48 protein-coding genes, 1 tRNA gene and 2 pseudogenes (2 of these 51 only partly in view) are annotated in these 56405 nt (G+C 74.9%); 27 read left to right on the forward strand and 24 right to left on the reverse strand.

Annotation, left to right across the window (positions count from 1 at the left end):
* Positions 1–202: the 5' end (the start) of a hypothetical protein gene (locus tag AB0G14_RS11050; protein WP_357696055.1), read on the reverse strand. It extends 428 nt beyond the left edge of the window; the window shows 202 of its 630 coding nt (coding positions 1–202); the start codon lies at positions 200–202; the stop codon falls past the left edge of the window.
* Between the two features lie 90 nt (positions 203–292).
* Positions 293–1087, reverse strand: a complete 795-nt coding sequence (locus AB0G14_RS11055; protein WP_357696057.1) for an alpha/beta hydrolase — start codon at positions 1085–1087, stop codon at positions 293–295.
* A gap of 310 nt (positions 1088–1397) precedes the next feature.
* Between AB0G14_RS11055 and AB0G14_RS11060 the strand changes: the two genes are divergently transcribed.
* A complete protein-coding gene (locus AB0G14_RS11060) occupies positions 1398–3110 on the forward strand; it encodes a bifunctional metallophosphatase/5'-nucleotidase (RefSeq protein WP_357696059.1) in 1713 nt (570 codons plus the stop codon).
* Between the two features lie 71 nt (positions 3111–3181).
* Here the strand turns inward: AB0G14_RS11060 and AB0G14_RS11065 are convergent, their stop codons facing one another.
* Complete coding sequence (locus AB0G14_RS11065; protein ID WP_357696061.1) at positions 3182–4465, reverse strand: MFS transporter; 1284 nt, start codon at positions 4463–4465, stop codon at positions 3182–3184.
* A 162-nt stretch (positions 4466–4627) separates the two neighbouring features.
* Here AB0G14_RS11065 and AB0G14_RS11070 point away from each other — a divergent pair, with 162 nt between their 5' ends.
* Together AB0G14_RS11070 and AB0G14_RS11075 are read left to right on the forward strand one after the other, a co-directional pair.
* On the forward strand, positions 4628–5104 hold the full coding sequence (locus AB0G14_RS11070; protein ID WP_357696063.1) for a hypothetical protein: 477 nt from the start codon (positions 4628–4630) through the stop codon (positions 5102–5104).
* 172 nt (positions 5105–5276) lie between these two features.
* Entirely contained in the window at positions 5277–5717 is a 441-nt protein-coding gene (locus AB0G14_RS11075) for a hypothetical protein (RefSeq protein WP_357696065.1), read from the forward strand.
* A 215-nt stretch (positions 5718–5932) separates the two neighbouring features.
* On the opposite strand, the gene AB0G14_RS11080 is transcribed toward AB0G14_RS11075, so the two are convergent.
* Positions 5933–6009 (reverse strand) — tRNA-Pro (locus tag AB0G14_RS11080).
* Positions 6010–6174: 165 nt separating this feature from the next.
* Positions 6175–7068: a metallophosphoesterase gene (locus AB0G14_RS11085; RefSeq protein ID WP_357696067.1), complete on the reverse strand. Its 894-nt coding sequence runs from the start codon at positions 7066–7068 to the stop codon at positions 6175–6177.
* Between the two features lie 25 nt (positions 7069–7093).
* Here AB0G14_RS11085 and AB0G14_RS11090 point away from each other — a divergent pair, with 25 nt between their 5' ends.
* Positions 7094–7549, forward strand: coding sequence for a GatB/YqeY domain-containing protein (locus AB0G14_RS11090; RefSeq protein ID WP_357696069.1), 456 nt, complete (start codon positions 7094–7096; stop codon positions 7547–7549).
* An 85-nt stretch (positions 7550–7634) separates the two neighbouring features.
* Here the strand turns inward: AB0G14_RS11090 and AB0G14_RS11095 are convergent, their stop codons facing one another.
* Positions 7635–10061, reverse strand: coding sequence for a penicillin-binding protein (locus tag AB0G14_RS11095; RefSeq protein ID WP_357696071.1), 2427 nt, complete (start codon positions 10059–10061; stop codon positions 7635–7637).
* 404 nt (positions 10062–10465) lie between these two features.
* Here AB0G14_RS11095 and AB0G14_RS11100 point away from each other — a divergent pair, with 404 nt between their 5' ends.
* The gene (locus tag AB0G14_RS11100; protein WP_319460489.1) at positions 10466–10786 is read left to right on the forward strand and encodes a WhiB family transcriptional regulator; all 321 of its coding nucleotides are present in this window, start codon (positions 10466–10468) and stop codon (positions 10784–10786) included.
* A 6-nt stretch (positions 10787–10792) separates the two neighbouring features.
* Here AB0G14_RS11100 and AB0G14_RS11105 read toward each other — a convergent pair whose 3' ends face one another.
* From AB0G14_RS11105 to AB0G14_RS11115, 3 genes are read right to left on the reverse strand one after another with little or no spacing between them, the layout of a single operon-like run.
* Entirely contained in the window at positions 10793–11944 is a 1152-nt protein-coding gene (locus AB0G14_RS11105) for an ArsA-related P-loop ATPase (protein WP_350679355.1), read from the reverse strand.
* A 54-nt stretch (positions 11945–11998) separates the two neighbouring features.
* On the reverse strand, positions 11999–12976 hold the full coding sequence (locus tag AB0G14_RS11110) for an ArsA-related P-loop ATPase (RefSeq protein WP_357696074.1): 978 nt from the start codon (positions 12974–12976) through the stop codon (positions 11999–12001).
* A 26-nt stretch (positions 12977–13002) separates the two neighbouring features.
* Complete coding sequence (locus AB0G14_RS11115) at positions 13003–13611, reverse strand: hypothetical protein (RefSeq protein ID WP_357696076.1); 609 nt, start codon at positions 13609–13611, stop codon at positions 13003–13005.
* A 311-nt stretch (positions 13612–13922) separates the two neighbouring features.
* Here AB0G14_RS11115 and AB0G14_RS11120 point away from each other — a divergent pair, with 311 nt between their 5' ends.
* The 7 genes from AB0G14_RS11120 (at position 13923) to AB0G14_RS11150 (ending at position 21840) form a co-directional block, all read left to right on the forward strand.
* A complete protein-coding gene (locus AB0G14_RS11120) occupies positions 13923–14411 on the forward strand; it encodes a hypothetical protein (RefSeq protein WP_357696161.1) in 489 nt (162 codons plus the stop codon).
* 46 nt (positions 14412–14457) lie between these two features.
* On the forward strand, positions 14458–14613 hold the full coding sequence (locus tag AB0G14_RS11125) for a DUF4177 domain-containing protein (RefSeq protein WP_013736319.1): 156 nt from the start codon (positions 14458–14460) through the stop codon (positions 14611–14613).
* An 85-nt stretch (positions 14614–14698) separates the two neighbouring features.
* The gene (locus AB0G14_RS11130) at positions 14699–15160 is read left to right on the forward strand and encodes a RidA family protein (protein ID WP_357696079.1); all 462 of its coding nucleotides are present in this window, start codon (positions 14699–14701) and stop codon (positions 15158–15160) included.
* Positions 15161–15280: 120 nt separating this feature from the next.
* The gene (locus tag AB0G14_RS11135; RefSeq protein WP_357696081.1) at positions 15281–16108 is read left to right on the forward strand and encodes an MBL fold metallo-hydrolase; all 828 of its coding nucleotides are present in this window, start codon (positions 15281–15283) and stop codon (positions 16106–16108) included.
* Positions 16105–19695, forward strand: coding sequence for an adenylate/guanylate cyclase domain-containing protein (locus tag AB0G14_RS11140; protein WP_357696082.1), 3591 nt, complete (start codon positions 16105–16107; stop codon positions 19693–19695). Before AB0G14_RS11135 ends, AB0G14_RS11140 begins: the two co-directional genes overlap by 4 nt.
* 136 nt (positions 19696–19831) lie before the next feature.
* Positions 19832–20302 carry a hypothetical protein gene (locus AB0G14_RS11145; protein ID WP_357696083.1) on the forward strand — a complete coding sequence of 157 codons (471 nt, stop codon included), beginning with the start codon at positions 19832–19834 and terminating at the stop codon, positions 20300–20302.
* Between the two features lie 32 nt (positions 20303–20334).
* Positions 20335–21840, forward strand: coding sequence for a protein kinase (locus AB0G14_RS11150; protein ID WP_357696084.1), 1506 nt, complete (start codon positions 20335–20337; stop codon positions 21838–21840).
* Here the strand turns inward: AB0G14_RS11150 and AB0G14_RS11155 are convergent.
* A complete protein-coding gene (locus AB0G14_RS11155) occupies positions 21817–22161 on the reverse strand; it encodes a hypothetical protein (protein ID WP_357696086.1) in 345 nt (114 codons plus the stop codon). The genes AB0G14_RS11150 and AB0G14_RS11155 overlap by 24 nt on opposite strands.
* Positions 22162–22540: 379 nt before the next feature.
* On the opposite strand from AB0G14_RS11155, the gene AB0G14_RS11160 reads away from it, so the two are divergent.
* Together AB0G14_RS11160 and AB0G14_RS11165 are read left to right on the forward strand one after the other, a co-directional pair.
* On the forward strand, positions 22541–22699 hold the full coding sequence (locus AB0G14_RS11160; RefSeq protein WP_357696088.1) for a hypothetical protein: 159 nt from the start codon (positions 22541–22543) through the stop codon (positions 22697–22699).
* Positions 22700–22916: 217 nt separating this feature from the next.
* Positions 22917–24725 carry an alpha/beta hydrolase gene (locus tag AB0G14_RS11165; RefSeq protein WP_357696090.1) on the forward strand — a complete coding sequence of 603 codons (1809 nt, stop codon included), beginning with the start codon at positions 22917–22919 and terminating at the stop codon, positions 24723–24725.
* A 52-nt stretch (positions 24726–24777) separates the two neighbouring features.
* Here the strand turns inward: AB0G14_RS11165 and AB0G14_RS11170 are convergent, their stop codons facing one another.
* The 7 genes and pseudogenes from AB0G14_RS11170 to AB0G14_RS11200 form a co-directional block, all read right to left on the reverse strand.
* Complete coding sequence (locus tag AB0G14_RS11170; protein WP_357696092.1) at positions 24778–25968, reverse strand: acyl-CoA dehydrogenase family protein; 1191 nt, start codon at positions 25966–25968, stop codon at positions 24778–24780.
* 15 nt (positions 25969–25983) lie between these two features.
* Complete coding sequence (locus AB0G14_RS11175; RefSeq protein WP_357696094.1) at positions 25984–27951, reverse strand: biotin carboxylase N-terminal domain-containing protein; 1968 nt, start codon at positions 27949–27951, stop codon at positions 25984–25986.
* Positions 27952–27962: 11 nt separating this feature from the next.
* On the reverse strand, positions 27963–29564 hold the full coding sequence (locus AB0G14_RS11180; RefSeq protein WP_357696096.1) for a carboxyl transferase domain-containing protein: 1602 nt from the start codon (positions 29562–29564) through the stop codon (positions 27963–27965).
* Between the two features lie 55 nt (positions 29565–29619).
* Positions 29620–30759, reverse strand: a complete 1140-nt coding sequence (locus tag AB0G14_RS11185) for an acyl-CoA dehydrogenase family protein (protein ID WP_357696098.1) — start codon at positions 30757–30759, stop codon at positions 29620–29622.
* Positions 30756–32534, reverse strand: a complete 1779-nt coding sequence (locus tag AB0G14_RS11190) for an acyclic terpene utilization AtuA family protein (RefSeq protein WP_357696100.1) — start codon at positions 32532–32534, stop codon at positions 30756–30758. Before AB0G14_RS11190 ends, AB0G14_RS11185 begins: the two co-directional genes overlap by 4 nt.
* An 83-nt stretch (positions 32535–32617) precedes the next feature.
* A pseudogene (locus AB0G14_RS11195) lies at positions 32618–33397 on the reverse strand (TIGR03084 family metal-binding protein); the annotation flags it as partial.
* A gap of 38 nt (positions 33398–33435) precedes the next feature.
* Complete coding sequence (locus AB0G14_RS11200) at positions 33436–34041, reverse strand: TetR/AcrR family transcriptional regulator (RefSeq protein ID WP_357696102.1); 606 nt, start codon at positions 34039–34041, stop codon at positions 33436–33438.
* Between the two features lie 195 nt (positions 34042–34236).
* Here AB0G14_RS11200 and AB0G14_RS11205 point away from each other — a divergent pair, with 195 nt between their 5' ends.
* Positions 34237–34404, forward strand: coding sequence for a hypothetical protein (locus tag AB0G14_RS11205; protein ID WP_357696104.1), 168 nt, complete (start codon positions 34237–34239; stop codon positions 34402–34404).
* Positions 34405–34760: 356 nt separating this feature from the next.
* Here AB0G14_RS11205 and AB0G14_RS11210 read toward each other — a convergent pair whose 3' ends face one another.
* The gene (locus AB0G14_RS11210) at positions 34761–35504 is read right to left on the reverse strand and encodes a metallophosphoesterase family protein (protein ID WP_357696106.1); all 744 of its coding nucleotides are present in this window, start codon (positions 35502–35504) and stop codon (positions 34761–34763) included.
* 187 nt (positions 35505–35691) lie between these two features.
* Complete coding sequence (locus AB0G14_RS11215) at positions 35692–36369, reverse strand: Crp/Fnr family transcriptional regulator (protein ID WP_089003062.1); 678 nt, start codon at positions 36367–36369, stop codon at positions 35692–35694.
* Positions 36370–36584: 215 nt separating this feature from the next.
* Between AB0G14_RS11215 and AB0G14_RS11220 the strand changes: the two genes are divergently transcribed.
* The 6 genes from AB0G14_RS11220 (at position 36585) to AB0G14_RS11245 (ending at position 41984) form a co-directional block, all read left to right on the forward strand.
* Entirely contained in the window at positions 36585–37247 is a 663-nt protein-coding gene (locus AB0G14_RS11220; protein ID WP_357696108.1) for an adenosylcobinamide amidohydrolase, read from the forward strand.
* Positions 37248–37303: 56 nt separating this feature from the next.
* A complete protein-coding gene (locus tag AB0G14_RS11225; protein WP_357696110.1) occupies positions 37304–38458 on the forward strand; it encodes a CapA family protein in 1155 nt (384 codons plus the stop codon).
* 56 nt (positions 38459–38514) lie between these two features.
* Positions 38515–39303, forward strand: a complete 789-nt coding sequence (gene nth, locus AB0G14_RS11230) for an endonuclease III (protein WP_357696112.1) — start codon at positions 38515–38517, stop codon at positions 39301–39303.
* Between the two features lie 55 nt (positions 39304–39358).
* Positions 39359–39985, forward strand: a complete 627-nt coding sequence (locus AB0G14_RS11235) for a TlpA disulfide reductase family protein (RefSeq protein ID WP_357696114.1) — start codon at positions 39359–39361, stop codon at positions 39983–39985.
* A 64-nt stretch (positions 39986–40049) separates the two neighbouring features.
* The gene (locus tag AB0G14_RS11240; protein WP_357696116.1) at positions 40050–40742 is read left to right on the forward strand and encodes a CoA pyrophosphatase; all 693 of its coding nucleotides are present in this window, start codon (positions 40050–40052) and stop codon (positions 40740–40742) included.
* A 63-nt stretch (positions 40743–40805) separates the two neighbouring features.
* Positions 40806–41984: a MarP family serine protease gene (locus AB0G14_RS11245; protein ID WP_357696118.1), complete on the forward strand. Its 1179-nt coding sequence runs from the start codon at positions 40806–40808 to the stop codon at positions 41982–41984.
* A gap of 255 nt (positions 41985–42239) precedes the next feature.
* On the opposite strand, the pseudogene AB0G14_RS11250 reads toward AB0G14_RS11245, so the two are convergent.
* The 3 genes and pseudogenes from AB0G14_RS11250 to eccCa form a co-directional block, all read right to left on the reverse strand.
* Positions 42240–42959, reverse strand: a pseudogene (locus AB0G14_RS11250) (phosphatase PAP2 family protein); the annotation flags it as partial.
* Positions 42960–43104: 145 nt separating this feature from the next.
* Entirely contained in the window at positions 43105–44478 is a 1374-nt protein-coding gene (gene mycP / locus AB0G14_RS11255; protein ID WP_357696120.1) for a type VII secretion-associated serine protease mycosin, read from the reverse strand.
* A 97-nt stretch (positions 44479–44575) separates the two neighbouring features.
* The gene (gene eccCa / locus AB0G14_RS11260) at positions 44576–48535 is read right to left on the reverse strand and encodes a type VII secretion protein EccCa (RefSeq protein ID WP_357696122.1); all 3960 of its coding nucleotides are present in this window, start codon (positions 48533–48535) and stop codon (positions 44576–44578) included.
* A 101-nt stretch (positions 48536–48636) separates the two neighbouring features.
* Between eccCa and eccD the strand changes: the two genes are divergently transcribed.
* On the forward strand, positions 48637–50037 hold the full coding sequence (gene eccD / locus AB0G14_RS11265; protein WP_357696124.1) for a type VII secretion integral membrane protein EccD: 1401 nt from the start codon (positions 48637–48639) through the stop codon (positions 50035–50037).
* A gap of 34 nt (positions 50038–50071) precedes the next feature.
* On the opposite strand, the gene AB0G14_RS11270 is transcribed toward eccD, so the two are convergent.
* The gene (locus tag AB0G14_RS11270; RefSeq protein ID WP_091107853.1) at positions 50072–50578 is read right to left on the reverse strand and encodes an inorganic diphosphatase; all 507 of its coding nucleotides are present in this window, start codon (positions 50576–50578) and stop codon (positions 50072–50074) included.
* Between the two features lie 385 nt (positions 50579–50963).
* Between AB0G14_RS11270 and dacB the strand changes: the two genes are divergently transcribed.
* The 3 genes from dacB to tilS all read left to right on the forward strand — a co-directional run bounded on the left by dacB (position 50964) and on the right by tilS (position 54605).
* Positions 50964–52448 (forward strand): D-alanyl-D-alanine carboxypeptidase/D-alanyl-D-alanine-endopeptidase, encoded by a 1485-nt coding sequence (dacB, locus tag AB0G14_RS11275; RefSeq protein ID WP_357696163.1) that lies wholly within the window; start codon positions 50964–50966, stop codon positions 52446–52448.
* A gap of 83 nt (positions 52449–52531) precedes the next feature.
* The gene (locus tag AB0G14_RS11280; RefSeq protein ID WP_357696127.1) at positions 52532–53602 is read left to right on the forward strand and encodes a zinc-dependent metalloprotease; all 1071 of its coding nucleotides are present in this window, start codon (positions 52532–52534) and stop codon (positions 53600–53602) included.
* A 10-nt stretch (positions 53603–53612) separates the two neighbouring features.
* On the forward strand, positions 53613–54605 hold the full coding sequence (tilS, locus tag AB0G14_RS11285) for a tRNA lysidine(34) synthetase TilS (protein WP_357696129.1): 993 nt from the start codon (positions 53613–53615) through the stop codon (positions 54603–54605).
* Between the two features lie 15 nt (positions 54606–54620).
* Here tilS and AB0G14_RS11290 read toward each other — a convergent pair whose 3' ends face one another.
* The gene (locus AB0G14_RS11290) at positions 54621–55580 is read right to left on the reverse strand and encodes a helix-turn-helix domain-containing protein (RefSeq protein ID WP_357696131.1); all 960 of its coding nucleotides are present in this window, start codon (positions 55578–55580) and stop codon (positions 54621–54623) included.
* Positions 55581–55730: 150 nt separating this feature from the next.
* Here AB0G14_RS11290 and AB0G14_RS11295 point away from each other — a divergent pair, with 150 nt between their 5' ends.
* Both AB0G14_RS11295 and hpt read left to right on the forward strand, forming a co-directional pair.
* Positions 55731–55868 carry a hypothetical protein gene (locus AB0G14_RS11295; protein ID WP_357696133.1) on the forward strand — a complete coding sequence of 46 codons (138 nt, stop codon included), beginning with the start codon at positions 55731–55733 and terminating at the stop codon, positions 55866–55868.
* 100 nt (positions 55869–55968) lie between these two features.
* Positions 55969–56405 carry the 5' portion of a hypoxanthine phosphoribosyltransferase gene (gene hpt / locus AB0G14_RS11300; protein WP_350686506.1) on the forward strand. The gene runs 139 nt beyond the window's last position, so 437 of the gene's 576 nt are visible here — the first part of the coding sequence; its start codon is at positions 55969–55971; the stop codon falls past the right edge of the window.

The following is a 56405-nucleotide window of genomic DNA, read 5'->3' on the forward strand; positions in this document are numbered from 1 at the left end:
CGGTGCTGAGCACCGGCAGGAGCAGGAACATCCGGAGGTCTGCCTTCTCCGAGAGGACGAAGCCGGCGACCGCCGCGACCGCGGTCAGGTTCGCCCCGACGAGCGCCTGGTTGTGGTTGGCCTTGCGCTCGATCGTCGTCCGGATCGCCGCCGCGTCCGCCAGGGCCGCCTCGAGGGCCCGGTTTCTCTGCTCCTCCGACACCCTGCCTCCTCCGGCGCTCACCCACTCCGGTGTATCAGCGGCCGTCAATAGCGCCCGGCGTGCCGCTGCCGGCGGTGAGGCGGATGGGCGTCAGCGGAGGAGGACATCGCGCAGCACCGGGGCGAGCGCCTCGGCCGGCACCTCGTGGTAGCCGCCGTCGAGACTGACGTGGCGGGCACCCGGAATCGCCTCGGCCGCCACGCGGGCACCGTCACGCAACCACTGCGGGCTGCCCGTGCTGTCCACCACCACGGTGGGGACGGTGATCGTGGCCAGGCGGTCGACTGGCGGCACGCCGCCGGCGCTGATCAGCGTGTCGTACGGGAGGGTGTGTGCCAGCGACTCCAGGTAGGGCCACACCGGCTCGCCGCGCATCCCGGCCACCGCCTCGGCGGGCAGCCCCACCGCGTGCAGCATGAACGCCTCGACCGCACCGGCCCGGTCGCCGGCGGCGATCAGCTCGGCCGTCCGGGCCGAGACGTCCGGCCGGGGGCCGGTCTGCGGGCCGACCTGGAACGGCGGCTCGAACAGGGCGAGCCCGCCGACCGGCAGCCCGTGCGCCGTGGCGAGCGCGGCGAGGATCGCGCCGGACGAGACGCCGTAGAGGTGCGCCGTGCCGCCGACCGCGGCGACCAGCGCCGCGATGTCCTCGATCTCCCGGTCGACCGCGTAGGGCGCGGTGTCGCCGCTGTCGCCCCGACCGCGCCGGTCGTAGCCGACGACGGTGAAGTCCGGCGCGAGCGCCCCGGCCAGCGCCCGGGTGGTCGACCGGTCGTTGAAGGCACCGCCGACCAGGATGATCGGTGGCCCGTCGCCCGCGCGCTCGTACGCGATCCGGGTGCCGTCGGCCGACCGCACCGTCTCCACCGCCAGGCCCCCGCTCATCCGATCATCCTTCCCGTCGTACGCCGTCCGTCCGGTCCTTTCTAGACCAGCCCACCGACAACCGCGACGACCGGCCAGCGCCGGCCGGGCATGTCGGAAACGCCCGTCCAGACGTCCCCCGATCGAAGACGTATCCCCAGGTCTGCGGGGCCCGCCCCGGTCGACCGGCGGCGGCCGGCGATGAGAGGCTGTCCCCGACGCGGCGGCGGTCCCCCACCGCCGCCACCGCGACCGAACCCCGCCGACGGCGCGTGCCCGACCGGCGTCACCATCGCCCGGGCGCCCGCGCCGGCTTCTCACGAGGAGTTCCATGTCCATCCCCGGGATGCGTCGGGCCGCCATCGGCCTGACCGCGCTCGCCGTGACCGCGTTCGGCGCGGTCACGACCACCCCCGACCAGGCGGACGCCGGCCCGAAGCCGGTCGCCGTCAAGCTGCTCGCCCTCAACGACTTCCACGGCAACCTCGAACCGCCGACCGGCACCACCAACGGCACCATCGCCGGGCAGCCCGCAGGCGGGGCCGAATACCTCGCCACCCAGCTCGCCGAGCTGCGCAAGCGCGCCGCCAAGGAGCAGAACACCATCACCGTGGCGGCCGGCGACCTGATCGGCGCCTCCCCGCTGCTCTCCGCCGCGTTCCACGACGAGCCGACCATCGAGGCGCTGTCGCTGGCCGGGCTCGACTACGCCAGCGTCGGCAACCACGAGTTCGACGAGGGCGCCGACGAGCTGCTGCGCATCCAGAACGGCGGCTGCCACCCCGTCGACGGCTGCGCCGACGGCACCCCGTACGAGGGCGCCGGCTTCCAGTACCTGTCGGCCAACGCGTTCAGGACCGCCACCGGCCAGCCGCTGCTCGCCCCGTACGCCATCCACAAGGTGCAGGGCGTCAAGGTCGGCTTCATCGGCATGACGCTGGAGGGCACCCCGCAGATCGTCAGCCCGCAGGGCGTCGCCGGCCTGACCTTCGCCGACGAGGCGCAGACCGCCAACCGGTACGCCCGCGAGCTGCGCCGCCAGGGCGTCGAGACCATCGTCGTGCTGCTGCACGAGGGCGGCACCCAGGATGCCACCGGCGGCATCAACGACTGCAAGGGCATCTCCGGCCCCATCGTGGACATCGCCAACCGGATGGACCCGTCGATCGACGTCGTCGTCAGCGGCCACACCCACCAGGCGTACAACTGCGACATCGCCGGCAAGCTGGTCACCAGCGCCAGCTCCTTCGGCCGCCTGGTCACCGACATCGACCTCTCCATCGACCGGCGCACCGGCGACGTCATCACCGCCAAGGCCGAGAACGTGGTGGTCAACCGGGACGTCGACAGGGACCCGGCGCAGACCGACCTGATCAACCGCTACAAGACCGTGCTCGGCCCGGTGGCCGGCCGCGAGGTCGGCCAGACCACCACGGCGATCAAGAAGACCCAGGAGATCCTCTTCGACAAGACCCTGGGCGAGTCCCCGATGGGCAACCTGATCGCCGACGCGCAGCTCGCCGCCACCGACGACGAGCAGGGCGCGGTCGCCGCCTTCATGAACCCCGGTGGTGTACGCGCCGACCTCGACGCCGGCCCGGTCACCTACGAGGAGGCCTTCACGGTGCAGCCGTTCGGCAACAACCTCGTGACGCTCGACCTCACCGGCGCGCAGCTCTACTGCATGCTGGAGCAGCAGTTCGTCACCGGCCGGACGCTCTACCCGTCGTCGACCGTCCGGTACGTCGTCGACCCGGCCGGCACCACCGGCACCGTGGCGGACCCGTGCGCGGGCACCCGGGTGGTCCGGGGCAGCCTCAGCTTCGGTGGCGTGGCGGTCGACGCCGCTGCCACCTACCGGGTCACGGTGAACAACTTCCTCGCGGGCGGCGGTGACGGCTTCACCGTCCTCACCGGCGGCAAGAACGCGGCCACCGGGATGATCGACCTGGACGCGTTCGTGGCGTACCTGACCGCCGCGTCCCCGGTCTCGGCGCCGGCGCTGGACCGCATCCGCACCACCGCGGAGGTCCCCGCCGCCTGAGTCGGCGTACGCACCCGACGGGCCCCGGAGCAGCTGCTCCGGGGCCCGTCACCGCTTGCGCCCCGGGTCGGTCAGGCGTGGGCGGGGGCCGGCTCGGCGGCCGGCGGGGCAGCCGGCACGCGGCCGTCCTGGACCGCCGTGAGCAGCGGGCGCAGGGAGAGCGCGAGCAGCGAGGCCACCAGGCAGCCGCCGACCACCACCGCGACCCAGATCCGGCCGTCGGCCGCCCCGATCAGGGGACCCGCCGTCACCGGGCCGATCACCCCGCTGATGCCGAAGATCATCGAACTCATGGCGTTGTAACGCCCGCGCAGCTCGTCCGTGGCGAGCGCGTTGGTCAGCGCGGGCATCACCGGCGACAACAGCGTCTCGCCGAAGCCGAAGATGGCCGAGCAGGCCACCACGCCGAGGGCGGCGACCAGCGCGTTGCCCGGGCCGACCTGGCCGGCGGCGCCGAGGACCAGCCAGGCGGTCGCGAAGACCGCGCCCACCACGGCCAGCCCGCCCGTCCGGCTGCGCCCCTCCATCCGGCGGATGACCAGCAGTTGGGCGAGCACGATCATCACCGTGTTGCCGGCCAACGCCCAGGCCACCACGCGCGGCGTCACCTCCACCACGCGCACGGCGTACGCCGCGAAGCCCACCTCGATCTGCGCGTACCCGCAGGTGGTCAGGACCAGGCCGAAGACGACCAGCCGGCGGAACGGCCGGTCCCGCAGCACGGTGAGGTAGCCGCCAGCCGACGGCCGGTCCCCGGTCGGCCCGGCGGCGAGCCGGTGGCCCACCCGGGGCAGGCTCAGCAGGATCAGCGCGGGCATCAGGTAGCTGACCGCGTCGAGCACGTAGATCGCCTGGAAGGTGACCGGGCGGGCGGTGTCGACGATCGCGCCGGAGATCAGGCCGCCGATGCCGATGCCGAGGTTGAGCAGGGCGAAGTTCAGCCCGTAGACCCGCTGCCGCTCGTCGTCGTCGGTGAGCGAGGCGAGGATGGTGTTCTGCCCGGACCAGATGGCCGAGCTGCCGATCGCGATCAGCGTGATCACCACGAAGGCCGACGCGGTCGAGTCGACCAGCGCCAGCGAGCCGGTGCCGACCGCCTCGACGAGCAGGCACGGTATGACGATCCGGCGCGCGCCGAAGCGGTCGATGAGCGTGCCGCCGAGCGGTGACAGGGCCAGGGTGACGGCGCCGTACCAGCCGATCACCAGGCCGGCGCGGGCGTCGGTGAGGCCGCGGACGTCGGTCAGGTAGATGAACAGGAACGGCAGGGTGAGGCCGCGCCCGACCGCCGACAGCAGGGTGCCGACGAGGATCCGCCGGGCTTCCGGACGGCGGGGCAGGGCGCGACTGAGCATGCCGCGATTCTGTGCGCCCGGTACGACGACAGGCGAGCCGTTTACGACCCGCCCCGCGCGGCCCGACGCCACCCGGTGACCAAGGCCACGTTCGCGCCGACCGACCCGCGCCGTGGTGCCGGGGCCGGCTCGCTGTCGGGCCCGTCTGCGATGCTGGCCGGGATGACCACGACCACCTGGCGACACCTGCCCGCACCGGCCCGCGAGATCGCCACCGCCGCCGCCGACGCGGTCGCCGCCGCGCGCGAACGCGACCCCGAGGCGTACGACGTCTCGGTGGCCCGGCTCGCCGCGGCCGAACGGTCCGGCCTGGTCCTCGGCGCGGTGGTCCGGCTGCTGCTCGAGGAGGGCCACCCGGACGGCCTGGACGGCGACGACGTGCGGCAGGTGCTCGAACGCTGCGTCCGGGGCGCGGCGCAGTGGCGGCCCGACGTCGACCCGCACGTGGTGCTCGTCCTGTTGGCGGGCGCCCTCGGCGTCTACGACCCGGACGGCGACGAGTCCCCGCCCGACCCGCCGGCCGTGGCGCGGCACGCGCCGCTGCTCGTGGCCGACCTGCTCGCCGCGACCGGCCGGCCGCTCGACGGCTACCTGACCGCCGCGTTCGCCGAGATCGCCCGCACCGAACGCCACGACTGAGCGCGCCGCCCGCCGGTCCGTCCGAAGTGGCGGCCCTCACCGGCGACGTCATAGGTCGGACCTGAACCGTGCTTGAAGCGTTACCTCGCGAGAGAGACATACCGGCTGTTCACGAACCCCGAATGGCAATGTCGGCCTCGACAGGATCAGCCGAACCAGGCACGCTGCTCCGGTGGCGATCGACACCACCGGCAAGTTCTGGCGCGGCGACGACTTCGCCGACCTCACCGACTACCTCCGCGACTACCAGCCCGGCGGTTACCCGGTGGCTCGCGTCAAGGAGATGGTCTGCCAACGATGCGACGGCAACACCTTCGCGGTCCTCGCCGACGACGAGAACGGGTGCGCACAGACACGGTGCTTGACCTGCGGCGACCACGCCTTGATCGCGGACAGTGCCGACTACTGGCAAGACGGCGACCCTGAGGAATGCGTCTGCCCATGCGGCGGCGAAGCCTTCCAGGTCGCCATCGGGTTCGCTCTGCGCACCGACGGTGAGGTCCGGTGGGTCAGCGTCGCACTCCGCTGCACCGAGGACGGCACTCTTGGCGTCTACACCGACTGGAAGATCGACTACTCCCCGACGGGTCACCTCCTGATCGGCGCGACATGATCACCACAGCCCACCTGCTCCCTTGACGGTGTGGCGAAGGTGATGGGACACGAGCAGACGTCCACGACTCTGGACCGGTACACGCACTCGACCCGGGACCGGGATCGCAGGGTGCTCGCGTCGTTTGCTGCCTTCTCGCTGCCTCCGGCGGAGCAATGATCGTCGGAAACGAATCAAGGCCCCTCCGCGGAGGGGCCTTGACCTGCTGTTACCTCTGGTCGGGGTGGCCGGATTCGAACCGACGACCTCTTCGTCCCGAACGAAGCGCGCTACCAAGCTGCGCCACACCCCGAGGCGTGCCGACAAATAGTAGCCCACCCGCTCCGGTGGTCAAACTCGGTACCCCCCGGTGGTCCGGGCGGCTCGCCCGGTCCCATGGACGGGGCAGCTCGACAGGGCGATCGGCAGCACTGTCCCGGCAGGCCGGGGGAACCGGCCCGGCCTGCCGGCGTACGGATCAGCGGGGGATCAGGGTGAGCACGCTCACCTCCGGCGGGCAGGCGAACCGGACCGGCGCGGTCGGGTGGGTGCCGAGGCCGGCGGAGACGTGCAGCCAGGAGTCGGACCCGGGCCAGCGGTGCAGGCCGCGGGCCATGGAGCGGGGCAGGCCGCAGTTGGTGACCAGCGCCCCGACGCCCGGCACGCAGACCTGGCCGCCGTGGGTGTGCCCGGCGAGCAGCAGCCCGAAGCCGTCGGCGGCCATCCGGTCGAGCACGGCCGGCTCGGGGGAGTGGGTCAGCGCGATCGACAGGTCGGCCGCGGGCGACACTGGCCCGGCGACGGAGTCGTAGTCGTCCCGCTCGATGTGCGGGTCGTCGACCCCGAGCAGCTCGACCGCCCGGCCGCCGGCCTTGACGACGGTGCGGGCGTTGTTCAGGTCCGCCCAGCCGGCCCCGGTGAGGACGTCGCGCAGCTCCTCGTGCGGCAGTTCCGCGCCCTCGGTGTACTCGCGGTCGGGCAGGAAGTAGGTGAACGGGTTCTTCCAGACCGGCCCGGTGTAGTCGTTGGAGCCGAAGACGAAGGCCCCCGGGTAGTCGAGGAGCGGCTGGAGGGCGCGCAGCACGCCGGGTACGGCGCCGGGGTGCGCCATGTTGTCCCCGGTCACCACGACCAGGTCGGGGTCGAGCGCGGCCAGCGACGCCACCCAGCGCTGCTTGCGCCCCTGGTTCGGCATCATGTGCAGGTCGGACAGGTGCAGGACGCGCAGCGGCTCGGCGTCGGCCGGCAGCACCGGCACGTCGTACCGCCGCAGGGTGAACATGTTGCGCTCGACGAGCGACGCGTACGCCAGGGTCGCCGCGCCCAACGCGGCGGTCCCGGTCGCAAGCCGGAATAGTGTGCGCTTTCGCATGGAGTTCAGGGTAGTTTCACCGTCCATGAGCACGCTGAAGGACCGTCTGACCGCCGACATGCGCGCCGCTCTCAAGGCGCGCGACGAGCTGACCACCTCCACCCTGCGGATGGCGCTCGCCGCCGTCGGCACCGCCGAGGTCGCCGGCAAGGCCAAGCGCGAGCTCACCGACGACGAGGTGCTCGCGGTGCTGACCAAGGAGGCGAAGAAGCGCCGGGAGGCCGCGACCGCCTTCGCCGACGCCGGCCGCACCGAGCAGGCCACGAAGGAGACCGCCGAGGGCGAGGTGCTGGAGCGCTACCTGCCGAAGCAGCTCTCCGAGGCCGAGCTGACCGAGCTGGTCGCGGGGGCGCTCGCCGCGGGTGGTTTCACCGGCAAGGCGCAGATGGGCCCGGCCATGAAGGCGGCCCAGGCCGCGGTGGCCGGCCGGGCCGAGGGCGGTCGGGTGGCCGCGGAGGTACGCCGGCAGCTCGGCCTCTGAGCCGCCACGCGACCCGATCCGCGTACGCGAAACGGGCGGGCACCCCCGCGTGGGGTGCCCGCCCGTTCCCGTCGGTCCGGGCGGCTCAGCCGCCGTTGCGGCCCGGCGGACGGCCCGGGTTGGTCGGCTTGGTGCCGCTGCCCGGGGCGGTGCCGCCGCCGGCGCTGATCTGGATGGTCACCACGCCGCCCTTGATGGTCCGGCCGTCGGGGCTGGTGCCCGCCGCCTTGCCCGGGGCGCAGCTCGACGGGACCTTGATGTCGGAGACGACCGCGTCGAAGCCCTCCGCCTCGATCCGGGACTTCGCCTGCTCCACGTCCAGGCACTTCACGTCCGGGATACGGCGCTGGTCGCCCTCGGAGATCTTCTGGCCCGGGGGCTCGAAGTTGATCCGCTTCTTGCCCTTCATGGCGTCGCGCAGCGTCTCGTAGACCGGCGGGTTGATGCCGTCGCGCTCCTTGTGCTTCATCCTGACGTTGGTCTGCGGCCAGTCCGGGTCGGCCATGATGCCGGCCACCGCGTACTGCTTGGTCATCGCGACCAGCGAGGCGGTCTTCTCCGAGTCGGTGGTGCCGGACTTGCCGGCCACCGGCGCGTCGACGATGCCCCTGACGTTCGCGGCCGTACGGCTGCCGCCGCACCTGCTGGTGGAGGAGTTGTCACCGACCGGACAGCGGGCCGCGTCCACGGCGGCGCGGGCCACCTCGGTGCTGACCCGCTTCTCGCAGCGCGGGTTGGCGATGTCGAGCTTCTTGCCCTCCGGGTCCTTGATCTCCTGCACCGGGATCGGCTCGCAGTACTTGCCGTCCGCGGCGAGGGTGGCGTAGGCGTTGGCCAGCTCCAGCGGGGTGGTCTGCGAGACGCCGAGCGTGAAGGCGCCCCACTGGTGCGCGTAGTCCTTGGTGCTGGCGAACTTCGCGTCCTCGCTCTGCCGGAACTGGATGCCGAGCCGCTTGGCCACGTCGACCACGTTCTCGGCGCCGACCTGCTGCTGCAACGGCACGAAGTACGTGTTGATGGAGGAGGCGAAGGCGCTCCACATGTTCTGCACGCCGCCGGCCTTCTTGCCGGAGTTGGTGGGGCAGTAGAAGTGGGTGCCGGGGCACGCCGCCGGGCTGCTGCTGTCGATGATGTATTCCGACTTGAACTGCTGCGGAGCGTTGATCGTGTAGCCGAGCGGGATGCCCTTCTCCAGCGCGGCCACGATGGTGAAGATCTTGAAGGTCGAGCCAGCCTGGTAGCCCGTGATGCCGTCGCCGCCGGTGAGCAGCGGGTTCACCGTGTTCGGGTAGTTGCCGAGCTTGCCCTTCTTGCGCTGCTTCGGGTCGCTGTGCGGCTTGTTCGCCGGCTTCTTCGGGTCGTCGAGCTTGAAGGTGCGGTTGACCGCCAGCGCCCGGACCCGGCCGGTGCCGGGCTCGACCACCGCCACCATGGCGGCTTCCTTGCTCTTCTCCGGCTTGGCCTTGCGGACGGCCTTGTCGGCGCCCCGCTGGGCCTGCGGGTCGAGCGTGGTGATCACGGTGTAGCCGCCGCTCTTGAGCCGCCGCTCCCGGTCGTACGAGGTCGAGCCGAAGGTCTCCTGCTGCATCCACCAGCGGTAGAAGTAGTCGCAGAAGAAGCCCCAGCCCTTCTCGTTGGTCGAGACGCAGCCGTTGGGCGCCCGCTTGCCGGTGACCTCGAGCTCGACGGCCTTCGCCGCGTCCGCCTCCTGCTGGGTGATGGCGCCGATCTCGACCATGTTCTGGATGACGTAGTTGCGCCGCTCGACCGCCGCCTTGTAGCCGCTCTTGGTGGTCGGGTCGTTGGTGCTCGGCGCCTTCACCATGCCGGCGAGCATGGCCGCTTCCTCGATCTTGAGCTTGCTCGGCGGCTTGTTGAAGTAGACCTGGCTGGCGGCGTAGATGCCGTACGCGCCGTTGCCGAAGGCGGCGATGTTCAGGTAGCGCTCCAGGATCTCGTCCTTGGAGAGCTCCTTGTCGATCTGGATGGCGTAGCGCATCTCGCGCAGCTTGCGGGCGCTGGTGTCCTCGGTGGCCGCGACCACGTCGGCCGGGTGGGTCGCCGAGTAGGCGATGGCCAGGCGGACGTACTGCATGGTCAGCGTCGAGGCGCCCTGCTGGCTGGACGCGCCGGACTGGTTGTTGACGAAGGCCCGGGCGATGCCGTTGAGGTCCACGCCGTTGTGCTTGTAGAAGTCGTGGTCCTCGGCGGCGATGATCGCCTTCTGCATGATGGGCGCGATGTCGGCCAGCTTCACGTCCCGACGGTTCTCGTCGTACATGGTCGCCAGCGGGGTCTTGCCGTCGGCGGCGTACAGGTAGCTGATCTGCGGCGCGCGGGCCACGGTCAGCTCCTTGGGCAACGCGCCGAAGGTCTCGGCGCCGGCCTTGGCGGCCAGGCCGGACATCGCCACCGCGGGGAAGGCCGCTGCCGCGACCACCACGCCGGCCAGCAGGCCACATATGAGTAGCGATGCGGCGTTGGTCAGCACATTGTGGTCACGTTTCCGCATCCAGGTCACCTCGACAGGGTACGCGAGTAGGGAACGAGGGGCGCCGGGGCTTCTTTCCCCATTTCCTGCGCGCGCCGACCTCGTTGTGCTAAACGCACGACCCCCGGTGCGTGGTTGCGTGAATCCGGCGTCGAGTCTCCCTCCTTCCCGAGGGGGCCCGCAGCGTTTTCACGGACTCCGGCGGGGTAACCGGCGGTCGCGAAGCCCGGGAAGCCGGGAGTGTCCGGAATGATGGATTTAGCCGACAACGTTGCGTAATCAGGTGACTACAGAGCATGATGGGGGCGGCGACCGAGCCACATGTCGTCCGTGCGGCCTTGGGGAAGGCGCGCCGGGCGATCGGGGGGAATTGCCGGCTGGTCCGCGACGGGGTCGGTAGGTACTGCAAGGGGGGACGAGTACACATGGGCATGATCACTGACTGGCCGTCGCTGGCGGCGTGTCAGAACGGGGACCCGGACGCGTTGTTCGTACAGGGCGCCGAACAGAACGTGGCCAAGCGGATCTGCCGGAGCTGCCCAGTCCGGTACGAGTGCCTGGCCGACGCGCTGGACAACCGGATCGAGTTCGGCGTGTGGGGTGGCATGACCGAACGCGAACGCCGCGCGCTGCTGCGCCGTCACCCCCAGGTGACGAGCTGGCGCAAGATGTTCGAGGCCGCGATGAAGAAGAACGCCAAGGACAAGGCCGGCAAGGACAAGATCCTCGTCACCGCCGCCGGCTGAGCGCCGTCACGGCCGGCTGATCGCCGCGCCGATCGTCCGCAGCCCGTCGACGTCGTGCACGTCGGCGGGCTGCGCCGTCACGGACACCGCCGGCACCGCCGGGAACGCCTCCGTGAACCGGGCCGCCACCTGCCGCTCGCGTACCGCCTGCTGGGCCAGGGCCGCGTGGGCCCGCAGCACGTCGACGGTGCCCTCGTGCCCACCCAGGTCGGCCAGGCGCTCCGCGGCGGCCAGGCTCTCCGCCGCGCCGAGGCCGGGCACCGCCGGCCGGTGCACCCGGTTGAGCACCAGGCCCGCCAGCGGCATCCGCTCCTCGCGCAGCCGGCCCGCGAAGTAGGCGGCCTCCCGGACCGCGTCCGGCTCTGGCGCCGCGACCAGCAGAAACGCCGTCTCCCGCGCCTGGAGGATGCGGTACGTCTGCTCGGCGCGCTGCCGGAACCCGCCGAACATCGAGTCGAGCGCGGCGACGAAACCGGAGAGGTCGGTCAGCAACTGGGCGCCGAGCACCTTCTGCACGACCTTGGAGAACATCCCGAACGAGGCGGTCACCAGGCTGAACATGCTCCGCCCGCCGGTGCGCGCCGGGGCGAGCAGCAGCCGCAGCATCCGCCCGTCGAGGAAGCGGGACAGCCGGGCCGGGGCGTCCAGGAAGTCCAGCGCCGAGCGGGACGGCGGGGTGTCCACCACGATCAGGTCCCACTCGCCCCGGGCGTGCAACTGGCCCAGCTTCTCCATCGCCATGTATTCCTGGGTGCCGGCGAAGGTCGAGCTCATCGCCTGGTAGAAGGGGTTGGCGAAGATCTCCGCCGCCTTCGCCTGATCGGTGTGCTGGAGCACCACGTCGTCGAAGGTGCGCTTCATGTCCAGCATCATGGCGTGCAGCTCGCCGCCGCTGGCCTCGACGTCGATCCCCTTGACCTGGCGGGGGGTGTTGTCCAGCTCGGTCAGCCCGAGCGACTGGGCCAGCCGGCGGGCCGGGTCGATGGTGAGCACCACCGTCCGCCGGCCGTGCTGCTCCGCGGCCCGCAGCGCGAGCGCGGCGGCCGTGGTCGTCTTCCCCACCCCGCCCGCCCCGCAGCAGACCACGATCCGCACGCCGGGATCGGCGAGGATCTGGTCGACGTCCAGCTGCGGCGCCGCGTCTTCGGAAGGCACCAATCGAGCGTATCGGGCCGGGTCGGTCGCCGCGCCCGTGCCGGTGGCAGGTGTGAGTCAATCCGCCCGGAGGAGGGCGTCGGCCAGCCGGTCCAGCCCGGCGCGGTCCACCCCGTCGGGCAGCAGCGGCAGCTCGGTCAGCGGCAGCCCCAGCTCCACCAGGTCGGCCCGCAGCGAATCCTCCAGCTCGCGGCGGATCGCCTGGTCGCGTGCCTCCACGGCGAGCCCGGCGACGGTGTCCCGGTCGGCCGGCAGCCCGGCGGCGCGCAGCCCCCGCTCCAGCTCGGCCGGGCCCACCGCGCGCCCCGCGGGCAGCGGCGGCCGGACGCCGTTGACGATTACCCGGCCCACCGGGAAGCCGAACGAGGTCAGCTCGGCGATCGCGTCGACCGTCTCCTGGACCGGCATCTCCTCCAGCAGGGTCACCACGTGCACGGCGGTGATCGGGGAACGCAGCAGCGCCGCGACCCCCTCGCTCTGGGTCTTGATCGGGCCGACCTTGGCCAGCCGGGCCGTCTCGGCGGTGACGTTCAGGAAGCGGCCGATCCGCCCGGTCGGCGGGGCGTCCAGCACCACCGCGTCGTACGCGCGCCGCTGGTCGACCGTGCGGGTGGTCGCCTCCTTCACCTTGCCGGTGAGCAGGACGTCCCGCAGGCCCGGGGCGATGGTGGTGGCGAAGTCGATCGCCCCGAACTTGCGCAGCGCCCGGCCCGCCGCGCCGAGCTTGTAGAACATGTCCAGGTACTCGAGGAGGGCCTCCTCGGCGTCCACCGCCAGGGCCCGCACCTCGCCGCCGCCCGGCGCGTCGGTCAGGTGCCGCTCCTCGTAGGGCAGCGGGTCGGTGCCGAAGAGCTGGGCGATGCCCTGCCGCCCCTCGACCTCCACCAGCAGCGTGCGCCGGCCACCGGCGGCCAGGGCCAGGGCCAGGGCGGCCGCGACGCTGGTCTTGCCGGTGCCGCCCTTGCCGGTCACGACGTGGAGGCGGGCCGGCCACTGGGTGCCGGCCGGATCGGCCGGCCGCTCTGCTGCTCGCACCCGTCGAGCCTATCCAGCGGCCGGGCTCAGGCGACCTCGCAGACCCACCAACCCGTCTTCTTCACCACGGTGAACCGCAGGTCCTGGTCGGCGACCTTCTCGTCGGCGGTGGTCACGGTGACCTTGGTGGTGACCGTGGCGCGGTCGCCGGTCTGGTTGTCCACCTTCGGGCTGCTCCACCGGAACCGGGGGTTCTGGTGGGCCGAGACGTACTTCTCGACCTCGGCGACCTTGGCGGCGATCTTCTCCTCGTCGCGGGACGAGGAGCAGACCAGGGCGGTCGCCCGGCCCGCGTCGCGGTCCTTGTAGACGGCGGTGAGGAACTGGTCCACGGCGACCGTCGGTTCCTTGGCGCCCTCGCCGCTCTCGGCGTTGCGCAGCGTCAGGAAGGTGACGACGCCGCCGCCGGCGCACAGCAGCAGGATCACGGCCAGGGCGACGGCGGCGATCAGCACGCCGCGCTTCTTCTTCGGTGCGGCGGGCGGCTGGTACGGGGGAAACCCGGCCGGGGGCGGCGGGACCGACGGGTCCGGGGCTGCTGCCGGCGCGGGCGGCACGGCGGCGCCGGGAGTGGCCGGGACGTCCGGCTGGCCGGCCGGCGATCCGGTGGGGCCGCCACTGGGTGGTTGGGTCATCTCTTCCCCCGGGGTGCGACGTCGTCGCCTGCCCCGGCGACGAGCGTGATCGAGCTGGCGGCGAGCCGGCGAGCGCCCGTCCGACCGGAAGGGTAGCGGTCGGCCGGCCGGTTCGCGGGGCGGCAGGTGGGGTCGCGTCCCTGACCAGGAATGTGTCGCATATGTGACTTGACGTGACCGGGTGTGCGCGTCCTGTTGGCGGGACTCTTCCTCCGGTCCTACGTTCTCACCGGCGCGGGGGAAAGGTCGGGCACCGGGGCCCGGGCCCGCAAGGCGATGACGTGACCAGGTACGACGTCCGGAGGCAAGGCATGCGCGACGTGGACAACATCCCCCGAGCACCGTTCCCGGCGGGTGACCGGGCGTGGCGGACCGGGGCCGGTTCCTCCGGCGAGACCGAGGGCGTGGCCGGCGGCCTGCCGATCAACGAGCGGTCGTACCGGCGGTTCGCCCAGCCCGTCGAGGTGGTGCGCACGGCTGGCCGGCCCGGCGCGCGCGGCCGGGACGAGGAGGAGCCCGGGTACGTCATCCACCTGCCGATCCGGGTCGCCGACCTGGCGGCGGCCACCGCGCTGGCCGGCACCGTCGCCACGTCGCTGAGCTTCCTGCCGGAACTGGACGCGGGCGAGACGACCGTGTCCACCGCGGACGACCAGAACAACCGGCACCGGGTCTTCTGCGACCTGCTGCTGCCGGACCGGTCGCGTTGCCCGCAGCCGTACGAGCACAGTGGCCCCTGCGGGGAAGCGCCCACCGCCCCGGAGCAGCGTCCCGCGCCCCGACCGTCCGCCGGACCGTAGGCTGTGCGTCGAAGAGTCGTACTCCATCCGAGGGAGCCCTCCACCGATGCAGAAGTGGGAATACGCCACGGTCCCGCTGCTGGTCCACGCGACCAAGCAGATCCTCGACAACTGGGGCGAGGACGGGTGGGAACTCGTCTCCGTGGTTCCCGGCCCGAACCCGGAGCAGCTCGTCGCGTACCTGAAGCGGCCGAAGGCGTGAGCGGCATGAGTGAGCGGAGCGAGCGAATCATCGGGTTCGGCGCGTCGGTGCCTCGTGGCGCCGCCGAGCGGAGCGAGGTGGCGGCATGAGCAACGGTCCGCACGGGAAGCTCGCCGAGCTCGGGCACGCGCTGCCCGAGGTGGTCCCGCCCGTGGCCAGCTACGTGCCGGCCGTGCAGTCCGGGCAACTCGTCTACGTCTCCGGGCAACTGCCGATGGCCGAGGGGAAGCTGCTCGCCACCGGCAAGGTCGGCGCCGGCGTCTCCGCCGAGCAGGCGAAGGATCTGGCCGAGCGGTGCGCGCTCAACGCGCTGGCCGCGATCGACTCGCTGGTCGGCCTGGAGAACGTCGTCAAGGTCGTCAAGGTGACCGGCTTCGTCGCCGCCGCCCCCGGCTTCACCGCCGTGCCCGGCGTGATCAACGGCGCCTCCGACCTGTTCGGCGCGGTCTTCGGTGAGGCCGGCCGCCACGCCCGCAGCGCCGTCGGCGTCGCCGAGCTCCCCCTCGACGCCCCGGTCGAGGTCGAGGTCATCGTCGAGGTCGCCTGACCCGCGCCCACCCCGCGATCTTGCACTGACCGCCCCGGCAAAAGCCGTGAAGTGGGACGTATCCCGGGCGGAAACTGCAAGATCGCGGGGAGTGGCGGCGGGGGCCGTACGATCGCAGCCATGACCGGGCACTTCACCGCGCCGGCAGCGGCGCTCGCCGACCAGCTGCCGGGTTGGGTGACGCTGCTGCGTGCCCCGAATCCGGGGCCGATGACGCTCGACGGCACCAACACCTGGCTGCTGCGCGCCCCCGGCCAGGAGCACGCCGTCGTCGTCGACCCGGGCCCGGCCGACGAGGAGCACCTGGCCGCGATCGCCGCGCGGGGGCCGATCGGGCTGGTGCTGATCACCCACGGCCACCCGGACCACACCGAGGGCTCGCCCCGCCTGCGCGACCTGCTCGACGGGGTGCCCGTGCGCGCGGCCGACCCGGCGCACACCCTCGGCGGGGAGCCGCTGACCACGCCCGGCGACGGCCTCGGCGGCCCCGGCCTGGACATCCGGCTCGTGCCGACCCCCGGCCACACCGGCGACTCGGTCTGCTTCGTCGTCGCGCACGGCGACGAGCGGGTCGTGCTCACCGGCGACACCATCCTGGGCCGGGGCACCACCGTGGTCGCCCACCCCGACGGGCACCTCGGGGACTACCTGGCCAGCCTGGAGCTGCTCTCGACGTACCGGGGGATCCCGGCGCTGCCGGGGCACGGCCCGGCGCTGGCCGACTGCGCCGCCGCCGCGGAGTTCTACCTCGCCCACCGCCGGGCCCGGCTCGACCAGGTCCGGGCGGCGGTCGCCGAGGGGGCCACCACCGCCGCGGAGGTGGTCGCGAAGGTCTACGCGGACGTCGACCGGTCGCTGTGGTGGGCGGCCGAGTGGTCGGTGCGGGCCCAACTGGAACACCTCGGGCGGGAATCCGGCGCGGGCGCCGCGGGGTTGGAGCAAGCGTGACCTGCCCGGTGTGCGGAACCGTAGCCGTCCCCGGCGCCCGGTTCTGCCACAACTGCGGGGCCGCCCTGCCGGCCGCCGCGACGCTGCCGGCCGCCGAGCGCCGCGTGGTCACCGTGCTCTTCGGCGATCTGTCGGACTTCACCTCCTGGTCCGAGGACCTCGACCCGGAACGGGTCGGCGCGGTCACCGACCGGGTGCTCGCCGCCCTGGCCGGCGCGGTCAAGACCTTCGGCGGGCACGTCGACAAGCTCACCGGCGACGGGATCATGGCGGTCTTCGGCGCGCCGGTGGCGCACGAGGACGACGCCGAGCGGGCGGTCCGCGCCGCGCTGTCCATGCAGCGGGCGGTCCGCCGGGTGCTCGACGACGAGCGGGGCGGTGGCGCGCCGCTCGGCCTGCGGGTCGGGCTGAACACCGGCGACGTGATCGCCGGGATCCAGGCCGCGATCGAGTACACGGTCATCGGCGACACCGTGAACACCGCCGCCCGGCTGGCCGACGCCGCCGCCGTCGGCGCGGTCTACGCCGGGGCCCGCACCTCCGCCGCCACCCGGCACGTCGCCTCCTGGCGCGCGCTGCGACCGCTGCGACTCAAGGGCAAGCGCGAGCCGGTCGAGGCGTACGAGCTGCTGGGCCTCCTGGACGCGCCGGGCACCCGGTCCGGCCTCGGTGACGAGGCCCCGTTCGTCGGCCGGGAGACCGAGATCGGCCGGGTCGCCGGCCGGCTGGCCGAGGTGATCGACCGCGGCGAGCCCCGGGTGCTCCTGATGACCGCCGAGGCCGGGCTCGGCAAGTCCCGGTTCGCCGCCGAGGTGGAACGCCTCGCCGCCGGATACGACGTGGGCGCCGGCCGGTACGCCGCGCACACCGGCGCCCGGGTGCTGTCGGTGCGCTGCGCCGCGTTCGGCGAGCGGCGGCGGCTCGCGCCCCTGGCCGACCTGGTCCGGGCGGCGGTCGGCCTGCCCAACGACGCCGCCACCGCGCTGACCCGCCCGGCCGTCGAGGAGCGGCTGCGCCGGCTCAACCAGCGGCTCGGCCGTGCGGGTGGCGACCCGGCCCCGGTCGCCACCGACCAGTTGATGGCCCTGCTCGGCTACGCCGAACTGCCCGGCGGCGGCCCGGCCGACCAGGGCGAGTGGAGCAACCCCCAGCAGCCCGCCGACGCCGACGCCGTGCCGAACGCGGTCGCGGACCTGCTCAGCGCCCTCGCCGCGGAGGCGCCCCTGGTGGTCGTCGTCGACGACCTGCACGACGCGACCGCGGAGACCATCCGGGCGCTCGGGCTCGCCCTGTCCCGGCTCGCCGGCCCGGTGCTGGTGCTGCTGCTCGGCCGCCCCGAGCTGGTGCGCACCGCCGGGGCGCTGACCCGGGTGGCCGACGCCGAGGTGCACGCGCTGCCACCGCTGCGCGGCGCCGACGCGGCCCGGCTGCTCACCAGCTATCTCGGCGGGGGCAAGCTGCCGCAGGCCGACACCGACCGGCTGCTCGCCACCGCCCAGGGCAACCCGTTCTACCTGGCCGAGCTGGTCACCCTGCTGATGGAGCGGGGCGCCCTGACCGCCGTCGCCGACCGGAACGCCCCGAGCCCGGGAGCCTGGCGGCTGGCGCCCGGCTCGCTCGGCAGCCGCCTGCTCTCCCGCGACCTGGCCGCGGTGCTCGCCGCGCGTATCGACGCGCTGCCCGTCGACGCCCGCTCGGTGCTGCGGGACGCGGCCGTGGTCGGCGACACCGTGCCGGCCGGGGCGCTGGAGGCGCTGCGCGAGCAGCGGGCCGGCCGGGACGGCCGCCCGGCGGCGGTGGTCGCCGTCGAGCTGGAGCGGGCCGTCGAGGAGCTGCTGCAACGCCGGATGCTGCACCGCACCCGCACCGGGTACGCCTTCGCCACCCCGCTGATGCGGGAGGCCGCGTACGCCGGGGTGAGCAAGGCCGAGCTGGCCGAGCGGCACGCGGCGCTGGCCCGCTGGGCCGCGACCGACCCGCCGGCCGGGGCGGGCGCGCCGGGCGGCTTCACCGGGGCGGCCCGGGACGTCTTCGTGGCCCAGCACGTGGAGCGGGCCGCCGCGCTGGCCGACGCGGTCGGGCTGCGGCCGGACGCCCCGGCGCGGACCGTCGTCCCGTTGGGCGTCGCCGCGCTCGGCGGGGCCGCCCGCCGGTCGCTGCAGGCGGGCGAGCCCGCGCTCGCCGTGGAGTACGCCGAACGCGCCGCCGAGCTGGCCCGCGACGGGGTGCCGGCGGCCGACCGGGTGGTGCACGCCCGGGCGCTGCTCCAGATCGGCCGGCCCGCCGACGCGCTCGCCTCCGCCGAGAAGATCGCGGCCAACGCCGGCGACGAGTCGGCCGTCCGGGCCAGCGCGCTGCTGCTCGCCGGGCAGGCCCACCAGACCATGGGCGACCAGGCGCGGTCGGCGGCCTGCTGGCAGGAGGCGTTGCAGGTGGCCACCGACGGCGGCCTGCCGACCCTGCGCGCCTCGGCGATGCGCCGCCTCGGCATGGCCGACTTCATCGCCGGGCGGCTGGGGCAGGCGAGCAGCCGGCTCGCCGCCTCGTACCAGGTGAGCCGCCAGGCGCAGGACCGCCGGGGGCAGGCGTGGTCGTTGCAGAACCTGGCCTGGGTCACCACCACCCGGGGAGACTTCGCCGGGACCGACGCGGTGCTCGGCCGGGCCGCCCGCCTCTTCGCCGAGCTGAAGGACCCGTACGGGCGGGCGTGGCTGCGGGGCACCACCGCGTTCGCCCGGCTGCTGGCGGGCCGGCTGCGGGAGGCGTGCCGGATGGCGCGGGTCTTCCTGCCGTTCGGCGAGCGGGTCGGCGAGGCGTGGGCGGTGGGCACGCTGCGGGCGGTGGAGGCGTACGCCACCGCCGAGCTGGGCGAGCTGGGCGAGGCGGACCGGGGTGCCCGCCGTGCGTACCGGGAGTTCGCCGCCGCCTCCGACGACTGGGGGCAGGGCTTCGCGCTGGTCGTCCGGGGGGTGGTGGCGCGCGGGCTGGGCGAGCCGGAACACGCCGCCGACCTGCTCACCGACGCGCTGGGGCACGCCCATCGGACGTCGCACCCGCTGCTCACCGGCATGGCCGGCACGCTGCGGGGGTTCGTGGCGCTGGACATGGGCGACTACGACACGGCCGAACGCGCCGCCCGCTCGGTGCTGACCGCCGTCGAGCCGCACAATCCGCAGGCGCCCGCCCAGGTGGCGCCCCGGGTGCTGCTGGCCACCGCCCGGCTCGCCGCGGGCGACTCCGCCACCGCGGTCGGGCTGCTCGCCCCGGTCGCCACCGTCGCCGCGACCGTGCCCTCGCTGCTCTTCTCCCGCCGCCAGACGATGGCCCGGTACGCCGCCGCGCTGCTCGCCCACGGCCAGCGCGAGCAGGCGCTGGACTGGGCCCGGCGGGCGGTCGCCGCCCCGGCGGAGGACGTGCGCAGCCAGGTGGTCGGCGCGATGGTGCTCGCCGAGGCGCTGGCCGCGTGCGGCCGGCCGGCGGAGGCGCTGGCCGCCGCCGAGGAGGCGGTGCGCCTGGCGTACGGGACCGAGCAGCGCAGCGAGCGCGCCGCCGCCGACGCCCTCCGCGCCCGCCTCGCCACCGGCTGACCCCTGGCCGGCTCGGCGGGGCCCGCCCGGGCAGGTCTGACGGTTCCGGTGATGTCGTCTGTCGGGGGTGGCCGATAGCGTGTCAGGCCGGAGGGGCGGTCCAGTGTCGACCGCGCCGGGTCTGGGAGGGGCCGGGATGAGGTTGCCGCGTTCGGCCGCGGGATGGACGATCGCGGTCTTCGGCGTGCTGGCCCTGCTCATGGGCGTGGTCGGGCTGCTCTGGCCCGAGGCGCTGCTGCGCCTGCTCGGCTTCGAGGTGCCGGCGACCCGCGCGGCCGGCGACCACACCGGCACCTTCCTCCTGGCGTCCTCGATGGCCTCGTTCAACATGGGGGTCTACTACCTGCTCGCCACCGCGACCGAGTGGCGCCCGTTCTACCGCTTCACGGTGGTGTTCCGGCTGGTCACGTTCACCGTGTTCGCCATCGCGGTGCTGGCGGACATCGCGCCCGGCCGGTTCTTCGGGGTGGCCGCCTGGGAGGGCCTCGGCGCGGTGGCGACCGCCGCCGGGCTCTGGTGGGACGCACGGCGCGCGGGCCCGGCGGCCGGCGGGGGCGGGAGCCGCCTTTCCGCTGGTGCCGCCCCGGCCCCCGACGCGGTGCACTGAGCGGCCCGTCCGGTTGGGTATTTTCTAGAACTGTGACCGAGACCCCGCCCGGCGCCCTGCCGTTGCCCATCGTGCCCGGTCTGACTGATTTGAGGGTCTTCGCCCGGGGAGGATACGCGACCATCTACAAGGCGACCCAGATCTCGGTGGGGCGCGAGGTCGCGGTCAAGGTGGAGAATCGCACCCTGGACAGCGAGCGGGACCAGGCCCGGTTCCTGCGCGAGGCGCGGGCCGCCGGGCGGATGTCGTCCCACCCGCACGTGGTGGACCTCTTCGACGTCGGGGTCACGGTCGACCAGCACCCCTACCTGATCATGGAACTCTGCGACGGCTCGTACGCGGAGCGGATGCGGACGTCGCCGCTCGGGCCGGCCGAGGCCCGCGACCTCGGCGTCAAGATCGCCGACGCGGTCGCCCACTCGCACGCGGCCGGCGTGCTGCACCGCGACGTCAAGCCGGCGAACATCCTCTACTCGCACTTCAACTCGGCGGTGCTGGCCGACTTCGGGCTGGCCGTGGTGGCCGAGATGCGCGACGCCTCGGTCGCTCTGGAGGTGCTCACCCCGGCGTACGCGCCGCCGGAGATGTTCAACCACGCGCCGCCGTCTCCCGCCGTCGACGTCTACGCCCTCTGCGCGACCCTCTACGCGGTCATGCACGGGCGCCCGCCGCGCTGGCAGTCCGAGCGCAATCCCAGCCTGGTGACGGTGCTGGAGATGTTCCACCAGCCGGTCCCCGGCCTGCCCGGCGTGCCGGACGAGCTGATCGACGTGCTCCGGGTCGGCATGTCCAACGACCCGGGGGAGCGTCCGTCGGCCGTCGAGCTGCGCGACCTGCTGGTCGGCCTGCCGCTCGACCCGGCCGGCCCGCCGGTCGGCGGCGCACCGGTGCCGGGCTCCCCGGGCAGCGGCGGTCCCGCCGCCTCCGGCCCGTACGCCGCCGGCCGCACGACCCGGCCCGCGCCCCGGCCGCCGGTGGAGGACATGCACCCGACGGTGCCCACCTCCGACCGGCGGCGCCGGCGGCGCTGGTTCCTCGGCGGCGCCGGGATGGTCGCGCTGGCCGCCTCGGCCAGCGCCGGCGCCTGGCTCGCCGGCCCGGCGGCCACCCCGGCCCCGTCCCCGACGGCCGACGTGGCCGCGACGAGCGGGGTGCTGCCCGCCTGCGCCGCGGCCACCGGGTTGCCCGACGGGGCGGGCTGCGCCGACGAGCTGGAGTGCTTCGGGCCGATGGAGGTGCGCGGCGCGCGGGCCAGGGCGGCCCGGGTGCCCTGCGACGGCGACCACACCTGGGAGAGCTACGCCGAGGGCAGGCTCCCCGACACCCTGGTCGGCGCGGACCACACCCGGGTCAGCGAGGCCCCGGCGGTGCGCCGGGTCTGCAACGAGACCACCTTCCGGCTCACCAGCGGGATGGGCCACGCCGACGGCTGGAACCTGGAGGTGCTGCCTCCGACGGTCGACGCCGACCGGACGTACCGCTGCCTGGCCGGGCGCGGGCTGGACGCGCTCGCGTCACCCACCCTCACCGGTCGCTGAGCCGCGCCCCCGGCGGCGCTCCCGCATCGCGCGGACCGCCTCCCTGCCGTCCAGCGTTTCCAGCGTGTCGGCGTCGATGCCGTACAGGCCGCCCGCCGGCTGCCCCGGGACGGTCGGCGTGACCGCCGGTCGCCGCCCGCCCTCCTCGCGGGCCGCCGCCACCGACACCGCCGCGATCATCACCATCAGGACGCAGAGCAGCGCCAGGACCACCCCGAGGAGATCCTGACGGCCGCGCACGACCAGCGTCGCCAGCAGCGAGACCGCCGCCAGCGCCGCGACGACCGCCTTGGTCCGCGCGTCGGGCCTGGGAAACCTCACCCGTCCAGCATGTCCACTCGGGGGCCACTGTCAACCGGAGGCGCCACCGCCGGTGCGATGATCTCCGGTGCAGGTCGTTTCCCGAAGAGAGGAGCGCCGGTGTCCCGGTTCTGCCGGATCGTCGCCGCCGTGCTGGTGTCGGGCGCGCTCGCCGCCTGCGGGCCCGACCGTCCAAGTAGGACGGTGACCGGGCCGACGCCGACCGCCGGGGGCACCACCGCGCCCGAGGCGTCGTCGTCCCCGGGCGGCGGTGGGTTCGCCAGCGTGGACCAGGCGGTGGCCCGCCACCTCTCGGCCCGCCTCCGGGGCCCGCTACGTGGGGCAGTGCGCGCAGGCGAAACCCGATCCGGACGCGGTCTGTGCGATCAAGGTGGCCACCGTGGACGGCGGCGACGTCTACGGCGTGGGAGCCCCGTCCAGCGAGGTCGTCGGCTTCCTGCTGCTCCGCGAGGGGCCCGACGGCTGGCGGGTGGTGGACGACCACGTGCCGGGCGAGCCGGACGCGTCCACGCCCGCCTGGATGGCCGGCATCGACTAGCCGGACCCGCCGGGCGGCCGGGCCCGGCCCGTGGGAGTCGTGGCCGTCCGCCGGGTCGGGCGGTAACAGCGTCGGTGGTCGGAAGCTCGTTACACCGGGCCGAGGGATTGTCGGATATGTGCCCCCACTTCGGGCGGTATTCATGGCCCGCGATCCCTAGAGTGCGAAGGGTCGGGCCTCGCCCCGACCCGTCCTGTCGTCCACCGGAAGGGTCCACATGCCACGACGAACCCGGTCCCTGGCCGCCGCCGGTATCGCCGGCGTCATCCTCGCCGGATCGGCGGTCGCGCCCGCTGCCGCCGCCGCACCGTCCCCGACCGGCTGGGGTCGCCCGGTCACGTCCGACCGGACCAGCCCGGAGGAGGCACGCCGGGTCGACCGGGTGCCCACGCCCGACCTCGACTGGTACGCCTGCTACGACTACGCCGAGTGCGCCACCGTCCGGCTCCCGTTGGACTACGACAGGCCGAACGGCCCGACGACCGAGATCGCCGTGCTGCGGGTGAAGGCCCGCGACCAGCAGCGCAGGATCGGCAGCCTCTTCCTGAACCCGGGCGGCCCCGGCGGCTCCGGCACCGACGTCGCGCTCGCCGCGCCGTACTTCCTCGGTGACGAGGTGCTCGACCGGTTCGACATCGTCGGCGTGGATCCGCGCGGCGTCGGCGCGAGCCAGCAGGTCAGGTGCTTCGGTTCGGTCAAGGAGCAGACCCGGGCGTACGCCGGGCTCGGCGTGGCGTTCCCGTGGACGAGGGCCGAGGAGAAGGCGTACGTCGCGTCGTCGAAGGCCGTCGGGAAGGGCTGCTCCAGCACGGGCCGGCCGCTGACCGGCGCGATGTCGACCGCCGAGGTCGCCCGGGACATGGACGTGCTGCGCCGCGCCGTCGGCGACCCGAAGCTGACCTACCTCGGCTTCAGCTACGGCAGCGCGCTCGGCCAGTACTACGCCAACATGTTCCCGGACCGGGTCCGTGCCCTGGCCATCGACGGGGTGCTCGACGCGGACGCCTGGGTCGGCCGGGGCAGGGCGCGCACGCTGTCCCAGGAGGACCGGCTGCGCAGCGCGCAGGGCGCGTACAAGGCGCTGCGGGAGATCCTCGTGCGCTGCGACAGGGCTGGCGCCGAGGCCTGCCCGCTGGCCCAGGGCGACCCCCTCGCGTCGTTCGAGCTGGTGGCGCAGCGGCTGCGGGCCAAGCCGCTGGTGATCGAGGATCCCGACCTGGGCCTCGTCCGCGTCAGCTACGCCGACTTCCTCTCCGCCACCCTGGGCGCGCTCTACAGCCCCGCCGGCTACGACCAGGTCGTCGGCCTCACCGCCGAGCTGCTGGTGCTCACCGACCCGGCGTCGGGCGCGACCGCCCGCCAGCAGGCGCGCGCCGACGTGGTGCGGCGAGCCGCCACGGCCCGCGAGCAGGCCCGCCGGTACGACTTCCCGTACGACAACGGGCTGGAGACGTTCCTCGGGGTGGACTGCACCGACGCCTACCACCCGGCGGACGCCGCCTCGTTCCCGGCGCTGGCGGCGAAGGCCGACAAGCGGGACCCGTACTTCGGCCGGCTGTGGACCTGGGGCACCTCGCCCTGCGCCCGCAAGACGTGGACGGTGCGGGACGAGGACACCTACCCGGGCCCGTTCAACCGGCGGACCGCCGCGCCGGTGCTGGTGGTCGGCAACTACTGGGACCCGTCGACCAACTACCGGGGCGCGGTCGGCACGGCCAGGCTGTTGCCGAACAGCCGCCTGCTGAGCAGCGACAGCTGGGGGCACACCGCGTACGGGACCTCGGCCTGCGTGACCGGCGCGGTGGACGCCTACCTGGTCCGGGGCACGCTGCCGGCGAAGGGCACGGTCTGCACGGGCGACGTCCAGCCGTTCGCCGAGCTGCCCGAGAACCCGGGGGCGACGCGGCGGGCGGAGTCGTCGAAGAGCGCCCTCGCGGCCGGGGGCGCGCCGGGCCGGGGCCAGCCGAAGCGGCTCCCGCCGGTGGTCGCGCCGCTGCCGGCGGTCGGTTCGCTGACCATCCGCTGAGGACCCGGGGTACGGCGGGCGATCGGGCGCCCGCCGTACCCCGGCCCCACCGTCAGTAGGACTTGTCCTGGCCGAGGACGTGCTGGGCGACGAAGTTGAGGACCATCTCCCGGCTGACCGGGGCGATCCGGCCGGCCCGCACCGCGCCGAGCAGCGTCGCCACCCCGTACTCGGTGGTCATGCCGGCCCCGCCGTGCACCTGGACGGCGGTGTCGACGGCCAGCGCCGCCGCCTCCCCGGCCGCGTACTTGGCCATGTTGCCGGCCACCCCGGCCTCCAGGTCCCGGCCGGCGTCGTAGAGGCTGGCCGCCTTGTGGATCATCAGCCGGGCCAACTCGACCTGCACGGCCGCGTGCGCCAACGGGTGCGCGACGCCCTGGTGTGAGCCGATGCTCCGGCCACCCCAGACCTTGCGGGCGGCGGTGTACTCCGAGGCCCGCTCGATGGCGTACCGGCCGGTGCCGGTGCCCATCGCGGCGACCGTGATCCGCTCCGGGTTGAGCCCGGCGAACAGCGCCGGCAGGCCGGCGTCCAGGGACTCGCCGACCAGCGCGTCGGCGGGCACCCGCACGTCGTCGAGGTAGAGCAGGAACTGGTTCTCCGGGGACACGATCTCCATGTCCAGCTTGGACCGGGTCAGCCCCGGCGCGTCGGTCGGCACCATGAACAGTGCCGGTTTCAGTTTCCGCGGAGCCGCATCCCCTGCGCCGGCTCGACCGTCCTCGACAGCGACCCGCGCCACCACCAGCACGTACGACGCCTCGTCGACGCCGGAGATGTAGCACTTGCGGCCGGAGACCAGCCAGTCGTCGCCGTCGCGGCGGGCCACCGTGCCCAGCCGGTGGAAGTTCGACCCGGCCTCCGGCTCGGTGATCGCGAAGACCACCTTCAGCGAGCCGTCGGCGAAGCCGGGCAGGTAGCGCTTGCGCTGCTCCTCGGTGCCGTGCCTGGCGATCACCGTGGCGGCGATGGCGGGGGAGACCACGAGCAGCAGCAGCGGGCAGCCGGCCGCCGCCAGCTCCTCGCAGACGATGGCCAGCTCGGTGATCCCGCCCCCGCCGCCGCCGTACTCGGTGGGCACGTTGACCCCCAGGTAGCCCAGCCGGCCAGCCTCGTCCCACAGCTCGGTGGTGTGCTGGCCGGCCTTGGCCCGGGTGACGAAGTAGTCGTGGCCGTACCGCCGGCCCAGCGCGCGGACCGCGTCGCGGAGCTGGTCCTGCTCGGGGGTGAGGTCGAAGTTCATCGCGGGGCTCCAGGATCACTCGGGGTCGACCACGGCCAGCACGGTGCCCGTGTCGACCTGCCCGCCGGCGGGCACCGGCAGCTCGGCGACCACACCGTCGGCCGGGGCGAGCACGGGATGTTCGAGCTTCATCGCTTCCAGGGTCAGCAGCAGGTCGCCGGCCGCCACCCGCTGGCCGACCTCGACGTGCACCCGGGTCACCGCGCCGGGCAGCGGCGCGACCAGCGACCCGGCCGCCAGCTCCGCGGTGGGCTCCGGGAAGCGCGGCAGCTCGGCCAGGCCCGCCGCCCCGTCCGGGCCGTCCACGAAGACCGCCGACCCCGCCCGGCGTACGCGGTAGGTCCGCCGCACCCCGTCGACGTCGAGCACCACCCGGTCGGGGGCGGCCTCGACCAGGCTGACCGCGTGGTCGGTCGCGGGATCCGTGGACCACTCGGCGAGCGCGCCGGCGCGGTCCAGCCGGTAGCGGACCTCGATCTCGCCGTCGCCGGGGCCGGCGAAGCGGGCGACCTGGGGAAACGCCGGCACGTTCCGCCAGCCGGAGGGGAGCCCGGCCAGCACCGGCGCGGCGGCGCGGCGGCCGGCGGCACCCGCGAGTGCGGCGGCCAGCGCCGCGAGCGGCACCCCGTCGGCCGGCAGCAGCGGGGCGAGGACCTCGGGGTGCCGGTCGAGGAAGCCGGTGTCGATCTCGGCGGCCTGGAAGTCGTCGCTACGCAGCACCCGGACCAGCAGATCCCGGTTGGTGGTGACGCCGTGCAGTTCGGCGCGGGCCAGCGCGCCCGCCAGCGCCCGGGCCGCCTCGGCCCGGGTCTGCCCCCAGGCGACCAGCTTGGCCAGCATCGAGTCGTAGTGCACGCCGACCGGCGAGCCGTCGACCACGCCGGAGTCGAGCCGCAGGCCCGGGCCGGGCAGCGGGCCGAACTCGGCGGACACCCCGGGCACCGCGAACCGGTGCAGGGTGCCGGTCGCCGGCCGCCAGCCCTGCGCCGGGTCCTCGGCGCAGAGGCGTACCTCGATCGCGTGGCCGCGGGTCGGCGGCGTCGCCGCCAGCGGCAGCGGCCCGCCCTCGGCGACGAGCAGTTGCAGGCGCACCAGGTCCAGCCCGGTGACCGCCTCGGTGACCGGGTGCTCGACCTGGAGCCGGGTGTTCATCTCCAGAAAGAAGAACTCCCCGGTCGGGGCGAGCAGGAACTCCACCGTGCCCGCGCCGACGTAGTCGACCGCCCGCCCGGCCGCGACCGCCGCCTCGTGCAGCCGCCGGCGCAGGTCCGCCGGAACGACCGCCGGGGCCTCCTCGACGATCTTCTGGTGCCGGCGCTGGATCGAGCACTCCCGCTCGCCGAGGGCGGCCACCGTTCCGTGCGTGTCGCCGAAGATCTGCACCTCGACGTGCCGGCCCCGCTCGACGTACCGCTCGACGAAGACCGTGCCGTCGCCGAACGCCGCCGCCGCCTCGCGGCGCGCGGAGGCGACGGCCTCGGCGAGGTCGGCGGCGTCGCGGACGACGCGCATGCCGCGCCCGCCGCCGCCGGCCGACGCCTTCACCAGCACCGGGAAGTCGGTGATCTCGTCGGCGTCGGTCCAGGTGGGCAGCATCGGCACGCCCGCCTCGGCGAGCAGCGCCTTCGCCGCCACCTTGTCGCCCATGGCGGCGATCGCCTTGGGCGGCGGACCGACCCAGGTCAGCCCCGCGTCGGTCACGGCCTGGGCGAACCCGGCGTTCTCGGCGAGGAAGCCGTAGCCGGGGTGGACCGCGTCCGCGCTGGCCCGGCGGGCCGCGTCGAGGACCAGGTCGATCCGCAGGTACGCCTCGGCGGGCGTGTTCCCGGGCAGCCGGACGGCGTGGTCGGCCTCGGCGACGAACGGCGCGTCGGCGTCGGCGTCGGAGTGCACGGCCACCGTCCCGATCCCGAGCGCCCGGCAGGTGGCGAAGACCCGGCGGGCGATCTCGCCCCGGTTGGCCACGAGGAGTCGGGTGATCATGAGCGTGCTCCCTACATCCGGAAGACGCCGAAGCCGTCGGCGCCCCGCACCGGTGCGTTGTGGATCGCCGACAGGCAGAGCCCGAGGACGGTACGGGTGTCCCGGGGGTCGATCACCCCGTCGTCGTAGAGCCGGCCGGAGAGGAAGAGCGCGCCGGACTGGGACTCGATCTGCTGCTCGACCATCATCCGCATCGCGGCGTCGGACTCCTCGTCGTAGTCCCGGCCCCGGGCGGCGGCGGCCTGCCGGGCCACGATGGACAGCACGCCGGCGAGCTGCGCCGGGCCCATCACCGCCGACCTGGCGTTCGGCCAGGTGAACAGGAACCTCGGCTCGTACGCCCGGCCGCACATGCCGTAGTTGCCGGCGCCGTAGGAGGCGCCGAGGTTCACCGTCAGGTGCGGCACGGTCGAGTTCGACACCGCGTTGATCATCAGGGCACCGTGCTTGATGATGCCGCGCTGCTCGTACTCGGTGCCCACCATGTAGCCGGTGGTGTTCTGGAGGAAGACCAGCGGGGTGTCGGCGGCGTTGGCGAGCTGGATGAACTGCGCCGCCTTCTGCGCCTCCTCGCTGAACAGCACGCCCCGCGCGTTGGCCAGCACCCCGACCGGCCACCCGTGCAGCTCGCCCCAGCCGGTCACCAGGGTGGTGCCGTAGGCCGGCTTGAACTCGTCGAAGGCGCTGTCGTCGAGCACCCGCGCCAGCACCTCGCGCGGGTCGAACGGCACCTTCAGGTCGGCGCTGGCGACGCCGAGCAACTCCTCCGGGTCGTGCCTCGGGGGCGGCGGGAACGGGTTGCGCGGCGGTGGCCCCTGCTTGCGCCAGTTGAGCCGGCGTACGCACTGCCGGGCCAGCCGGATGCCGTCCCGCTCGTCGGCGGCGAGGAAGTCGGCCAGGCCGGACGCGCTGGCGTGCATCGCCGCCCCGCCGAGGGACTCGTCGTCGGTGACCTCGCCGGTGGCCATCTTCACCAGCGGAGGCCCGGCCAGGTAGACCTGCGACCGGTCCCGGATCATGATCACGTGGTCGGACATCCCCGGCACGTACGCGCCCCCGGCGGTCGCGTTGCCGAAGACCACGCTGACCGTGGGGATCTTCGCCGCCGAGAGCCGGGTCAGGTCGCGGAACACCCGGCCGCCCGGGATGAAGATCTCCGCCTGGGTGGGCAGGTCGGCACCGGCCGACTCGACCAGGTTCACCATCGGCAGCCGGTTGGCCAGGGCGATCTCGCCGGCCCGGCGGGTCTTCGCGAGAGACCACGGGTTCACCGCGCCGCCGCGTACCGTCGGGTCGTTCGCGACGACGAGGCACTCGACGCCCTCGACCACCCCGATGCCGGTCACCACGCTCGCCCCGACCGGGAAGTCGGTGCCGTACGCCGCCACCGGGGACAGCTCCAGGAACGGGCTGTCCCCGTCGAGCAGCAGCTCGATCCGTTCCCGGGGCAGCAGCTTGCCCCGCCGGTGGTGGCGGGTCACGTACTTCTCCCCGCCGCCGGCCCGGGCCTGGTCGAGGGCGGCCTCCAGCTCGGCGAGGCGGTCCAGCAGGGCCTCCCGGTTGGCCCGGTGGCCGGGCGAGGACGGGTCGATCGCGCTCCGCAGCGTCGTCACAGGGCCTCCTTCGTTCGTGACTGCGGGGCTCGCAAACCCGGCTCACTCCTCGCACTCACAGGCCCATGCCCTTCGCGATGATCTCGTTCATGATCTCGGTGGTGCCGCCGCCGATGCCGAGGATCCGCGAGTCCCGGTAGTGCCGCTCCACCTCGGCGTCGCGCAGGTAGCCGTAGCCGCCATGCAGTTGGAGCGCCTGGTCGACCACCTCGGCGCAGGCCGCCACGGCGACGTTCTTCGCCATCGCCACCTCGGTCACCACCGGCTCGCCGGCCGCCACCCGCGCCGCCACCTGGTGCACGTACGCCCGCGCCGCCTCGCTGCGGGTGTGCATCTCGGCCAGCCGGTGCCGGACGAGCTGCCGGCTCGCCAGGGGACGGCCGAACGTGGACCGGTCCCGGCACCAGCGGGCGGCCAGCTCGACGCAGCGCTGCGCGGTCGCGTACGCCTGGGTCGCCAGCGACAGCCGCTCGCCGGCGAAGTTCTGCATGATCGCCAGGAAGGCGGTGTCCTCGGGGCCGATCCGGTTGGTGACCGGCACCCGCACGTCCACGAAGGACAGCTCGGCCGTGTCCGAGCAGTGCCAGCCCAGCTTCTCCAGCCGCCGGCCCACGGTGAAGCCCGGGGTGCCCTTCTCGATCACCAGCAGGCTGAGCGACCCGGATCCGGGGAAGTCGGTGCAGACGGCGGTGGTCACGAAGTCGGAGCGGACCCCGCTGGTGATGTAGGTCTTCGACCCGTTGACCACGTAGTGGTCGCCGTCCCGACGCGCGCAGGTGCGGACGGCCGCCACGTCCGAGCCGCCGTCCGGCTCGGTGATCGCCAGCGCGCCGATCATCGTCCCGGCCAGCGTCGGCCGGACGTACCGGTCGATCAGCTCGCCGTCACCGGCGGCCACCATGTGCGGCAGCGCGATGCCGTGGGTGAACAGCGCGGCGATCAGCCCGGACGAGCCGCCGGAACGGATCACCTCCTCGGTGACGATGATCGAGTCGAGCAGGTCGCCGCCGCTGCCGCCGACCGCCTCCGGGAAACCGACGCCGAGCAGGCCGATCTTCGCGGCCGTCACGTGCAGCGAGCGGGGCACCTCGCCGGCCCGCTCCCAGTCGTCGAGGTGCGGCAGCACCTCCCGCGTGACGAAGGCCCGGGTCAGTTCCCGGAGCTGCCGCCGTTCCGGGGTGTCGACGATGGTCACGGCTCCTCCCGGGTGGTGGTCGTGCCGGCCGCCCCGGGCGCGAGGTCCGCCGGCAGGTCGACGACCCGGGAGCGGAGCAGCTCGCCGAGCGCCTTGGCCTGCGGGTCGAACCGGGTGGAGGCGGCCACCCCCTGCCCGAGCAGCCCCCGGACGACGAAGTTGACCGCCCGCAGGTTCGGCAGCTCGTACCGCTCCACGGCCAGCGGGGCGGTCTCCGGCAGCAGCTCGCGCAGGCGGGCCTCGGTGAGCCAGCCGCGCAGCCACGACCACGTCGCGTCGGTGCGGGCCCAGACGCCGAGGTTGGCGTCGCCGCCCTTGTCGCCGGAGCGGGCCCCGACCAGCTCGCCGAGCGGCGCGCGCCGGGTCGGTCGGCCGGCCGGCGCGGCGGGCCGCCCCGGGTCGGCCCCGCGTCGGTCACCGGCCGCTGCCGGGTCGGCCGACCCGGGCGGGGGCGGGTCGGCAGCGGGCGCCGGCCCGTCGGGCGCGCCGGCGGTGCGGGGCGGCGGCGGGACGGGCAGCCGCTCCCCGGAGGGCAGCACCGCGACGTGCGGCACCGCGTCCTGCGGCACGGTGTCGGCGGTGAACACCCCGTAGGGCGTCGCATCGCCGGGCAGCGTGGTCAGCGTGCAGCCCGGGTAGGAGGCCAGGGCCAGTTCCACCGCGGCGGCCGAGAAGGCCCGCCCGGCCCGCGCCCTGTCGCCGTCCCGCAGGTGTACGTGCAGCAGCGCGCTTGCCGCCTCGGTGTCGGTGGCGTCGGGGTGGTCGGTGCGGGCCAGGGTGAACTCCAGCCCCTCCGTGCCGACCGCCTCCTCGACCTGACCCCGGACCAGGGCCGCCTTGGCCGGGATGTCGAGCCCGCAGAGGACGAAGGTCATCGAGTTGCGGAAGCCGCCGAGGTTGTTGACGCCCACCTTGAGGGTGTCCGGCGGCGGGGCGCCCCGGACGCCGCTGACCCGCACCCGGTCCGGCCCGGCGGCGCTCAGCTCGACCGTGTCGAGCCGGGCCACGACGTCCGGCCCGAGGTAGGCCGGCCCGCCGACCTCGTACAGCAGTTGGGCGGTGACGGTCTCCACGGTGACCGCGCCGCCGGTGCCGGGGTGCTTGGTGATCACGCAGGAGCCGTCCGGGTGCAGCTCCGCGATCGGGAAGCCGGGGCGGTGTCCGCCGTCGGGCAGCTCGGTGAAGAAGCTGAAGTTCCCCCCGGTCACCTGCGCCCCGCACTCGACGAGGTGGCCGGCGACGGTCGCCCCGGCCAGCGCGTCCAGGTCGTCGCGCCCCCAGCCGAACCGGGCGATGGCCGGCCCGACCACCAGGGACGCGTCGGTGACCCGGCCCGTGACCACCACGTCGGCCCCGCCGTCCAGGCAGGCGGCGATGCCGTACGCCCCGAGGTAGGCGTTGGCCGTCAGCGCGTCCGGGCGCGGGAGGGCGTCGCCCTCGACGTGGCCGACGCGCACGGTCAGGCCGAGCCGGTCGGCGAGCGACCCGATCGCGGCGGCCAGGCCGGCCGGGTTCAGCCCGCCGGCGTTGGTGACGATCCGCACGCCCCGGTCCAGGGCGGTGCCGAGGCACCCCTCGAGCTGGCGGAGGAAGGTCTTCGCGTAGCCGAGGGACGGGTCGCGCAGCCGGTCGCGGCCGAGGATCAGCATGGTCAGCTCGGCCAGGTAGTCGCCGGTCAGCACGTCGAGTTCGCCGCCGTCGAGCATCTCCCGCCACGCGCTGAACCGGTCCCCGTAGAAGCCGGAGGCGTTGCCGACGCGCAGCACGCCGCTCATGCCGGCGCCATCCCCGTACCGGTGTCGGTGCCGGTACCGGCCGCCGCGCCCGCGCCCGCCGCCGCTCCGGTCGCGCCGGCTTCCTCGGCCCGTGGCGGGCGGCCGGGGCCGGGTGGGCCGGCGAAGGCCTGCGCGACGTCCAGCCACTCGTCGGCGACCGGGCCGGTCGCCGCCAGGGCCAGGTCGGCGCGGTGCCGCCGCTGGGTGACCAGCAGGCAGAAGTCGAGCGCCGGGCCGCTGACCCGGTCGGCGGCCTCGGCCGGCCCGTACGTCCAGGTGTCGCCGTCGGGCGCGGCCAGCTCGACCCGCACCGGCACCGCCGGCACCGGCCGACCGTGGGCGGCGAAGCTGTGGCCCAGGGTACGGAAGCCGAGGTGCGCGACGTGCCGCAGCCGGGCCGTGGCGGGGCGGACGACGCCGAGCGTGTCCGCCACGTCAGCACCGTGCGCCCACGTTTCCATGATCCGGGCGGTGGCCATCGAGGCGGGCGACATCCGGGTGCCGAACCAGGGCAGCTTCCCGCCCGCCGGCACCCTGGCCAGTGCGGCGGCGAGCGCGGCCCGGCCGGCACGCCAGCGGGGCAGCAGCTCGGTCGGCGGGGCGAGGAACTCCTCCGCGCCGGCATCGACGAGCCGCGCCGGGTCGGGAGCGGCGGCCACGGACGCGAAGAACGCCTCGGGGTCGGTGGCGGCGAGCAGCGCCACCTGGTCGGTCCAGGCGAGGTGGGCGATCTGGTGCCCGATGCTCCAGCCGGGTGCCGGGGTGGGCCGCGCCCAGTCGCCCGGTGACAGGCCGTCCACCAGGCCGTCCAGCTGCTCGGCCTCGTCGGCCAGCTCCGCGAGCAGGTCCTTCAGGTCGACCATGGTGCCTCCGGTGCGGAACGGGCCGGTCAGGGCGGCGGTCAGGGCGTGAGCAGGGCGGCGAGCTGGCGCTTCCAGGTGTGCAGCAGGGCGGTGCGGCGGGACGAGTCGTCGCTGAGCAGGTTGGCCACGCCCAGCCCGCGGAGCAGGTCCAGGGTCGCCTGCACCGCCTCCCGTACGCCCGGGCGGCGCTCGTCCACGTCTAACAGCGCGACGGTGAGTCGGTGCATCTCGCGGCCGACCCGGGCCTCCAGCGGCAGCAGGGCCTCGCGCAGCTCCCGGTCGGTGCGCGCGGCGACCCACAGTTCGAGGGCGGCGACGAAGAGCGGGCCGGTGAAGGCCGCCCCGAGCAGGTCGATCACCCGGTCGAGGCGCTGCGGGCCGGGCGGCAGCGCCTCGGCTTCGCTGCGCAGCTCCTCGGCCCGGCGTTCGGTGAGGTGCGCGACGGCGGCGGTGACCAGCGCGGCCTTGGTGGGGTAGTGGTGGAGCTGGGCACCGCGCGAGACGCCGGCGCGGGCCGCGACGACGGTGGTGGTGGTGCCGGCCCAGCCGTGCTCCACCAGGCACGCGACGGTCGCCTCGAGCAGCCGGGCCTGGGTGGCGCGGCTGCGCTCCTGTTGAGGGACGCGGGTCGATGCGGCGGGCACGGGGACAGCCTGCCGCCACCGGAACAAACAGTCAAGACTGACTTTTTCTGTGCGGCCGACGGCCGACGGCCTGGCGGGCCGGTACTCGTCGGCCGGCTGCGACCGTCACCGGGTTTGGCCGGTCCGGCAGCTTTCGGAGCTGGGCCGACCCTGACGGGGACCAGCCGTCCGGACGCTGTCGAGCTGCCCCCACAGATGGGGCACGGTTCGCTGCTGCTGCCGCCGCTGCCGCTGCTGCCGCCGCTGCCGCTGTCGGCCTGCTGGCTGCTGCCGCCGCTGACCGCTGGCCTGCTGGCGGCTGGCCTGCTGGCGGCTGGCCTGCTGATCGCTGGCCCGCTGACCGCGGATCTGCTGGGCCGCTGACCGTAGGCCTGATGGGCGTCTGGGCCCGCTGACCGCGGGCCTGTTGGGCGTCGGGCGCATGGATGGGGCAGCTCGACAGGGGAGCGACGAGGAATCCCGCGGGTCTGCGCCCGCGCGTCGCGGTACCGGGTAACTGGTTCAAGGGCAACGGCGTGCCCTGGCGGGCGCCAAGGCCGAGGTCGACCGGCGCACCGCCGAGCCGCCCGCGACGATCGATGGACCGGCGGCGCCCGGCCCGTGGCACTGGCGGGGGTCAGCTCGGGACGGTGGTGGCGGGCGGAAGGCACCTGCCGGCCAGGCGGCCTGCGGCCAGGCGGCCCACGCGACCCATGCGGCGGGCCGACGGGCCGGACTGCTCAGCGGCCGTCGCGGGGGGCGAACACCGCGAGCGCGTCGGCGTCGCTGTGGCGTGAGCGCAGGTACTCGTCCGCCCACTCGGCGGCGTCGGGGAAGCCCGACTCGGCGGCCATCCGGGCGCAGGCGGCGTCCACGTCGAAACGGGTGCGGCGCAGGTGCACCCCGGGCCCGAGCAGCGCCCAGAAGGCGCCGGGGCCGCCGTAGGGCATCCCGATGCTGCCCGGGTTGACGATCAGCCGCCGGTCGGCCAGCCGGGTGAACGGCATGTGGGTGTGTCCGCAGACCACCGTCCCCACCTCGGCCGGGACCCCGGCGAGCACCTCCGCCCAGCGCTCCATCCGGGAGTCGACGAGCACGACCTCCTCGTCGTCGCGGGGCGTGGCGTGGCAGAAGAGCACCGGACCCAGGCCGGCGACCTCCAGGGTCACCGTCAGCGGCAACGCCGCCAGCCGGGCGAGGTGGTCGGCGCGGAGCTGCTCGGCGGCCCAGTTCGAGACGTCGATCGGCGACTTGCGGCCCGCGCGCGCCTCGACCAGCTCGCGGTCGGCGTTGCCGCGCACCCAGCAGACCCGGTCGCCGAGGCCGGCGAGCAGGTCGAGCACCTCGACCGGCTGTGGTCCGGCGGCGATGTCGCCGGTGAGCACGATCAGGTCGGCGGCGGCGACGTCCGGCTCGGCCAGCACGGCCTCCAGCGCGGGCAGCACCCCGTGGATGTCGGAGAGGACGGCGACGCGGTCCAGCATCGCTCCACCATGCCCACCGACCCGGCCGGAGTCCAGCGATTCTGCCCCTGGCAGACCGGCAGACCGGCAGTCAAGCAGTCGGGGGCTCCGGTGGCGGCGGGCCCCCGAACGCGAACCGGCCCGGCCGCGGGCGCGGTCCGGACCGGTGGTGCCGAGACGGCCGGGGTGGACCCCGGCCGCGGCGGCGTCAGACGCGGGCGCGGCGGGCCAGGCGCTCCGGGTCGAGGATGATGATGCTCTTGCCGTCCAGGCGCAGCCACCCGCGCGAGGCGAAGTCGGCCAGCGCCTTGTTGACGGTCTCCCGGGAGGCGCCGACGAGCTGGGCGATCTCCTCCTGGGTGAGGTCGTGGGTCACCCGGAGCACGCCGCCGTCGCGGGTGCCGAAGCGGCCGGCCATCTGGAGCAGGTTCTTGGCGACGCGACCGGGCACGTCGGTGAAGATCAGGTCGGCCAGCGAGTCGTTCGTCCGCCGCAGCCGGCGGGCGAGCACGCGGAGCAGCTGCTCGGCGATCTCCGGCCGGTTGTTCAGCCACGGGCGCAGGGCCTGCTTGCGCAGCCGCACCAACCGGGTGTCGGTGACCGCGGTGGCCGTCGCCGTACGCGGGCCGGGGTCGAAGAGCGACAGCTCGCCCACCATGTCCGACGGGCCCATCACGGCGATCAGGTTCTGTCGGCCGTCGGCCGCCCGGCGACCCACCTTGATCTTGCCGGACAGCAGGATGTAGAGACTGTCGCCGGGCTCGCCCTCGTTGAAGACGATCTCGCCCTTGCGGACCTCGAGCGTCTCCATCTCCTTGGCGAGCGCCTCGGCAGCCTCCGGGTCGACGCCCTGGAAGATCCCGCTGCGGGCCAGTACCTCGTCCATCGCGCACCTCCACCTGCGCGTGCCGTCCGTCGGCCGGGTCCGCCGTCCGCTGATCCCTCGCGCGTGGCCAGTCTAGGCGCACGTGAGCTGGAATCAGAGGTGCACCCCTGGAATCTTGATCGTTGGGCGTAACCCGCCCGACGTGATCAAGCAGTAAGATCGCGCGCCGTCCGGGCGCCGGCGGGCCGGCGGGCGCCGGGTCGTAGGGTCACCGCGTGCTGAGCGAACCCGTGCTGACCACCCGTCGGGAGGACGGTCGGGACGTCCCGCTGCTGGTCTGGCGCGCCGACCGCCCGCTGCGCGCGGTGAGTTCCGCGCCGCTGGGCGGCGGGATCGGCGTCCGGCGCTGGGTCGTCAACGCGACCGTACCCATGTCGTACGACCGGGACGACCCGGCCGAACACCTGGCCGGACTGGCCGGCGGGCTCGACCTCGACGGACCCGGGGTGGGCCTGCTGACCGGGGTGGACGTCGCCGAGGTGGTCGCCCGGACGGACACCGGGGTGCGGGTCTGGGCCACCGTCGGCCTGGGCACCCCGGTCTGGGCGGCCGAGCCCGCCCCGGCGGCGCCCGGCCAGCGGGTCGGCACGGTCAACATCGTGGTGTACGTCCCGGCCCGGCTCGGCGACGCCGCCCTGGTCAACGCGGTGGCGACCGCCACCGAGGCGAAGGCGCAGGCGATCGCGGAGCTGGGCGTGCCCGGCACCGGCACCCCGACCGACGCCGTCACCGTGCTCTGCCCGCTCGACGGCCCGGAGTCGGCGTACGGCGGACCGCGCTCCACCTGGGGCGCCCCGCTGGCCCGGGCCGTGCACGCCGCCGTGACGGCCGGCGGGGCGGGCACCGTGGTCCCGTGGTCCGATCGGCCGACTGGCTGAACATCCGTCCGATCGGGTCTCGTCCCGGCGTTGCATACCCGATAGGGTCGCGCTCGATGTACTCTGCCGCCTCCCCTCCGCCCCGCCGGGTCGCGCTCGCCCTGGGCGCGCTGCTCACCGTCCTGCTCGCCGCCGGCTGCGGCCAGCCCGGGTCCGGGGGCGACCCCGTCTGGCAGCCCGGCGCGGGTGCCGGCGGCACCGGCGCCCCGGTCCGCTCCAGCCAGCCCGCACAGCCCGCAGAGCAGGCGATCTCGCTCTCCGCGACCGGCGACATCATCATGGGCAACGCGCCGAACCGGCTGCCTGCCAACGGTGGCAAGGGCTTCTTCGACTCCGTCGAGAAGGCGCTCGCCGCCGACCTGGTGATGGGCAACCTGGAGGAGCCGCTCACCGTCGACACCGGCACCGGCAAGTGCGGCCCGAACTCGACCCGCTGCTTCCAGTTCCGGGCCCCGCCCGAGTACGCCGCACACCTGCGCGACGCCGGCTTCGACCTGCTCAACCAGGCCAACAACCACGGCTACGACTTCGGCCCGAAGGGTTACGAGAACACGCAGAAGGCGCTGGAGAAGCACGACCTCGCGCACACCGGGGCGCCCGACCAGATCACCGTCGTCGACGTCAAGGGGGTCAAGGTCGCGGTCGCCGGCTTCTCGTCGTACGTCTGGTCCAACAGCCTCGTCGACATCGCCGAGGCGAAGCAGGTGATCGCCAAGGCGGCCGGTCAGGCCGACGTGGTCGTGGTGCAGGTGCACATGGGCGGCGAGGGGGCCGACAAGACCCGGGTGCGGCCGGGCACCGAGATGTTCCTCGGCGAGAACCGGGGCGACCCCGTCAAGTTCTCCAAGGCGATGATCGACGCCGGGGCGGACCTGATCGTCGGGCACGGTCCGCACGTGCTGCGCGGCATGGAGTTCTACAAGGGCCGGCTGATCGCGTACAGCCTGGGCAACTTCGCCGGCGGGGGCAACTCGCTGAGCAACGCCGGCCGGCTCGGCTGGGGCGGGGTGCTCAAGGTGTCGCTGAAGCCGGACGGCAGCTGGGCCGGGGGGTCGTTCGTATCGACGTACATGAACTCCGCCGGCAAGCCGACGATGGACGGCGACGACCGCGGCCTGGGCCTCGTGAAGCAGCTCACCCGCAGCGACTTCCCGGAGACCGGCGCCCGGTTCGACGACTCCGGGGCGATCAGCCCGCCGCAGGGCGGCTGACCGGGGCGGCGCGTGGCCCCGGCGTCCGGTCACTCCGGCGACGTAGGCTGGCCGGCGTGACCACCAGCTCCTCCGGCTCCACCGAGACCGACCTCGGGCGTACGCGCCGCGCCCGGCGGATCGGCCGGACGCTGACCGAGACCCACCCCGACGCGCACTGTGAACTCGACCACTCCAGCCCCCTGGAGCTGGCCGTCGCGACGATCCTCTCCGCGCAGTGCACGGACAAGAAGGTCAACGAGGTCACCCCGAAGCTCTTCGCCCGCTACCCGACCGCCGCCGACTACGCCGGGGCGGACCGGACGGAGATGGAGGAGCTGATCCGGCCCACCGGCTTCTACCGCAACAAGACGGACTCCCTGATCAAGCTCGGCCAGGCCCTCGTCGAGCGGTACGACGGCCGGGTTCCCGGCAGGCTCGCCGACCTGGTGACGCTGCCCGGCATCGGCCGCAAGACCGCCAACGTCATCCTCGGCAACGCCTTCGGTGTGCCCGGGATCACCGTCGACACCCACTTCGGGCGGCTGGTGCAGCGCTGGCGGCTGACCGCCGAGACCGACCCGGTGAAGATCGAGCACGCGATCGGGGCGCTCTTCCCCCGGCGGGACTGGACGATGCTGTCGCACCGGGTGATCTTCCACGGCCGGCGGGTCTGCCACGCCCGCAAGCCGGCCTGCGGCGCGTGCACGCTGACGAAGCTCTGCCCGTCGTACGGCACCGGGCCGACGGAGCCGGCGGCGGCCGCGCGGCTGCTCAAGGGTCCCCGCGCCCGGGACCTGGCGGTGGCCGCCGGGGTCGACCCGGAGCTGGTTCCCGTCCAGGCCGTTGTGGCGGAGGCACCGTGAGCGTGAGGAGTGAGCCGGTGTTGCGAGCCCCGCAGTCGCGAACCACGGTGAACCGATGAACCGCCGACTCGCCGCCCTGCTCGTACCCGTGCTGCTGGCCGTGGGCGGGTGCACCGCCGGCAACGGCACCGAGGAGGAGAGCGGCCCGACCGGCCGGCAGGAGGCCGCCGCGAACCGGCCGTCGCCGTTCCAGGACTGCTCGGCGCTCGGCACCCCGCCCGCGTCCGGCGCCCCGGCGTCGGCGTCCGGGGGCGCGGGGCAGGCGCTGCCCGACCTGACCCTGGACTGCTTCACCGGCGGCGCGCCGGTCGCCCTCCGGGAGCTGCGCGGCCCGGCCGTGGTCAACGTCTGGGCCTCCTGGTGCCCGCCCTGCCGCGACGAGCTGCCCGCCTTCCAGCGGCTCAGCGACCGGGCCGCCGGCCAGCTCCGGGTGATCGGGGTGAACAGCGGGGACAGCCGCGAGGGCGCCCAGGCCATCGGCGAGGACTTCGGGATCCGTTTCCCGGTGCTGGTCGACCGGGGCGAGCGGCTGAAGCAGGAGCTGAGGCGCAAGGCCATCCCCCTGACCGTCCTCGTCGACGGGCAGGGCAACGTCCGGCACGTCGACTCCTCCGGCACGCTCGACGACGCCCGCCTGGCGGAGCTGGTCCGGCAGCACCTCGGCCTGACGGTGCCGGCGTGAGCCGCGGGCGGGCAGGTGCGGGCGTGCGCCGCCGGTGGGCGCGGTGGGGCGCGGGGGTGCCGGCGTGAGCCGACAGCCGCCGGGCTGGCTCGACCCGCTGCTCGCCCGGCTCGGCAGCGCGCGCAGCGAGGACTTCACCAGGCTGGCCACCCCGGAGACCGGCGGGCGGGAGAGCGCCGTGCTGGTGCTGCTCGGCGAGGAGCCCGGTGCCGGCCCGGACGTGCTGATCCTCCAGCGGGCGGCCACCCTGCGCAACCACGCCGGCCAGCCGGCCTTCCCCGGCGGCGCGGCCGACCCGGAGGACGCGGACGCCCCGGCGACCGCGCTGCGCGAGGCCAACGAGGAGGTCGGCCTCGACCCGGCCAGCGTCACCGTCCTGGCCGAGCTGCCGAAGCTCTGGATCCCGGTCAGCGACTTCGTGGTCACCCCCGTGCTCGCCTGGTGGCACGCCCCGCACCCGGTGCACCCCCGGGAGCCGGCCGAGGTGGCACACGTGGCCCGGCTGCCGGTCAGCGAGCTGGTCGACCCGGAGAACCGGATGCGCGTACGCCACCCGAGCGGCTGGATCGGCCCGGCGTTCTCGGCGCGCGGGATGCTCGTCTGGGGCTTCACCGCCGGGGTCCTGGCCGCCCTGCTGGAGATGGGTGGCTGGGCCCGCCCGTGGCCGCGCGACCGGGTCGTCGACCTGCCGCCGACCGGGGCCACCCCGGCGCCCTCGGCCGGCACGGACGCGGTGGACGAGACTCCGGTGCGCTGAACGGACGGTCACCTTCCGCACGCGATGGTCATTTCGCGGGCCGGGTGCCCGTACGCTTGACGCGTGTCCGCCGTGGATCTCGTACTGCTGCTGCTCATGCTCGTGTTCGCGATCAGCGGATACCGCCAGGGCTTCGTCATCGGGGTGCTGTCGTTCAGCGGCTTCTTCCTGGGCGCGCTGGTGGGTCTCCAGGTCGGGCCGCTGCTGGCGCAGCAGTTCGTCGACAGCGGCACCCGCGTGCTGATCTCCCTGGTGGCGGTCTTCGGGCTGGCGGTGGTCGGCCAGGCGCTTGCCGGCTGGGTCGGTTCGCACCTGCGCAAGGTGATCACCAGCGACGTGGGCAGGCGGGCCGACGACATCGGCGGGGCGTTCGTCTCGCTCTTCGCGGTGCTGCTGGTCGCCTGGCTCGTCGCGGTGCCGCTGGGCTCGTCGTCGCTGCCCTGGCTGGCCTCCTCGGTCCGCAACAGCGCGCTGCTCACCGTGGTGGACCGGGTCCTGCCGGACCAGGCGCAGCAGCTCTCCACGGCGCTGCGGGACACCGTCGACACGAACGGCTTCCCCGACGTCTTCGGCGACCTGGCGCCCACCCGCGCCCGGCAGGTGTCCCCGCCCGACCCGGCGCTCGCCGGCTCGCAGGTGGTGGTCAACAGCCAGCGGTCGGTCGTCAAGGTGCTCGGCTCCGCCCCGAGCTGCTCGCGCCGCATCGAGGGCTCCGGCTTCGTCTACGCGGACGACCGGGTCATGACCAACGCGCACGTCGTCGCCGGCACCCGCTCCACGGTCGTCGAGCTGAACGGCGACCGGTACGACAGCAAGGTGGTCGTCTACGACCCCGACCGGGACCTGGCCGTGCTGCACGTGCCCGGGCTGCCCGGCCCCTCGATGCGCTTCGCCGCCGGCAACGCGGGTAGCGGCGCGGACGCCATCGTGCTGGGCTTCCCGCTCGACGGGCCGTACAACGCCCAGTCGGCGCGGGTCCGGGACGTCGACCGGATCACCGGTCCGGACATCTACTCCGCCGGCAACGTGACCCGGGAGATCTACACGATCCGGGCGCTCGTGCAGAGCGGCAACTCCGGCGGCCCGCTGGTCTCGTCGAACGGCCTGGTCCTCGGGGTGATCTTCGCGGCGGCGGCCGACGACCCGAACACCGGGTTCGCGGTGACCGCGGCCGAGGCCCGCCCGGTCGCCCTGGCCGGTGCCGAGCGCACCCGCGCCGTCGGCACCGGCGAGTGCACCTGACCGCTGCCCGCCGGGTCGCGGGGGCGACGGGAGGCAGTTGCGTAATCTCCCGGTCGGCGTCGGCGCGGAGGCCCGTCAGCGCGGTGCCACACCGCCCACCGGCCCGGGTTCCGACGGCGGTCCCGGGCGCCCGGCGCGCGCCGGCCCATGTCCGGACGGCCGTTCCCGGCGGTCGGCGCCCGACGGGCCGGGCTCTGCCGGCCGCCCCGGGCGGTCCGCGCCCGGCGGGCGTTGCCCGCGTCGGGACGGGCGGCCGGGCGGGGTGGCCCGCCAGACGGTGAGGGCGGCGGCGGTCGCGGCGACCACGGCCACGCCGAGGAGCCAGCCGGCCAGCACGTCGCTGGTCCAGTGCACGCCGAGGGCGACCCGGCTGAAGCCGGTCACCAGGGCGAGCAGCAGCGCGGCAGCGATCACCACCCGGCGGGCGACCGGCCCGGCGTGCGGGAGGAACACCACCAGCAGCACCCCGGCGGCCAGGGCGGCGTTGAGCGCGTGCCCCGACGGGAAGGCCAGGCCGGGCGCCTGGGCCACCGGGTCGGGCAGGTCGGGCCGCGACCGGCCGAAGAGCAGCTTGAGCAGTGGGCTGAGCAGGCCGCCCACCGTCATCGTGACGGCGACCCAGACCGCCAGTTGCCGGGCCCCCCGCCGCACCAGCCAGAGGACCAGGACCAGTGCGCCGACACGCAGCGGCATCGGGGCGAACACGTCGGTCCAGAGGGACATCAGGCGTACCCACGCCGGGTGCTCGGCGGCGTAGCCGGCCAGCGCGTCGGTCACCGCCGTGTCCAGCCGGCGCAGCGGGGGCCAGTCTCCCAGGACCAGGAGCGCCAGCAGCGTGAACGGCACCACCACCAGGAACGCGGCCCCGACGGCGAGGGTGAGCCGCAGGCCGCGGGAGTGGTCAGGGTGCAGGCGGCGGCTGCGCCACGAGGGTTGCGGCGGCGCGGCGAGGGTACGCGGGCCCGGCGTGCTCATGGCATCAGTTCTACCCGGGACGCGGCCAGGTCAGACCCGGATCGGACAGTCGGAGCGCGCTCGCGGTGCGAACCGCCAACTCGGGGCCGCCGGCGCGGCCCGCCGGCTCGGGCTGCCGACTCGCCCGCCGGCTCGGATCGCCCGCTCAGCTCGCGGGCGGGCGGCGCTCCACCCGGGCCGGGCGACGCGGGGCGGCCAGCGGGGTCCACTGGCGGAACCGGCGCACCATCAGCGCCGCCCCGGTGAGCAGGGCGACGAAGAGGGCGGCCCCGGTCCAGAGCCGCTCCGGCGTGGCCTCCTCGTGCGTGCCCGCCGGCTGCGCCGCCCAGCGGGTCTGCCCGCGCGGCACGGTGAGGCCGAGCTGGTCGCTGCCGGCCCCGGAGACGTCGGCCTGCGCCGAGCCGGGCGCGGGACCGAACCCGACCACGCCCGGCGAGGACTGGTCGTCGAGCGGGTTGCGGCCCACCGGGGTCACCTCGGCGTCCAGCGCGGCGACCGGGTCGACCAGGCCGTACCCGAAGCGGTCGTCCCGACCGGTCGGGCCGATGTCGCGGGCGGTGGTCAGCAGCCGGTTCACCACGTCGCCGGCGGACAGCTGCGGGTAGCGGGCCCGCACCAGCGCGGCGGTGGCGGCGACCAGCGGCGCCGCGAAGCTCGTGCCCTGCACGCGCCAGTAGCCGCCGGGGCGGGCCCCGACCAGGCCGGTGGCCGGGGCGGCGAGCACCGTGGACCGCCCGGTGATCGACCCGGACCAGAGGTTGTCGCTGTCGCGGTCCAGCCCGGCGACCGCGATCACGCCGGGCTCCCGGGCCGGGTACCAGACCTCTGAGCTGGACGAGGCGGCCACGTTGCCGGTGCAGGCGATCACCACCACGTCCCGGGCGAAGGCGTAGTCGATCGCGGCTGCCAGGGCGGCGCTGTCGCCGCTGCCGCCGAGGGACAGGTTGATCACCTGGGCGCCGTTGTCCACGGCCCAGCGCACACCCTTGGCGACGATCATCGCGTCGTCGTAGCGGTTCTCGGCGTCGAGGACGCGGACCGGAAGGATCCGGGCGTCGGGCGCGAGGCCCACCGCGCCGTGCTTGTCGTCGTTCCGCCCGGCGATCAGCCCGGCCACGGTCGTGCCGTGGCCGACCGGGTCGGGCTCGTCGGCGGAGCCCCCGGAGTCGACCAGGTCGAGGCCAGGCAGCACCTGGCCGGCCAGGTCGGGGTGGGCGGCGTCCACCCCGGAGTCGATCACCGCGACGGTGACCCCGCGCCCGGTCGAGCTGCGCCAGGCCGCCTTCGCCTGCAACGCGTCGAGCTGCCACTGCTCGTCGCGGATCTGGTCGGGGCGGCTCTGGCTGTCGGTGGGCGCGAGCGGCACCGGGACGGCGGCGGCCGGCTGGGCGGCGGCGACCGGTCGGGGGGCGGCGTCGGCCGGGGTGACCGGACCGGCAACCGAGGCGACGGCGGCCGCCACCCCGAGCAACGCGCGTCCGGCGATCCGCCGGCCCGCCGGCGGACAGCTGTGCCGCACCGTGGTCACATCCTCAAGCCGTTCATCCCAGACGCAAACATGACGATCGGAGATTACCGGTTCCCCGCGGCCTTGCGGGGCGATCCGGGGACACCCGTCACGGCGACGGCAGATACGCCAGCTGGACCAGCCGTACGCCCTCGCGCCGGGTGACGAGCCGGCCGCGCCCCGGGGGCAGCGGCCCGGGCCGGACCGGACCGACCAGCGCCCCCTCGTCCGGGCTGCCCGCCATCACCAGCCCGGCCGTGGACAGCTCGCGGAGACGCTGCACGATCGGCTCGTACTGGGCCCGGCCGGCGCCGCCGGAGCGCCGGACGAGCACCAGGTGCAGCCCGACGTCCCGGGCGTGCGGCAGGTGCTCCTCCAGCGCGCGCAGCGGGTTGGCCGGCCCGCCGGCCACGAGGTCGTAGTCGTCCACGAGCACGAACAGCTCCGGCCCGGACCACCACGACCGCTCCCGCAGTTGCGCGGGGGTGACCTCCGGCCCGGGAGCCCGGCCGTGCATGTAGCCGGCGGCCGAATCGATCAGCTCGGTGGTGTGCGCCGCGGCGGAGCCGTACCCGATCAGGTGCGGGGCCTCGGTGAGGTCGGACAGGCTGCGCCGGTAGTCGACCAGGATCACCCGGGCCTGCTCGGGGGTGAACCGGGTGATGATCGAGGTGGCCAGCGCGCGCAGGAACGACGACTTGCCGCACTCGGCGTCGCCGAAGACCACGAAGTGCGGCTCGGTGGCGAAGTCCAGCACCACCGGGCGCAGGTCCGCCTCGGCGATCCCGACCGGGATGCGCAGGCCGGTGGTCGAGGTCAGGTCCAGCTCGGCGTACGGGAGCACCGGCGGCAGCAGCCGCACCGGGGGCGCGGCCGGCCCCGTCCAGCTCCCGGCGACCTGCTTGACGAGATCGGTGGTGTCCCCGCCGGAGGCGGCCAGCTGGGGCAGCGCGGTGAGGAAGTGCAGGCTCTCCGCGGTGACGCCCCGGCCGGGGGTCTTCTCCGGCACGTTCGCCGCCGCCCGGCGGGCCACCAGCGAGTCGGACGGGTCGCCGAGGTGCAGCTCCAGCCGGGAACCGAAGAGGTCCCGGATCGCCGGCCGGAAGTCCAGCCAGCGCACCGCGGTCGCCACCACGTGCACCCCGTACGACAGGCCGCGGGTGGCCAGGTCGGTGACGAGCGGCTCCAGGTCGTCGTACTCGCCGCGCAGGGTGGCCCAGCCGTCCACCACCAGGAACACGTCGCCGAACGGGTCGGCGCCCGGCTGGCCGGTGCCGGCCGCCGCGGCCCGCCGCTGCCGCCAGGCGGCCATCGACTCCACGCCCAGCTCGGCGAAGCGGCGTTCCCGGTCGACCAGCAGGGTGGCGATCTCGCCGACCGTACGCCGGACGGCCGTCGGGTCGGCGCGGCCGGTGACGCCCCCGACGTGCGGCAGGTCGCGCAGCGCGGCCAGCCCGCCGCCGCCGAAGTCGAGGCAGTAGACCTGCACCTCGGCCGGGGTGTGGGTGAGCGCCAGCGCGCAGATCAGCGTGCGCAGCGCCGTCGACTTGCCGCTCTGCGGCCCGCCGACGACCGCGACGTGCCCGGCGGCGCCCTCCAGCGACAACCAGAGCAGGTCGCGGCGCTGCTCGAAGGGCTTGTCGACCACGGCCACCGGCACCTGCAACGCGCCGTGCAGCTCCGGGTTGCCGAAGGCGAGCCCGCGCGCCGGGTCGGTGGCGACCGGCCCGAGCAGCTCGTCCAGTGCCGGCGCCCGCCCGAGCGGGGGCAGCCAGACCTGGTGCGCGGGCGGGCCCTGGCCGGCCAGCCGGTCGACCATCAGCTCCAGCAGGCTCCCGGTGTCGCCCTCGTCGGCCGAGGCGGGCAGGGCGGGCGGCCCGACCGGCTCCGGCTTCGGCACGAGGTGCGTGGAGAAGGCGAGCAGGCGCGGGACTCCCGCGCCGCCCGCGCCCGGTGCCGCGCCGCGCCGGCGGAGCGCCCCGGAGACGTACGCGGCCTTGAACCGCACCAGCGGCTCGGTGCCGAAGCGCAGGTAGCCGTGCCCGGGGGAGCGGGGCAGTTCGTGCGCGTCCGGCACGCCGAGCACCGTCCGGGACTCCAGCGCGGAGAAGGTCCGCAACCCGATCCGGTACGACAGGTGGGTGTCCAGTCCGCGCAGCCGCCCCTCCTCCAGCCGCTGCGAGGCCAGCAGCAGGTGTACGCCGAGCGACCGGCCCAGCCGGCCGATCTGCACGAAGAGGTCGATGAAGTCGGGCTTGGCCGAGAGCAGCTCGGAGAACTCGTCGCAGATCAGCAGCAGCGACGGCAGCGGGGCGAGCGGGGTGCCGGCGGCGCGGGCGCGTTCGTAGTCGCGCAGGCTGGCGAAGTTGCCGGCCCGGCGCAGCAGCTCCTGGCGCCGCACCAGCTCGCCGTTGATCGCGTCGACCATCCGGTCGACCAGCGGGAGCGCGTCGGCCAGGTTGGTGATCACCGCGGCGGTGTGCGGGAGCCGGTCGAAGGAGGCGAACGTGGCGCCGCCCTTGAAGTCGATCAGCACGAAGTTGAGCTGCTCCGAGCTGTGCGTGGCGGCCAGCCCGAGCACCAGCGTGCGCAGCAGCTCCGACTTGCCGGAGCCGGTCGCCCCGATCAGCAGGCCGTGCGGTCCCATCCCGTCCTGCGCCGACTCCTTGAGGTCCAGCTCGATGGCGCCGCCGTCGGCGCCCACCCCGATCGGCACCCGCAGCCGCTCCCGGGCGGAGCGGGGCGCCCAGCCCTGCTCGGCGGTGAAGCCCTCCGGGTCGCCGAGACCGAGCAGCTCGGGCAGGCCCGGCTCGGCGCCCGGCGGGGCGTCCGGGCCGCGTACGGCGGTGGCCAGCCGCAGCGGGGCCAGCCGCCGGGCGATCGCCTCGGCGTCGACCGGGTCGAGCCGGTCCGCCGTGCCCACCTCGGCGTGCCCCTCGGCCGAGTGGGAGTGCAGCCGGCCGTGACGCAGCTCCAGCAGCAGCGCGAACCGGTCGAGCAGGCGCGGCGGCGGGGTGTCCAGGTCGATCACCGTCACCGCGTCGATGCCGCCGTCCCCGGTCAGGTCGGTGGCGCCGGTCAGGTCGCCCCCGTCGAGCACCACCACCACGTGCGGGCCGTCGGTGGCGGGCCCGGCCGGGCTGAACCGGGACCGGCTGGCCAGCACCTCGTCGAGCAGCCGTTCCAGCTCGGCCGCCGCGCTGGTGACCAGCCGCACCGGGCCGAGGGCGTCGGTGCGGGTGGGGTGGCGGGCGTGCGGCAGCCACTTGACCCACTCCCAGGCGGCCTGCCGCTCCGGCCCCGCGCAGACCGCGACGAGCAGCTCGTCCGGGGCGTGGAAGACCGCGAGCTGGGCGAGCATCGCCCGGGCCAGCGCCTGGCCGGCCGACCCGTCGCCCGGACCGCCGGTGGCGTCCCGGACGAAGACCCGGGCGAAGCTGCGCAGCGAGAGTGCCACCGGCAGGTCGGGCACCACGGAGTACGCGTCCAGGAACCGGCGCAGCGCGCCCGCCGTCATCGGCTCCAGCTCCTCCAGCGGGCGGGTGACCGGCGGGACCAGCGGGGTCGCGAGGGTCTGCGGGCCGACGGCGACCCGGACCACCGCGAAGTCCGGGTCGGCGGGACGCCGTTCCCAGACCCGGTGGCTGTCGACGGTCGACCAGAGCCGGCCGGGATCCGGGTGCCGGTAGTAGAGCCCGGCGCGCTGCTGCCCGGCGGTGTGCCGGACCCGACGCCGCAGCGCCGTCAGGTGCCGCAGGTACTCCCGCCGGGCGGCCATCATCTCCGACTTCTTCGGGGTGCCCGAGGCGCTGCCCCACGAGGTCACCAGCATGGCCAGCGAGGAGAGCCCGAACATGCCCCCGACCACGTACGAGTACGCCCCGCCGCCGCGACCGAACATCATCGCCATCGCCACCGTGCCGCCGAGCATCGGCAGCACCATCAGCAGCTGCTGCCAGCGCCCGCCGGTGACGGCGGGGATCTCCGGCGGCGCGTCCACCGGCAGCTCGCCGACCGGGATCTCCGGCGCCGGACGTCGGGGTGGCCGCTTGATGACGACAGTGGACACTCGACCTCCTGACAGCGCTCGGTGACCCGAGCCCGACACATGGTAGGTAAAGTCCTGTCGTCCGCGCAGCCACCAACCCCGTTCGATATGGAGGCCGGTCGATGACAATCGGGTTGGCCCGGGTCACCATCAGCGCCCCCCAGCGACGGGTCGACGTCGCCCTGCCCGAGCAGGTGCCCCTGGCCGAGCTGCTGCCCGAGGTGCTGCGGCACGCCGGCGAGGGCCTCGCCGACGACGGCGAGCGGCACGGCGGCTGGGTGCTGCGGCGCACCGACGGCGCGGTGCTGGCCACCGCGCAGGCGCTGCTGCCGCAGGGCGTCCGCGACGGGGAGGTGCTGCACCTCGTGCCGGCCCGCGCGCAGTGGCCCGAGCTGGAGTACGACGACGTGGTCGAGGCGATCGCCGACGGGGCCCGGCGGCGCGGCGGCGCGTGGTCGCCCGCCGCCACCCGGGCCGCCGCCCTGGCCGGGGCGGCCGTGCCGCTGGCCGTCGGGCTGCTCGCCCTGGCGGCCGGCGGGCCCGGGCACCGGGCCGGCTGGCCGGCCGCCGCCGTGGTGGCGCTGCTGCTCACCCTCGCTGGGGTGGTGGCGTCCCGCGCCCACGGGGACGCCTCGACGGGCGCGACCCTCGGCGGCTACGCCCTGCCGTACGCGGCCGTTGCGGGCGCCCTGGCGGTCAGCTCCGGCGACCCGGTCGGGCCGGTCGCCGGCCTGCGCTGGCTCGGGGCGCCCGAGCTGCTGGCCGGCTCGGTGGCGCTGCTGCTGGTGTCGGTGCTCGGGCTGGTCGGCATCGCCACCCGGCTCCGGGTCTTCGTGGCCGGCGCCACCGCGGGGTCCGCCGGCGCGCTGGCGGCGCTCGGCGGCCTGCTGCTCGACCCGGCCGGGACGGCGGCGGTCCTGCTCTGCGTGCTGGTCCTTGCCGTGGGGGCGGTCCCGCTGCTGGCCATCCGGCTCGGCAAGGTGCCGCTGCCCCCGATCACCCTGCCGACCGGCGAGCCGGGCGACGCCGACCGGGCCCGGGACCTGCCCGACCGGGACCGGGTCTACGCGGCGGTCGCCCGCACCGAGGAGATGCTCACCGGGATGCTGCTCGGGCACGCCGTGCTGGCGGTGGCCGCCGCGCTGGTCCTCGGCCTCTCCGGCGGGCTGGCCGGCCGGCTGCTGGTGGCGGTCGCCGCGACCGTGCTGCTGCTCCGCTCCCGGCTGTTCGTGGCGCTGCGTCACCGGGTGCCGACCGTGGTCGCCGGCCTCGCCGGGTATGCCGTGCTGGGCGCCGTCCTCGCCGAGCGCTCCGGTCCGGCCGGTCGGCTCGCGCTGGTCGTCGGCGGGCTGGCGCTGGCCCTGCTGGCGGTGGCCGCCGGCACCACGTACGCCCGCCGTCCGGTCTCCCCGTACGTCGGTCGGGTCGCCGACCTGGCCGACACCGCCCTGGTGGTCTCCGTGGTGCCGGTCGCCTGCGCGGTGCTCAACCTGTACGAAAGGGCCCGGGGGCTGCTCGGCTGAGCGGCCCCCGGGCCCGTCGACGTCCGGTTCCGGATCAGTGCGTGGACTCGCCGCGCTCCTCGGCCTCCTTGGCGCGCCGGTACGACGCCGCGATCTCCGCCTCGGCCTCCTGCCGGCCGACCCAGGTGGCGCCCTCGACCGACTTGCCCGGCTCGAGGTCCTTGTAGACCTCGAAGAAGTGCTGGATCTCCAGCCGGTCGAACTCGCCGAGGTGGTGGATGTCGCGCAGGTGCTCCTGGCGCGGGTCCTCGTAGGGGACGCAGAGGACCTTGTCGTCGCCGCCCTTCTCGTCCGTCATCCGGAACATGCCGATGGTGCGACACCGGATCAGGCAGCCCGGGAAGGTGGGCTCGGGTACCAGCACGAGCGCGTCCAGCGGGTCGCCGTCCTCGCCCAGGGTGCCCTCGATGAAGCCGTAGTCCGCCGGGTACTGCGTGGAGGTGAAGAGCGTGCGGTCCAGCCGGATCCGGCCGGTCGCGTGGTCGACCTCGTACTTGTTGCGGTGGCCCTTCGGGATCTCAACCGTCACGTCGAAATCCATCTGCACGCTCCCTCGTTTGCCCACGCTGGCTAACGGAAACCAGCGGCACGCCGCTCCCGTCGGGTGAATGCCCACCCGCCGGCTCCGGCCGCCGCATAGTGTTCGGACCGAAGTAGTGTCACCCAAGCAGATTTCGCGGGGGGAGGAGGGGGTCGTGGGGAGGGAAGATTCACACTACCGTCCGGAGGCCGATGCTGGACGGGGTACCGGGCGATCTGCTTCCGGCGGGGCCACCGGGCGGTTCCCGGTGCCCGACGCCCACCTTCCCCGCACGCCCGGGTTCCCCGGCGACGCCGGCCCGGCTGCGTACGGCCAGCCGCCCCGGCCCGGGCCGACCGACCTCTGGACCGCCGCCGCGACCCGCCCCGCCGGCGGGCCGCCCGACGTGGGCGGGCCGCCCCCGGCCGCGCCCCCGGCGCCCGGCCCGGCGCGCCGCCGGGTCCTGCCCGTCGCCCTGGCCGTGGTGCTCGTGCTCGTGCTCGCCGCCGTCGGGATCGCCGTGGTCCGACCGGGCCCCGTCGCCGACTGGCTGGGCGACGAGCCGGCCGAGCAGAGGGCCGCGCAGGCGGCGGAGCCGGCGCCCGTGGCGGTGCTGTCCGGCGCGGACGCGAACGCCCCACTGCCCACCCCCGAGGGGGTACGCGCCGCGCTCGCCCCGCTGGTGGGCGTGTCCGCGCTCGGCGACCGGGTCAACGTCTCGGTGGCCGACGTGGCCACCGGCCAGCCGCTCTTCGGCCGGGGCGAGGACGACGGCACCGTGCCCGCCTCGGTGACCAAGCTGGTGACCGGGGTGACGGTGCTCGCCGCGCGCGGCCCCGCGTACCGCATCCCGACCCGGGCGGTCGCCGGCCCGAACCCCGGCGAGGTGGTGCTCGTCGGCGGCGGCGACCCCACGCTGGCGGTCGACAAGAAGGGCTTCTACCCCGGGGCGGCGCGCCTCGACGACCTGGCCGGCCAGGTGCGCACGGCGCTCGGTGGCACGGAGCCGACGAAGGTGACGGTCGACTCGTCGCTCTACTCCGGCCCCGTCCACGAGCCGGGGTGGGACGAGGACATCCCCACCGGCGGTTACGGCGGCGCGATCACCGCGCTGATGACCGACGGCGCCCGCAGCGACGTGCCGCGCGCCAAGAAGGACGACGCGGCCGGCAACCACTGGGCCGAGCGGGTGGCGCAGCCCGACCTCGCGGCCGGTCGGGCCTTCGCCCGGCTGCTCGGCGTGCCGGCCGACACGGTGAAGCGCGGCACCGCTCCCGCCGCGGACGGCGGTGCCGCCACCGGCACGCCCGGGCCCGGCACCGAGCTGGGCAAGGTGGAGTCGCTGCCGATGGTCCGGCTGGTCGACATCATGATCAGCGACAGCGACAACATCATCGCCGAGGCGCTGGCCCGTCAGGTCGCGCTGGCCCGCAACGAGCCCGCCTCCTTCGAGGGCGCCGGTGCGGCGATGGACGCGGTGGCGGGGGAGCTGGGCCTGCCGGCCGACGAGCTGTCCCTCGCCGACGGCAGCGGGCTGTCGCGCAGCAACCGGATCAGCCCCTCGCTGCTCACCGACCTGATCACGCTCGCCGGCAACGGCAGCCGCCCCGAACTGGCCGCGATCTTCGGCGGTCTGCCCGTGGCCGACTGGTCGGGCACCCTCGCCGACCGGTACGGCACGGCGGCGACGAAGGCCGGCGCCGGGGTGGTCCGGGCCAAGACCGGCACCCTGACCAAGGTGCACGCGATCGCCGGCGTGGTCAGCACCGCCGACGGGCGGCTGCTCACCTTCGCGGTGCTCACCGACGCGGTGCCGCCGGACGGCCTGGAGGCCGCCCGGGTGGCGCTGGACCGGATCGGCGCCGCCCTGGCCGGCTGCGGCTGCCGCTGACCGGACAGGGCAGCGCGCGACCGGCGTCGATCACGCCGACGCGAGCCCGGGCCGGGGTGTCCCGGCGCGGGTACGGTGGGTGCATGGCGCAGTTCGTGGACTGGGATCTGGCCGCCGCGACCGCGGGGGCACTGGGCAAGTCGGGCCCCCGGGTGTCGTACGCCGAGGCCACCGACGTCGTCGGCGACCTGCGGCGGCTGACCGACGAGGCGGCGGGGCACGTCGCCGACTACACGGGGCTGCGCTCGCAGGTGTCGCACCCGCCGGTGCGGGTGGTGGACCGCCGGGACTGGGCGGCCGCCAACATCGCCGGGCTGCGCGAGGTGATCACGCCGCTGGTCGGCCGGCTCACGAAGGACAAGCAGCCCGGCCCGCTGACCGAGGCGATCGGCTCCCGGCTGACGGGCGTGCAGGCCGGCACCGTGCTGGCGTACCTCTCCGGCCGGGTCCTCGGGCAGTACGAGGTGTTCTCCGCCGACCCCGGGCAGTTGCTGCTGGTCGCGCCGAACATCGTCGAGGTGGAGCGGAAGCTGGAGGCCGATCCCCGCGACTTCCGGCTCTGGGTCTGCCTGCACGAGGTGACCCACCGGACCCAGTTCACCGCCGTGCCCTGGATGCGGGCGTACTTCCTCAGCGAGGTGCAGGCCTTCGTGGACGCGTCGTCGAGCGGCGGCGAGCACCTGCTGGAGCGGCTGCGCCGGGGCGTGGCCACCCTCGCCGAGGCGGTGCGGGACCCGGAGAGCCGCACCAGCGTGCTGGACATCGTGCAGACCCCGGCGCAGCGGGCCGTGCTGGACCGGCTCACCGCGCTGATGACCCTGCTGGAGGGGCACGCCGAGTTCGTCATGGACGGCGTCGGTCCGGAGGTGATCCCGAGCGTCGAGCGGATCCGGGCGGGCTTCAACCGGCGCCGGGAGGCCGGCAACCCGCTGGAGAAGGCCATCCGCCGGCTGCTCGGCGTGGAGGTCAAGATGCGCCAGTACGCCGAGGGCCGCAAGTTCGTGCACGGGGTGGTCGACCGGGTCGGCATGGACGGCTTCAACAAGATCTTCGGTTCGCCGCTCACCCTGCCCCGGCTGGAGGAGCTGGGCGACCCGGACGCCTGGGTGGCCCGGGTGCACGGGCCGGTGGGCCCGGTCCAGGCCACGGGCTGACCGTACGCCCGTGGCCGCGCTCTCCCCGCCGGTGGCGGCGATCCGGGTGGCGGTCCGCCGCGCGCTGGCCGACCTGCCGCCCGGGGGCCCGGTGCTGGTCGCCTGCTCGGGCGGGGCGGACTCGCTCGCGCTGGCCGCCGCGACCGCGTTCGTGGCACCCCGGGTGGGTCGCGCCGCCGGCCTGGTGACGGTCGACCACGGCCTCCAGGAGGGCTCGGCGCAGCGGGCCGCGGCGGTGGCGGCGTGGGCCCGCGAGATCGGCCTGGCGCCGGTCGAGTCGGTGCGGGTCGACGTCGCCGGGCGACCGGGCGGGCCCGAGGCGGCCGCCCGCGAGGCCCGCTACCGGGCGCTCGCCGAGGTGGCCGGCCGGTACGGGGCGGCGGCGCTGCTCACCGGGCACACCCGCGACGACCAGGCGGAGACGGTGCTGCTCGCGCTCGCCCGCGGCGCCGGCCCGCGCGGCCTGGCCGGGATGCCAGCCCGGCGGGACCTCGACGGGGTGCCCCTGCTGCGCCCGCTGCTGGAGGTCGGCCGGGAACAGACCCGCAAGGCGTGCGCGGTGCTCGGGCTGAGCCCGTGGGAGGACCCCCACAACGCCGACCCCTCGTACGCCCGTGCCCGGGTGCGGGCCGACGTGCTGCCCGCCCTGGTCCGCGCGCTCGGGCCGGGGGTGCTGGACAACCTGGCCCGGACGGCCCGGCTGGTGGCGGCGGACAACGCCGTCCTCGACGAGTTGGCCGTCGCCGCGCTGGCCGACGTCCGTCACCCCGACGGAGGGCTCTCGGTGGGTGCCCTGGCCGCCCTCTCGCCGGCGGTGCGCGGCCGGGTGCTGCACACCTGGGCCCGGGAGCTGGGCGCCCCGCCTACCGCCCTGTCGCACCGGCACGTGACCGCGCTGGACACGTTGGTCACCGGCTGGCGGGGGCAGGGGGCGGCGTACCTGCCGGGCGGACTGCGGGTGGTCCGCCGCGACGGCCGGCTCACCCCCGCCGTCCCCCGCTGACGGGGTTTGGGCGGCTCAGACCCCGACCCGGTCGCGGAAGGTGGCCCGGTAGGTCTGCGGCGTGGCGCCGACGCGGCGGGTGAAGTGGTGTCGCAGCGCCGCCGCGTCGCCGAAGCCGGCCCGGTCGGCGACCGCCTCCACGCTGAGCCGGGTCTCCTCCAGCAGCCGGCGGGCCAGCAGCACCCGCTGGTTGGTCAGCCAGTCGTGTGGCGTGGTGCCCGTCTCGGCCCGGAACCGCCGGGCGAACGTGCGCGGTGCCATCCCGGCCCGGGCGGCCAGCTCGTCCACGGTCACCGGCCGGTCCAGGTGTCCCATCAGCCACTCCAGCACCGGCTCCAGGGTGGCCGCCTCGGGGGTCCTCGGAATGGGGGCCTCGACGTACTGGGACTGCCCGCCGTCGCGGTGCGGGGGGACCACCATCCGGCGGGCCAGCCGGGTGGCCGTCGCCGAGCCGTGCTCCTGGCGGACCAGGTGCAGGCACGCGTCGATGCCGGCCGCCGTGCCGGCGCTGGTGATGAGGCGGTCGTCCTGCACGTAGAGCGAGTTGCACCGGACCTTCGCCGTCGGGTGGCGGCGTTGCAGCTCGTCGACGTACCGCCAGTGGGTGGTGCACTCGCGGCCGTCGAGCAGGCCGGCCTCGCCCAGCACGAACGCTCCGGAACAGACGCTGAACACGTACGCCCCGCGGTCGGCGGCCCGGCGCAGCGCGTCGAGCACCGGGGCCGGCACCGTGGAGCCGTGCTCGTGGGCCGGCACGGCGACCAGGTCCGCGTCCTCCAACGGCCCGAGGTCCGCGTGCGGGGTCAGTTGGAAGCCCGACGTGGTGCGGACCGGCCCGCCGTCGGGGCTGCACACGTGGAACCGGTAGCCGGGGAACCCGTCGGCGGTGCGGTCGGTGCCGAAGACCTCGGCGAGGACGCCGAGCTCGAACGCGGCGACCCGGTCCAGGGCGAGGACGGCGACCGAGCTGAGCATGTGACGAGGGTAACCGCACGGGTGGCAGGAAATCGAGGGGGAGTGGCATTTCTGCCACTGTCCGGCCTGTCGTGCTCGGCACAGACTGGGTGCAGCCCGGTGCGCACCGGCGGCGAAACCAACAGCAATCGTGCGAAAGCGAGCGCCGCCATGGAGTTCCTGTTCTTCCTCGTCTTCTTCCTCCTCCTCGCCGTGGCCTCGGCCGCCGGCCTCACCGCCGACAGCCGGGACTCGGCCGACTGGAAGCCGACCGACGACGGCCGCCGCTGGCGGTCGCGTACCTGCTGAGGTGATTGGTGGCCTTCGCGTCATTCATCCCGTGCGGGACCGCTCCAAAAGGGGCGGCCCCGCCGACGGAGGCCATCCGGCGTACGGCAGGCTAGGAGCCATGGCTGACGGCTCCTGGTACGACGCCGACATCGACCACGTGATCATCTCCGAGGCGCAGATCCGCGAGAAGACCGCGGAACTCGCCAAGCAGGTCTCGGCGGACTACGCCGACGTCGATGACGGGCTCCTGCTGGTCTGCGTGCTCAAGGGCGCGGTGATGTTCATGGCCGACTTCGCCCGGGCGCTGGGCCGCAACGGACCGCCCGCCGAGCTGGACTTCATGGCCATCTCCTCCTACGGCCAGGGCACCACCTCCTCCGGCGTGGTCCGCATCCTCAAGGACCTGGACCGGGACATCGCCGGCCGGCACGTGGTCGTCGTCGAGGACATCGTCGACTCCGGCCTGACCCTCTCCTGGCTGCTGCGCTACCTGGAGTCCCGCTCGGCGGCCAGCGTCGAGGTCGTCGCGCTGTTCCGCAAGCCGGACGCGGTCAA

Origin of the sequence: Micromonospora sp. NPDC023814, from assembly GCF_040639595.1 — a bacterium.
Classification (GTDB): domain Bacteria; phylum Actinomycetota; class Actinomycetes; order Mycobacteriales; family Micromonosporaceae; genus Micromonospora.

Excerpts from the sequence above, each read along its gene's own strand:
- AB0G14_RS11090 (WP_357696069.1), top strand. The coding sequence starts at position 7,094 with ATGAGCACGCTGAAGGACCGTCTGACCGCCGACATGCGCGCCGCTCTC.
- AB0G14_RS11085 (WP_357696067.1), bottom strand. The coding sequence starts at position 7,068 with ATGCGAAAGCGCACACTATTCCGGCTTGCGACCGGGACCGCCGCGTTG.
- eccD (WP_357696124.1), top strand. The coding sequence starts at position 48,637 with ATGACAATCGGGTTGGCCCGGGTCACCATCAGCGCCCCCCAGCGACGG.
- AB0G14_RS11295 (WP_357696133.1), top strand. The coding sequence starts at position 55,731 with ATGGAGTTCCTGTTCTTCCTCGTCTTCTTCCTCCTCCTCGCCGTGGCC.
- AB0G14_RS11055 (WP_357696057.1), bottom strand. The coding sequence starts at position 1,087 with ATGAGCGGGGGCCTGGCGGTGGAGACGGTGCGGTCGGCCGACGGCACC.
- AB0G14_RS11290 (WP_357696131.1), bottom strand. The coding sequence starts at position 55,580 with ATGCTCAGCTCGGTCGCCGTCCTCGCCCTGGACCGGGTCGCCGCGTTC.
- AB0G14_RS11115 (WP_357696076.1), bottom strand. The coding sequence starts at position 13,611 with ATGACCCAACCACCCAGTGGCGGCCCCACCGGATCGCCGGCCGGCCAG.
- AB0G14_RS11070 (WP_357696063.1), top strand. The coding sequence starts at position 4,628 with ATGACCACGACCACCTGGCGACACCTGCCCGCACCGGCCCGCGAGATC.
- AB0G14_RS11280 (WP_357696127.1), top strand. The coding sequence starts at position 52,532 with ATGGCGCAGTTCGTGGACTGGGATCTGGCCGCCGCGACCGCGGGGGCA.
- AB0G14_RS11175 (WP_357696094.1), bottom strand. The coding sequence starts at position 27,951 with ATGATCACCCGACTCCTCGTGGCCAACCGGGGCGAGATCGCCCGCCGG.
- AB0G14_RS11095 (WP_357696071.1), bottom strand. The coding sequence starts at position 10,061 with ATGCGGAAACGTGACCACAATGTGCTGACCAACGCCGCATCGCTACTC.
- AB0G14_RS11060 (WP_357696059.1), top strand. The coding sequence starts at position 1,398 with ATGTCCATCCCCGGGATGCGTCGGGCCGCCATCGGCCTGACCGCGCTC.
- AB0G14_RS11270 (WP_091107853.1), bottom strand. The coding sequence starts at position 50,578 with ATGGATTTCGACGTGACGGTTGAGATCCCGAAGGGCCACCGCAACAAG.
- AB0G14_RS11190 (WP_357696100.1), bottom strand. The coding sequence starts at position 32,534 with ATGAGCGGCGTGCTGCGCGTCGGCAACGCCTCCGGCTTCTACGGGGAC.
- AB0G14_RS11120 (WP_357696161.1), top strand. The coding sequence starts at position 13,923 with ATGCGCGACGTGGACAACATCCCCCGAGCACCGTTCCCGGCGGGTGAC.
- AB0G14_RS11205 (WP_357696104.1), top strand. The coding sequence starts at position 34,237 with ATGGGGCACGGTTCGCTGCTGCTGCCGCCGCTGCCGCTGCTGCCGCCG.
- AB0G14_RS11135 (WP_357696081.1), top strand. The coding sequence starts at position 15,281 with ATGACCGGGCACTTCACCGCGCCGGCAGCGGCGCTCGCCGACCAGCTG.
- AB0G14_RS11170 (WP_357696092.1), bottom strand. The coding sequence starts at position 25,968 with ATGAACTTCGACCTCACCCCCGAGCAGGACCAGCTCCGCGACGCGGTC.
- AB0G14_RS11210 (WP_357696106.1), bottom strand. The coding sequence starts at position 35,504 with ATGCTGGACCGCGTCGCCGTCCTCTCCGACATCCACGGGGTGCTGCCC.
- AB0G14_RS11130 (WP_357696079.1), top strand. The coding sequence starts at position 14,699 with ATGAGCAACGGTCCGCACGGGAAGCTCGCCGAGCTCGGGCACGCGCTG.
- AB0G14_RS11145 (WP_357696083.1), top strand. The coding sequence starts at position 19,832 with ATGAGGTTGCCGCGTTCGGCCGCGGGATGGACGATCGCGGTCTTCGGC.
- AB0G14_RS11125 (WP_013736319.1), top strand. The coding sequence starts at position 14,458 with ATGCAGAAGTGGGAATACGCCACGGTCCCGCTGCTGGTCCACGCGACC.
- AB0G14_RS11235 (WP_357696114.1), top strand. The coding sequence starts at position 39,359 with ATGAACCGCCGACTCGCCGCCCTGCTCGTACCCGTGCTGCTGGCCGTG.
- AB0G14_RS11100 (WP_319460489.1), top strand. The coding sequence starts at position 10,466 with ATGGGCATGATCACTGACTGGCCGTCGCTGGCGGCGTGTCAGAACGGG.
- AB0G14_RS11165 (WP_357696090.1), top strand. The coding sequence starts at position 22,917 with ATGCCACGACGAACCCGGTCCCTGGCCGCCGCCGGTATCGCCGGCGTC.
- AB0G14_RS11065 (WP_357696061.1), bottom strand. The coding sequence starts at position 4,465 with ATGCTCAGTCGCGCCCTGCCCCGCCGTCCGGAAGCCCGGCGGATCCTC.
- AB0G14_RS11215 (WP_089003062.1), bottom strand. The coding sequence starts at position 36,369 with ATGGACGAGGTACTGGCCCGCAGCGGGATCTTCCAGGGCGTCGACCCG.
- AB0G14_RS11225 (WP_357696110.1), top strand. The coding sequence starts at position 37,304 with ATGTACTCTGCCGCCTCCCCTCCGCCCCGCCGGGTCGCGCTCGCCCTG.